Below are 57,671 nucleotides of genomic sequence, written 5' to 3' on the forward strand. Positions count from 1 at the left end.
GAAAACTTATCCACAGAAATAATATGAATTACGCATTAACAGGGTGGGGCAGATTTCGATGAAAACAGTGGGGCAATTTTAAGCAATCTTCAACAACCGTCTTCTGCTTCGATGGTGGAACCGCTAATATGGCTTAAGCTTTTCAACATGGGGTAACTCCTTGAATCAGGACCAGAATAAGTTGCTTGATAGGTTTGCTTCAACTTTCGCTCTAACAAAGACTCAAATGCCTCTCCCCTATCGTAGGCGTCGAGATATTTTTCTTCGTCGCCATCGATCTGCCAAGTGCGACTGTCTAATTCGGCTTTCACGATTTTCGCCTTGATTGCTTCAATCTCTTCTTGCTTTCTCATAGCTGGCCTCATCTGTCGGGTCACGAAATCGGTGAAATTAAACAGCGGCATTGGAAGTTCCTTGGATTTGGCGTACTGGAAACGTCTCCGTTTGCAATAGCCGTTACGCCAAATGGCGTAAGCGATGCCTCTCAGAAAACTTGCCAATCAGATCACGGCGTATCACGGTCTTTCTCGAGCTGCTTGCGCACCGATTGCAATTCCTGTTTGTGCTTACTACCCGTTTTTGGATATTTCATTTTGAGTTCCTCGAGCGTATCGAGAACGATTTTCGACACAATCAGTCGCGCATTTTGTTTATCGTCGGCGGGTACGACATACCAGGGCGTATCGCGCGTGCTGGTTGTCCCGAGGCACTCTTCATAGGCCGTCATGTAATTTGCCCAGAATTTTCTCTCTTGAATGTCTGCAGCGCTGAATTTCCAATTTTTATCTGGTTCATCAATGCGTTGAAGAAACCGCTTTCGCTGTTCATCCTTTGACATATGGAGGAAAAATTTAATGATGCGCGTTCCATTACCGCGGAGATGTCTCTCCAGATTCGTGATTGAACGATAGCGATCGCGCCAGATTTCCTTGTCGTCGCGCGGAGCATCTACTATGCCTTCTCCCCGAAGAATCTCGGGATGGACACGCGCGATCAGCACTTCTTCATAATATGATCGGTTGAAAATCCCTATCCTGCCGCGCTCCGGAAGATCTCGCGTGGTGCGCCAAAGAAAATCGTGTTGCAGTTCAGCGGGACTTGGGTGTTTGAAACTGAACACCTGGCAACCTTGCGGATTGACTCCAGACATCACATGCTTGATGGCGCCATCCTTTCCAGCGGCATCCATCGCCTGGAAAATAAGTAGTACGGCATAGCGATTGGAGGCGTAGAGAAGCTGCTGTTGTGAGCTTAGTTGCGTAACGTGCTCTTCAAGCAGCTCTTTATAGTTTCCCTTTGACTTGTAAACAGGTTTGATGATCGTCGGCCACTTCTTGAGATTGACCTCATCACCTTCCTTAACGCGAAAGTCATTTGAATATATCTTCATCATGCTTTTCCAATTGGCGCGTAGTCACACCACCTCAGGACGAGAAAATTTTCACTTAAAGGCCTTGATCAATGCTTCAAGCTGGGTGCGAATCGATTTATCGTGGGGCTGGATGACAGGTATCTGTCGATCGAGGCGCAACAGTTGGTAAACCGCGATTTGCGCCGCTCGTATTGAATATTCAACGGTAAAAACGACCTCGTCGGGTATTTCTACAAATTGGCTAATAAAAGCCAAATTTCTCGATCCAAGTGGTTTCGGCAACGGCCTGTCACCGCGCGTGCGAGGCATGAACATGCTGGTAATGTATGGCATTTTGCTTGGTATGCAAATTGCCGATTCGACCGTCTCCAGATCGAATCCAAGATGTCCACACAGTTCGCGCAGGATTTCTGCACCATTGCAGTCGCTCATTGGTTTGGCGACGAAATTCCCGATCCGATCCGGATGCAGTGCGTAGCCCCAAAATACTTGCACGTCATGTGGTTGATTTTGAAAATGTGGCTGGTGCGGCAGCACGATGGACATCAGCCAGTTTGAATCCTTAAATGTCACCAGACCGCCGGTGCCTGGAACATTGCCAGTAAATTGAAGCATCTGATCAAAGAACATCGGATGCTTCAGCGTAACGGTAAATGATTCCCAAAAAGACTGAGCAATACAGCTGCTGAATACGGCTGGACTGCCAAATTCCGGTCTGTCCTTCGCCAATTTTTCCCAAAGCGCCCAGCCGCCGCTATCCTTTTTGCTTAATTTCTCCGGCGCAGTCGTCATGGAGCCAAGACTGGATGCATCGGTCATCGATGCATTTTGGAAAAAGACAAAATCATCGTTCAGCACTTCTATAAATTCAGATTTCCCATCTCGACGGCAGTGAATACCCGTCACAGAAAACATGCCATTCGTTGACGTGCTGTCAAAATCCGTCACCAGACAATCCGCGACAAAATGAACACCCTGCCCTTCAAGCCAGCTTTGCAACGGACGTACCAACGAGTCATATTGGTTATAGATAGTGCGTTTAACGCCGGCGAGGGTATCGATGCGCGCAAACTCAAGCATAAAACGGTGCAGATAGCGTTTAAATTCAACAGCGCTGTGCCAAGGCTGAAAGGCGAAGGTGGTCGACCACATATACCAAAATTCCGTGTCGAAGAATGTCGGCGACAACCAGTCGGTGATCCTGTCGTTTCCGAGCTCACCCTCTTCGGCATTGCTCAGCTTAAGCAATTCCATCCGATTTTGCATCGAAAACCCCATCGAGCCGACAGGGACTTTGGAGCAGCAACGGTCTACCAGGCGCGCCATGGAATTGGCCTGGTATTTTTCATTGAATTCAACGGTTTCATCAAACACAGTTTTGTTCTTTGAATTCAAGGACGGGATCGACTTGAAAAGATCCCAAGTACATTCGTAGTTGTCGGTGGTGAACATGCGACCGCCTCGCATGGAATATCCGCTGTCCGGACTTCCGGCGGCGTCGAGACTTCCTCCCGGCACAGGAGACGCCTCAAGGATTGATATATCAGCCCCCAGCACGCCGCCGTCTCGGATCATGAAAGCAGCTGCCGCCAGGGATCCTATACCACCCCCGACCAGATACGCTTTGACTCTCTTGTTCATTGGAAGTTACCAACGCATTGACTGCACATGATTTAACTCTTTTTAAATTTGTTACATCGCATGAATGTATATTGCAGTCGAATCAACTACATCTCGATGATCACCTTCAGCGCTTTGGTTTCTGCGGCTCGGCCAAAGGTGTCATAAGCGTCGAGAATACGGTCGAGTTTGAAGCGATGGGTGATGAGGCGGGTCGGGTCGATCTTCTTCGACTGCACGGTCTTCAGCAGCATCGGCGTCGTTACCGTATCGACGAGACGGGTTGTGATCGCAATGTTCTGAGACCACAAACGCTCCATGTGCAAATCGACCTTCTGCCCATGCACACCTATATTTGCGATGATGCCTCCTGGACCGACCAGGTCCTGGCATAGCAGAAAAGTCGCCGGCACGCCGACAGCTTCAATCGCTGTATCTACGCCACGGCCACCGGTGAGTTTTTTCACTGATTCGGCCGCTTTCCCATCTGCACTGTTGATCGTCTGTGTGGCGCCAAACTGGCGCGCTACCTCAAGGCGGTTATCATCAAGATCGATCATGATGATCTGTGCAGGAGAATACAGTTGAGCCGTCAGCAATGCGGCAAGGCCAATTGGCCCGGAGCCTACAATTGCCACCGTCGAGCCTGGCTCCACCTTACCGTTGAGCACGCCGCATTCGAAACCTGTCGGCAAAATATCGCTCAGCATTACCAGCGCTTCCTCATCGGCGCCTTCCGGAATCGGATACAGGCTGGTATCCGCATGCGGCGTACGGACATATTCCGCCTGCGTGCCGTCAATCTCGTTGCCAAGAATCCAGCCTCCGGTTGTGCAATGAGAAAACATGCCACGGCGGCAGTATTCGCATTTCCCACACGAAGAGATACATGAAATGAGCACACGATCGCCGGATTTGAATGCAGTCACACCGGCCCCGACCGAGTCAACGATGCCAACCCCTTCGTGTCCAAGAATACGACCAGGAGCGCAGGTGGCCACGTCGCCTTTGAGGATATGCAAGTCAGTGCCACAGATGGTCGTCTTCACCATTTTAACGATAGCGTCGCCGGGCTCCTTGATCTCGGGCTTGGGGCGATCTTCAACCGATTTCAGACCGGGGCCGCCGTAAACAAATGCTTTCATCATTTTTCCTATTCAATCAAACTGGATGCTGAATTGGCGTGAAGCGAACGCGAACAGAAACCTGCCTGGCTTCACGCATATTTCGGCGGCCTTGCCTGTCACTTTCCCGCAGTTCCTAGACTGTTGCACTCGCCAGTACAGCACGCGCTTTCGCCAAATCGTCTGCATTGCCATGGACAGTGAGAACGTACTTGTCGGCTTTCAAGGCAGTTTCATATTTGATTACTTGATCTTTGGAGGCGCCGGTTTGCATCAATGCGGCGCCGAGGGCTGAAACACCGCCAACGACCACAGCACCTTCAAGAACCCCTATCAGCGTTGCTACCACAGGCCCCGCCATCACCATAAGGCCTAATCCGGGTAGAAAAAAAACTGCAGGGGCGAGCAGCAAGCCCCATACACCGCCCCAGAAGGCGCCAATGCCACCCCAGGTTTTTACTCTGTCTCCAGTTGTATAAAATCCGACTGGATGTTCTTCGGTGTGATAACCCTTTCCCACCAGTGACAGCTTCTTTACGTCGAAGCCAGAGCGATCCAGCCAACGAATGGCCTCGTCTGCTTCGGCATGTGTGTCATACACATAAAACGGCAAATTATCTGTTTCCATGATGCTTCCTATTTAAAGAAGGAAAAATCTCTTCCTGTTTGATATCAGAGTACGAATTGCAGCTCCAGCTGCCGACATCTTTTAGATGACGACGATGTGGTCCACGACATTTCGCACACCAGGCGTTCCCCAAGCGGCGTGTCTCGCCGAGTCGCGTTCAGACAGGCTGTGCGCGGTGCCAGTCAGCGTCACATCGGCATCTTTAATAGCGACCAATATCTTGTCGGCATCCATGTGGGCGCGTCGCTTCAACGCCGATTCGATTTCCGATTTGACGGCGCTCAGTAAAACTCTTGGCTTGATCACAATCTGATTGCTGACGCCCGTTACACCCATCAAATGTCTAACTGCACCCAGGGCAGCTTGCTTTTGATAGTCCCAATCGACTTCGCCGGAGAGTGTGATCCAACCTTTTTCAACGACGACCTCGACCGAATCGTCCGGTAAATAGGTCATCCACGCCAAGACGTTTGCTGCCGAATGCGCGATATCCGCGTCGTCGCGCTGACTCGATCCTGGTAGCGCAACGTCCAATTTGATTGCCAACGCCTTAACGCCGGACACACGTTGGGCCGCACGCTCGGCGTCCCATTTTTCCGAATAGCTGCTAACTTTCCCTTCCAAAGTGACAATGCCTTCCTTTACTTCAACGCCAATCTGCGCTGCGTTAACCGATGGCTCCCATTTAAGCTCCGCGAGGACATCCCTTTGAATTTGTGTGTCGGTTTTCATATTTATCCTTCACTTTATTTATCGAACTTCAAGCATGCTCAGCATTTGATGACGCGTCCGTTCGCTGCAACACTTAAGGGAAAATCTGGAAATGTATTGATCGATGCTTTCTTATGACGGCAGCAAACCGATGTAGCTAGGCTATCCACAAGGTACGGGTAGCCATGACCGCACGCGCTAGCGCCATCTCTTCTGCATTACCGTGGACCATGAGAATAAATTTACCGGCCTTCAAGGCAGTCTGGTACTTGCCTGCCTGCTCTTTGCTGGCGCCGACTTGGCGCAGAGCTACGCTCAAAGCTGAAGCGTCGTCCACCCTCACCTCTCCTTCCAGAGCAGCCATCAGTTCATTGACGATAGGGCCAGCCATAGCTATCAATCCTATGCCGGGCAGGTAAAATACTGCCGGCGCCAATAGCAGACTCCAGATACCATCCCAGAGCACGGCGACGCCGCCCCACGCTTTTATCTGACCTGCTGTCGTATAGAAGCCGATCGACTGTTCTTCGGTGTGATAGCCCATCCCGATCAGCGACAGCTTCTTGACATCGAATGCAGCGCGGCGCAGCCATTGGATTGCCCGTTCCGCTTCTGCATGAGTATCAAATAGGTAAAACGGTGAATTTTCTATTTCCATGATATTTCCTGGATATATGCAAGGAACGGTCGAGGTCTCCCCAGATCAAAAGTCCGGATTTGCGATCCGGAACGGCGCTGGCTTACGTGGCCAATCCGGCAGGAAGCAAACGTTCGCATTCGCATCTGACGACCGCATAGCATTCGCAACTACGCGCCTCCAGGGCTTGCCGGTCCAGCACAGAGATATGGCCGCGGGCATAACTGATCAAGCCGGCCTGTCGCAAACTTCGCGCCGCCTCGGTAATTCCCTCGCGCCGCACGCCAAGGGCGTTGGCAATCAGCTCTTGTGTTATCGCAAGATGGTTATCTTGTAGACGATCCATGCTGAGCAACAGCCAGCGGCACAGTTGCTGGTCGACGGAGTGATGGCGATTGCAGACTCCGGTTTGCGCCATCTGGGTAATCAGCGCCTGGATATAACGCAACAGCAAATGCAGCACCGGGCCGCCAAGGTTGAATTCCTCTTTCATGGTCCTGGCCCGCAGGCGATAACCCTGTCCGGCGCTTAGCACCACGGCCCGGCTTGGCGTCGATTCACCGCCCATGAACAAAGAGATGCCGACAATACCGTCGTTGCCGACTCCGGCGATTTCAGCCGAACCGCCGCTTTCCAGCAGATACAACAGGGAGACGATGGCGCTGGTGGGAAAATAGACATAATTCTGTATACTTCCTGATTCATACAGCACCTGCCCTAAAGGCATATCTACTGCCTCCAGATGCGGCAGCCAACGCCGCCAGATGGAATCCGGCAAAGCTGCCAGCAAATGGTTCTTCCTCGGATCAAGGCGCACAGGATGCTGCTCGGCCGGAGCAGGATAATGCGCATCGAGACATTGCTTCACCACGCCACCATGCAGTGCAGCGCTGGTGTCACGCATTAATCCCGCAGTTCTAGTATCCATGCTCATTCCGCGTGCGGCATCTTGCCGCTTTCATCTTGTGGATTATCGGGATACATCCCGCTGTGGCTGTCTTCCGGATAGGTATTTGTCTGACCGACAGGAAGCTTTTTGCCCACCTACAGGCATGCATCTCACGCTGCAGGTCCGGCGTGAGCGTGTTATCCGAGCGCTGGGGGTAGTCCATTTTCACAAGAACGTCCTTCTCAGTTAGGCTGCCCCAGAACACGATATGCGTCCTGTGCAATCATCGATTCTTCATCGGTAGCGATTACCCGTACCGAAACAGCGCTCGCGGCCGATGAAATGAGGGCTGCGCCGGCCTGGTTCGCAATCTCATCGATATCAATGCCGATAAAGCCCAGCCCGTTGCAAATTCGAGAGCGGATCTCGGCCGCGTTTTCGCCGATGCCGCCGGCGAAAACCAAGGTGTCTAGGCCTTCCAAAACGCCTGCCAGTGCACAAATCCATTTTTTGGCTTGATAACAAAACAGCGCCACCGCTTCGGCTGCGCGGACGTCTTCCGTCTGGTGCTTCAGCAACTCCCGCATGTCCGAACTGGTTTCCGAAATACCCAGCAAGCCGGCTTCATGATTGATCATGTGATGAAATTGCCCGGCACTCATTTTTTCAGTGCGGGCCAGGTACCACGCGACGCTGGGATCAAGGTCGCCCGAACGGCTGCTCATCGGCAGACCGCTGGCTGGTGTCAGGCCCATGCTGGTATCCATGCTGTTACCGGCATGTACCGCAGTGACGCTGGCGCCACTGCCAAGATGGGCGAGAATTACGCGGCCTTGCGCGGCATCGATGCCGGCTTCCTGCTCCAAGGCTTGTATCAGATAAGCGCAGGACAAGCCGTGAAAACCGTAGCGGCGGGCGCCCTTGGCCTGGTAGCGACGGGGAATTGGCAGCAACTGCGCCAAGCGCGGCATATCGTGATGGAATGCGGTGTCAAAGCAGGCGATCTGCAGCAAATCCGGGAATCTGCGATGAAATGCTTCTGCCAGTAAAATCTCTTCCGGCAAATGCTCCGGATCAAACTGACTCAGCTGATGCAACTCCACGATCATCTGCTGAGTAATGCGCTGCGGCTGCCAATATTTGGCGCCGCCGTGCACAATCCGGTGCGCTACCGCGGCCAAGCCGCCGTCTGCCACGCGATCGGCGATCCAGTCCATCAGCAATATCACCGCCGCAGTGTGATCAGGTACAACTGCCGGATGTGAAAAATTGTCCTCCAGGCTTTGGCCTTTGACGACGAAAGCTCCCTGGGGCAGCCCGATTCCTTCAATTCGCCCCTCAAACAGGCGCCTCGCCAAATGATCCGCTCCAAACAAGGCAAATTTGATGCTGGATGAGCCACCATTGATTGTCAGAACGTTTGCGTTAGCAGGCTTCATGCTATGTACATAACCTTTACCGTGACGGTAGGCGCGGCCACATTGAGGACCTCAGCCAATACTTTGCCCGAGGCCTGAGCGCCGTGGGTCGCAAGTAAAATCTGGTGCATGGTATTTCCCGGAAAAGACCACGTGGCTGTTTGAAGGTTATCCCGTGCCAGCGATCAACCGCTGCAAAACGGATACCTTTGTTCGGTAGTTGGCAATCTGTAAAACACTGTATATGGATTAGCCGGCGGCCGGCAAGGAGCAATCCATGCAAGATTGATATAGGTCAAACCTCGTGCATATAAAGATCCAAGGCGAGAAAGCATCTTCCAATAGTTTTAATGATCCGAAATTCGCTCACTTCAACAGCATTACAATTACCATCCCCCAAATTGTCAGCAATGTGTTGCCCACTGCGTAGGTAACCGTATAGCCGAGCGCAGGGACCTGACTCTTTCCCACATCGCAGACCATACCCAACGCCGCAGTTGTCGTACGCGCCCCAGCGCAACATCCGAGCACGATCGCCGGATGGAAGCGGAATATGTATTTCCCGATATAGATACCGAGTATCAGCGGCACGGTAGTGGCGAAAATACCCCACAAGAACAGACTGACGCCTAGCTGCTGCAAACCGGCCACGAATCCGGGGCCGGCGGATATTCCGATCACCGCAATGAATACGTTCAGGCCCAACGAATTCATGAACCAAACCGTAGCTGGCGGGATACGGCCAAAGGTCGGATGCACCGAGCGCAACCAGCCGCAGACCAGGCCTGCTATCAAAGCGCCACCGGCGGTGGATAGAGTCAATGGCACCGAGCCAATTTTGAAAGTCAGTGCGCCAAACAAAGCACCCACCGTAATACCCGCAGCAATAAATGCGACATCGGCTACAGTACTTGGGCGGTCCGCATAGCCCATGGCCTTGGCGGCGGCAGTCGTGTCCTGCACCCGGCCGGTAATGGTCAGTATGTCGCCACGATGGACCTGAGTCTGCGCCAGCACAGGAATGTCCGTGGCGGTGGCGCCGCGAGTGATCTTGCGCAGGAAGACGCCATGTGCTGCAACCTCGTGCGCCAGCTGAGCCAGGGTTTTTCCGTCCACATCCCGGCTAGTGACGTACACATCGACGCCCTCCACCGGCATCGACAGCAACTCGGCGTCGTCGACCTCTTCCGCAGAATGTTCGACAACGTTGACAAGTAAATCACGTCGCCCTGCCACCGCCAGGATATCTCCCGCCTGGATAGCGGTGGCAGCACGGGCCTCCTCGATCTTCCCAGAGCGCCGCAAGCGTTCGATGAATATTTGTGCCGGCCCCAGCATGGCCTCAGCTTCAGCTGCGGTCTTGCCGGTAAGCTTGCTGCCCGCCGCCACGCGAAACGCTCGTGTCTCGTACTGATGCCAGGCACTGCCTTCACCTCCGGTCGCCGGTGCGCCGCCCATGGCTAATTCATAGGCTTTGCATTCGACCGCCAGATCCACCCGTAGCAGGCGCGGTCCCAATATCGACAGAATCAAGCCTGAGCCGACCGTACCGAAGATATAGGTGACTGCATATGCCACCGGAATCGCATTGAGCAAGGCTTGCGTCTTATCTGGCGTAAGGCCGATCTGATTGATGGCGTCAGTGGCCAAACCGATAGAAGCTGAAAGCGTTTGTGAGCCGGCGAACAGCCCGGCTGCATAGCCAACATCATAGCCGGCCAGGCGTGCCGCCAGATAAGCGGCGCCAAGAGAAAGCAGGCACATCACCACCGCGAATAAAGCTTGCGGAATACCATCCTTGGCGATACCGCGCACAAACTGCGGCCCCACCCCGTATCCTACGGCGAACAGGAAAATCAGAAAGAAGATGGATTTGACGTCGGCGGAAATGTGTATGCCCAACTGACCGATCACCACCGCGGCGATCAGTGTCGCCGTCACCGCCCCCAGGCTAAAGCCTTTAAAGCTTTTGCCGCCGACGTAGTAGCCGACCGCAAGCGCCAGCAGAACAGCGATTTCTGGATGCGCCTGCAGGGTGACGGTAATCCAGTTCATCGCAGGCTCACTTTTTTCATCGGTTCGCCGCTATGGGTGAAGGTGGTGCCCTCTTCCGCGCTCTGTGGTTTGGTAGGTGGATGCTTCTGCAAGTAGTCGATCGAACGCCGGGTGTCTTCCATCAGCATGTCGGCCATGTCACGGCTAAAGCCATGCCGGATCAATACCCGCATCACCACTACCTCGGTGATGTTGGGTGGCATGGTGTAGGCCGCAACCTGCCAGCCGCGTACACGCAGGCGATCCGATAGATCGAACAACGAATAGCCAGGCTGTGCACCTTCCTTGATCACCCAAGAGATGGCGGGGATGCCTTTGCGGCTATCGCCGTCAAAAAACAGCTCAAATGGACCCAGCTTGGAAATCTCGCGGCCGATGTACTGCGCGGTGTCGTAACCGCTTTGCACGATGCGCTGGTAGCCTGCCTGGCCGAGTCGCAAAAACAAGTAATACTGCGAGATGATCTGGCCTGCGGGGCGTGAAAAATTCAGGGCGAAGGTGGGCATATCGCCGCCCAGGTAGTTGACATTGAAAATCAGTTCTTCCGGCAGATCACTGCGGTCGCGCCACACCACCCAGCCGACGCCCAGCGGCGCCAGTCCATATTTGTGTCCGGAAGCATTGATCGAACGCACGCGCGGAATGCGGAAATCCCACATCAGATCCGGCTCTGAAAACGGCGCCGTGAAGCCGCCTGATGCAGCATCTACGTGCATTGGTATGTCTAGCAGTTTGTCGCCAGCCAACCGGTCCAGCGCCGCGGCTATTTCGGCTACCGGTTCATAGTGGCAGGTAAAGGTAACGCCGAACGTCGGCATGACGCCGATGGTGTTCTCGTCCACCCGTTTCATGACCTCTTCCGGCGTCATGCCCAGACGTCCGCGTTCGAGTGGAATCTCGCGTAGCTCGACATCGAAATAGCGGGCAAATTTGTGCCAGCAGACCTGAACCGGGCCAGTCACTATATTTGGTTTGTCGGTCGGCTTGCCTGCAGCCAGCATGCGCTGGCGCCATTTCCACTTTAAAGCCAGACCGCCTAACATGCATGCTTCACTCGACCCGGTAGTAGAACAGCCGATGGTATCGGCTGCTTTGGGAGAATGCCAAAGGTCGGCCAGGATGTGGACACAACGGCTCTCGAGTTCAGCGGTGGCAGGATATTCGTCCTTGTCGATCATGTTTTTGTCGAGCGACAGATCCATCAACTGATGCACTTCCGGATCCAGCCAGGTCTGGCAAAATGTCGCGAGGTTCTGCCGCGCATTTCCGTCGAGGAAAAGCTCGTCTCGTACCAGTGCGAAAGCCACATCCGGCCGTAATTCTCCCTCTGCCATGCGATATTTCGGAACCGAGATATTGGCCGCCTGCGTGCCATAGATATCTGCGTCCAGCGAAGGGCGTGCGTCCTCTTGACGATGAAGTGCCATGCGTTTCTCCTGGTATTGATGCCGTTGGTTGTGCGATTAATCGCTTGTTCGCACGGCAGAGAATGGGCGCAATAACATCATGCGTCTGTGGGTTATCCCACTTAAAGATTTTTAGAAGAAAATAATTGGAATATGCAATCTGGTTATTGAGAATTTTGCTATCGATATTTGAATACTGTTAAGTCGCTCCAACTCGCGCCCCCCTTCAGCATTCTCAACTCTCTTGCGCTAAGTCGCCAACTGGGCGGGCAGCAGACGGTCAGATTCCTTCTTTACCACGGCGTAGCATTCGCAAACACGTTTTTCGAGGCCCGGACGATCCAGCACTTTGATGCGCCCCCGGGCATAGCGAATCAAGCCGGCCCCCTGCAAGCGCAGAGCTGCTTCGGTAACTCCCTCGCGCCGTACGCCCAGCATATTGGCGATGAGTTCCTGCGTCATCATGAGATCGTTGCTATGCAAGCGATCAAGGCTCAATAGGAGCCAACGGCATAGTTGCTGATCCAGCGAGTGGTGTCGATTACACACTGCTGTCTGAGCCATTTGCGTAATCAACGCCATGGTGTATCGCAGCAACAAATGCATGACAGGGCCGGAACGGGCAAATTCTTCTTTAATCACGCGTTCTTTCATCCGAAATCCAATCCCGGCGCTCTGCACCACTGCCCGGCTTGGCGTGGACTCCCCTCCCCCCATAAAGAGGGAAATACCGACAACCCCCTCATTGCCTACAACTGCAATTTCCGCAGAAGAACCATTTTCCAGGAGATACAGAAGCGACACGATAGCGGTGGTTGGGAAATAGACATGCTTCATAGGCTGTCCCGTTTCGTGCAGAACCTGGCCAAGCGCTAAATCAATCAACTCAAGATGGGGTAACCAGCGCTGCCATTCGGCATCCGGCAATGCCGCTAGCAAGTGATTTCTTTTTGGATTTTTAGAGATAGGCATTGTGAAGCCTTTCGAGACGGTTACCTGCTGAATTGCGAAGATCAACTCTTGCGCTGTAGGACTTGAGTGTATAAGTCTATTGATTGCGCTTATGTACGATAGCGAACAAACAGAGTGAAAAGAATTCATTTCGAATACAAAGAAGCGCCGTATAACAACCGTTAAAAGGGAAAATTGAATCGAAAATTAAAATGTGGGCAGTGACTGGTAAATCTATTTTTGTAGTATTTTTCGCATAAGTGGGACGACGTACAGACCCAACAGCGCCAAGAAAGCATGGTAGCAGTCCAATCTCATCCCCTAAAGGACAGCCATGAAGACCGATATAGCATTGCAGAAGGACGTCATTGCAGAGCTGAGCTGGGATCCGTCTGTCAAATCGGCGAGAATCGGTGTTGAAGTTGAAGACGGGATAGTGACCTTGGCTGGGCATGTAAGAAGCTATTCGGAAAAATGGGGCGCAGAGCGCGCCGCTTGCCGTGTACTGGGAGTAAAGGGGCTGGCAATAGAAATAAGCGTTGTTCTTCCCGGATCCAGCGAGCGAAATGATATCGATATTGCCCGCGCAGCAGAAAATATTCTCCAATGGCAGACCTATTTGCCGCAAAACTACGTAAAGGTAATGGTTGAAAATGGCTGGATCACGCTAACGGGCGACGTTGCGTGGCATTATCAGCGCGATGCCGCTGAGGTGGCCGTTCAAGACTTGATGGGTGTGAGAGGCGTGAGTAACCAAATCACGTTAAGGCCAAGAGTAGACTTAAAAGCAGTCAAATCCGATATCGTGACAGCCTTGAAAAGACGCGCCGACGCCGATGCCAAAAGCATATCGGTTGAAATTCAAGGAACCGACGTGACCTTAACCGGAACCGTTCACAGCTTGTCGGAACGCGACTTGGCCAAGCATTCGGCTTGGAATACCCCGGGCGTTCGGAACGTGACAAACAACATCATCGTCAACTGACGTTGTTGATCTCATACCTGATATTTGGCGGGATCGCCAGGTCAACGCCACTTAGGTAGCGGCGACCAGTCAGGCCGTATTTTTCGCTCTGAATCGACAACCACTAAATAGCGCCCCGGAGACAACGTAGGTGTGCTGTCTTTGCGGAGCACCCAAGGGTGAGTTCCGACTGCGACCAATTCCTCATAATCCTGATCAAGTAAGGCATGGCGGTCAACGAAGTCATTTAGTGCCGCAGGAATTCGCACACAGCCTTCAGACTGCGCGGTACCTAGACGCGGTGCGGCCAGAGCCGGGTCGGTAGAATGCATCTGCAATCGCAATACGCCCATCGCTCCGTCACCCCAGCCTCGGGGAGCATCGACCCAGCCGAAATCATATACCCGCATTCCTTTAATTCCGTAGCCCCGAAAACCAAGTTTATTCTTCGTTCCTTCGGCCCGAAAATCCGGATTCGCCATGGAATGACTGAATACGCCCAAAGGAGTGACAAAGTGCTCGTACCGACCAGGCAAGCCGGTGGATACAGGTGTTGCGCCGATAAAGTTCCAGCCATGTTCTGCGGAGCCCCAATACAACAATGCTGCTTGGACGCTGGGACTGCGATCAACCAGGACAATGAATTGCGGCGCGGCAATCTGCACTTTCGCTGTATCAAGGGCTTCTTGCAAGCGCACGGCATAGGCAGTGCGTTCGTCTTGCGGCATCAGTAGCAGCGGTGCGACGTCGTGTTGGAAGTCGGATGCCAGTGGAACGTTACTCGACGCTCCCGTGGCACCTGGCGCAGACGGCAGGCTGAGCGCCGATGCACTCCAGATAAACCCAATTGCCGCACCTACAGCCAGCATGGCAAGCTTGATTAAGCCGCCACCTCGTGCATCTTTCAGGTTGTTTTTTGTAAGCACTGTTGACGGTTCTACCCATGCGATATCCAATAGATCCGCACTTTGCATCGCCATGGCGGGAATGAGGTTTCTCTGTGTTTTTGTTGGCCGCAGAACGCCGATGGAGATAGATGTCATGTTTCACATCATGCCTGCCCACTAGGTGAAATGTCCGTGCGCTAACCAACTCAGCAAAATATTTCTGCGATTTTTAATGTGTATTTTTGATGGACAGATCAATCCAAACAAGATTTCCGCTGTGCCCAGTAAATAGAATTTGGTTTGTGAATGTGCTTGCTGACACAACAGTTATGGCACCAGCACGGCTGCACCGTGAAATTTTCCGGCACGAAGATCCGCCAAAGCCGTGTTCGCGTCTTGTAGAGAATAGCTGGTAACCTCAGTGACTATCCCGATTTGTGGGGCAAGCCGCAAGAAGTCGAGGCCATCCTGCCGTGTGAGATTGGCCACCGACAGAAGCTTTCGCTCTCCCCATAGAACTGAATAAGGGAAACTTGGAATATCGCTCATGTGGATACCGGCACAGACCACCACTCCACCTTTATGCACCGCTTTCAATGCAGCAGGTATGAGATTTCCCGCGGTGGCAAAAATGATGGCCGCATCAAGTGCTTCGGGCGGCACCTGGTCCGATCCCCCAACCCAAACAGCGCCTAATTTTTTTGCGAACGCCTGAGTGGCCAGATCCCCGGGGCGCGTAAAGGCAAACACGGAACGTCCCTGCCATTTGGCGATCTGCGCCACAATATGTGCTGACGCACCGAAGCCGTACAGACCAAGTTTCTTCCCGTCTCCAGCCATCGACAACGATCGCCAGCCTATCAAGCCGGCACAAAGTAATGGCGCAAGCGCAACGTCACTACCCGTCTCTCCTAGCGGAAACGCGTAATTCGCATCAGCAATTACCGAAGTGGCGAAACCGCCATCGCGCGTATAACCGGTGAAGAGCGGGTGATCGCAAAGATTTTCTCGCGCGCCCAGGCAATAGGGACACTTGCCACAAGTGTGGCCAAGCCAGGGAATGCCTACTCGCTCCCCCATGTGCAGTCCAGCTACATCTTGGCCAATGGCATCGATACGACCAACAATCTCGTGGCCCGGGATGATCGGCAGCAGCGGATCAGGCAATTCGCCGTCGATCACATGCAAATCGGTGCGGCAGACGCCACAGGCCTTCACTTGCACACGAATCTGGCCGACACCGGGCAAGCGGTCCGCCAATTCGGTCCAGATCAAAGGAGATTTCAACTGCGTCAGCACCATTGCATGCATGGATACCCCCATAAATTACACCCAATTGACTGCGGCCCTGTTCGCAGCAAGCTGCAGTGCTGGCCTTGTCCACCAACGTCATCGCAGCCGGGGTCGCTCGCGCCGTACTTATCGCATGCATCTCACATCCCAAAACATTGGTAGAACCGTTATTTGCCGACCTCTTTGAAATCAGCCTCAACCGTATCGGGATGCTCGTCCTTAATTTCCGGCTCACTGTCTTGGTGTTGAGTCTTGGCGCCACTGCTCGCGGATGATTGTTCCCGTGCTTTTTCTTGGATACGGTCTTCCATTTTCTTGACCGCGCTTGACAATGCCTCGCTCTTGCCGTCAATCGCACTCTTGTTGCCGCCCTCAAATGAGGATTCCAGATCGGTAATGAGCGCCTCCAATTTTCCCACTTCGCCTGGATCGAGCTGTTTGCCATGCTCGGACAAGGACTTGCGACTTGAATGTACCAAGGCATCAGCCCGATTGCGAGATTCACTCAATGCGACCAGTGTTTTGTCGGCATCGGCATTGATCTCGGCATCTTTGACCATCTTCTGGATTTCTGCCTCAGTAAGCCCGGAGTTGGCTTTGATGGTGATCTTGTTTTCTTTGCCGGTGGCTTTGTCCTTGGCGCCTACATGCAAGATACCGTTGGCGTCGATATCGAAAGTAACTTCGATCTGCGGCGTGCCACGGGCCGCCGGTGGAATGCCCTCCAGATTGAATTCTCCGAGGGCCTTGTTCCCTGCCGCTATTTCTCGCTCACCTTGAAACACTTTGATCGTTACGGCAGGCTGGCTATCATCCGCTGTCGAAAATATCTGGCTGAATTTGGTTGGAATAGTCGTGTTCTTTTGAATCATTTTGGTCATCACGCCGCCCATGGTTTCGATCCCCAAGGACAGTGGCGTCACATCCAGCAACAGTACGTCGTTGCGATCACCCGACAACACTGCGCCCTGAATCGCGGCGCCAACCGCAACCGCTTCATCCGGGTTGACGTCCTTGCGCGGATCCTTACCAAAAAATTCCTTTACCTTTTCCTGCACCTTGGGCATGCGAGTCATACCGCCGACCAGAATGATATCGTCGATGTCGGCAACTTTAATGCCGGCATCAGTAACCGCAATGCGGCAGGGATCGATGGTTTTTTCAATCAGATCTTCGACCAGCGATTCCAGCTTGGCCCGAGTTATTGTCATGTTCAAATGGACCGGAGCACCATTTGCCATCGCAATATAAGGTTCATTGATGTCCGTTTGCTGGGTTGACGACAATTCGATTTTTGCGCGTTCGGCGGAAGCCTTTATCCGTTGCAATGCAATGGGATCTTTTTTTAGATCCAGGCCATTGATTTTCTTGAATTCATCGATGATGTAATCGATGATACGTTGATCGAAGTCCTCGCCACCAAGAAACGTATCACCGTTGGTCGACAAAACTTCAAACTGTTTTTCGCCACCGTTAGCAGCAATCTCGATAATCGAAACGTCGAATGTGCCGCCGCCAAGATCATAAATCGCGATCTTGCGATCCCCGCTCTGCGTCTTGTCCATCCCGAACGCCAAGGCGGCCGCAGTCGGTTCGTTGATGATGCGCTTGACATCCAGACCGGCGATACGACCCGCGTCTTTGGTTGCCTGCCGCTGTGCATCGTTAAAATATGCCGGCACTGTGATGACTGCTTCCGTGACCGGCTCGCCCAGGTAGTCTTCGGCGGTCTTTTTCATTTTGCGGAGCACTTCGGCAGAAATCTGCGGCGGCGCCAGTTTCTTGTCCCGGACGTTGATCCATGCATCCCCATTATCACCTTGGATGATCTGAAAAGGCATGAGGCCGATATCTTTCTGCACTTCCTTGTCTTCAAATTTACGGCCAATCAGGCGCTTCACCGCGAACAGCGTATTTTTTGGGTTCGTCACGGCCTGGCGCTTTGCCGGCGCGCCAACCAATATTTCTCCATCCTGCTGATATGAAATCACCGATGGCGTAGTACGCGCACCTTCAGCGTTCTCGATCACTTTTGGAACACCATTCTCCATGACGGAAACGCACGAGTTTGTTGTGCCCAGGTCGATGCCAATAATCTTGCTCATGATGTATTTTCCTTGCTTTCTTAAGAACGCATATCTGTATGAATGGCAACTATTTCATTGCATTGTTTTGTTATATAGGGCCTAATTTTTCTCAAAATCGATGACCACGCGAGATGGAACTTCGCCATGCTCCAAGCGCTCAAAAATCTGGTTGATGGCAGACAGCGGTTGCAGCTCAATATCGGCCTTGACCTTCCCATCCGCCGCAAAAGAAAGTGCTTCTGCCATGTCTTGACGGGTGCCTACGAACGATCCGCGAATAGTGATGCAATTCGCCACGACGTCGAAAAGCGGAACAGGAAATTCGCCCGGCGGCAACCCGACCAGGACGCAGGTTCCCAGCTTCCTGGTCATCGCAACCCCCTGCTTGAAAGCACTAAGCGATGGTGCGGTAATCAATACGCCGTGGGCGCCGCCGCCAGTTTCCTGCTTCAGGATTTCGGCAGGTTCGCAATTTTTTGCGTTGATAATCAAATCTGCACCAAGCCGTTTGGCGTGCTCAAGCTTGCCGTCATCAATGTCGACTGCGCAAACTTTGAGTCCCATTACTTTTGCATATTGGACTGCGAGATGGCCAAGGCCACCGGCGCCCGAGATTGCAATCCACTCTCCAGGATGAACGCCAGCTTCCTTGATGCCTTTATAAGTCGTGACACCGGCACAAATAATAGGAGCCGCTTCCTTCGCCGATAAACCGGCCGGTATGTGAGCAACGTAGTTGGGATCCGCCAGAATGTATTCCGCAAAGCCACCGTTTTGCGTGTAGCCGCCGAACTTGGCATCGGCGCAGACTGTTTCCCAGGCCTTCAGGCAATACTCGCAATGGCCGCAGGCAGAATACAGCCAAGGCACGCCTACCCGATCGCCCTCCTTGACCTGGGTCACGCCGGCGCCGATCGCAACCACCAATCCGATGCCTTCATGCCCTGGTATGAAAGGGAGCTTTGGCTTCAGCGGCCAATCTCCACGGGCCGCGTGCAGGTCGGTGTGACACACACCGCATGCTTCAGTTTTTACGAGAATCTGACCTGCGCCCGGAGAAGGAATATCCCACTCCCTCAGCAGCAAGGGCTTTCCGAATTGTTCAACAACTGCGGCATGCATTTTTTGCGTCATGATTTGCTCTCGTTTCTGATTAAGGCAGATGAAATATTGCTACCGTCAATGCTTATGCGGCGGCGGTTCCCAGGGCCTGTTGGCAATTAATTTGGGAGATGCGTTCAGGCTAAAACGTGTGCTGGCAAGGCGCGTGGCGTAGCTGGGGCTGAAGCCCCAGCAAGCCATGCAACGCGGCCGGCGCACGTTTTAACCTGAACCCTTCGGGAACGGCTGCAGGCGTCACATGCTGTTGTTGTGCCTCCTTGCCGAAGCACGGCTACGTCGCGTCGTCGCGCCCAGGCCTGTAACGCCTGCCGCGCGTTCGCACTCACAAATTAATTGCCAACAGGCCCTAGTCCTCTTACGGCCTCAATCATCTTGATCAAGACAGCTTGCGCATCGCCATATACCATGTTGCAGTTTTCGCCATAAAACAGCGCGTTGACGATGCCGGCATAGCCACGGCCCTCCCCGCGCTTTACCACATAGACTTGTTTGGCCTGGTCGACATTGAGGATAGGCATCCCGAAAATCGGCGACGATTTATCGGTGCGTGCAGCTGGATTCACGACATCATTGGCGCCTATCACCAGCACCGCGTCAGTGTGGGAGAACTCGTCATTAATATCTTCGAGCTGAAAAATCATGTCATAGGGCACGTTCGCCTCGGCCAGCAACACGTCCATCTGGCCCGGCATGCGTCCGGCAACCGGATGCACTGCAAACTTCACCTTCACGCCTGCTGCTTGCAATAATTTGACAAATTCATAGAGTTTTTGCTGTCCGTGTGCGACCGCCAAACCATAGCCCGGCACAATGATCACAGTACTGGCATAGCGCATGAAGATCCCGGCGTCGCCGGCATCGACAGGTTTCAGATCGCCTTTGATCGCCCCCGGCTTGGCCTTGACGATTGCACCGAAATTGGTAAACACCACATTACTCACAGATCGGTTCATCGCCTTGGCCATCAACAGCGTAAGCAGTAAGCCCGCAGCGCCAACTACCATGCCGGCGATCATCAGCGCAGGATTTTGCAGCACGAATCCCTCCAGGCCAACCGCCAGTCCGGTGAATGCGTTATAGATCGAAATCACCACCGGCATGTCAGCGCCACCAATCGGCAACGTCATCAGCACGCCAAACACCAGCGCACATGCAAAGAACAGATAAATCAGGTCGGACACAGGCAGCAGCGGCACGCTCCCGGTTTGTGTCAAAAATACGATGTAACCACCTACGGCCAATGTTGCCAGCATCATCAAGCCATTGAGAATTTGCTGTCCTTTTATCCGTAGCGGATGTTCGATGACTCCGTCAAGCTTGGCCCAAGCAATCAAGGAACCTGATAGCGAGACGGCTCCAATGAGGGCGCCGATCAAAGTAATGCTCAATGCGGTGACTCCCTGGGCTTGATTGCTCAGCAGCTCTACCGCTGCAATAGCCGCTGCGGCGCCGCCTCCCATGCCGTTGTATAGCGCAACCATCTGCGGCATGGATGTCATTGCCACCTTCTTGCCGCTCCACCAGGCAGCACCGCCACCGATAACAAGCGCTGCGATGGCCAGTCCAACATTTACTGGCAGATGCGGCAGAGCTGCCGCCCTGACAGCGAATACATAAAGAAAGCTCGCTACGATTGCGGCTAACATGCCGATCCCCGCCACGAAAATCCCGGACGGTGCGGTCACCGGAGAAGACATGCGTTTGAGGCCGTATATCAATAGAAAAGCCGCCGCCAGGTCAATCGCGCCAATCGCCAGTTGAGCAAGCATGGAGAGCATGGTGATTCCTCAGGCCTGCTTGGAGCGGTTGGTTTTTTTGTGACCAGACTTATGCGCCGCATTTTGGGCGGTTGTATGGGCTATCTTACGGCCGGGCTTGCCGGCACTCGGCTGAAACATCGCCAACATGCGGTCCGTGACCGCATAGCCACCTGCGGCATTGCCCGCGCCAAGCAACACGGCAAAGAAACCAATCACCTGTTCTTGAGTAGTACTCGCATTGAGTAATGCAAAAAGAGCGCCCACAACCACAATGCCATGGACGAAATTGGAGCCGGACATCAGAGGCGTGTGGAGAATAGCCGGGACACGACCTATCACCACCCAGCCGGTAAAGGCCGCCAGCATGAAGATGTATAAAGCGACAAATCCGGTAATACTTGTCTGGAAAGACATCGAGATCTCCTGATCAGGCTTGTACGGGTTGTGTGACGGTTGCTTCACTTGCCTGATCGGCCGGCACATTCTTGAGTTTGCCGTCGTGAGTGAGTACGGTTTTGGCAAGGATCTCGTCTTCCCAATCGAACGTGACAATGTTGTTCTTCACGAAAAGCGCAAGCAGGTTATATTGATTCTTCGCATAAAGCTCACTGGCATCGCTGCTCAGCAACGAAGGAACATTGAGCGGCGCGACGATCGTTACTTGCCCTACTTGTATCGTCTCGCCTGGGCAGGTATCCACGCAATTCCCGCCGCCTTCAGACGACAGATCCACAATTACTGCACCAGCCTTCATTCCTTGCACCTGTGCCTGGCTGATAAGCTTGGGCGATGGCTTCCCAGGGATAGCGGCGGTAGTAATGATCAGATCAGCTTGCTGTATGTGCTGAGTGAGCGCTGCGTCGACCTGGCTTTTCTCCTCGGCGCTCAACGCCCTCGCGTAACCACCTTTACCGCGTGCGTCGACACCGGTCTCTACGAAGGTCGCGCCCAATGAAAGCGCCTGCTCTTGTGTCTCCGGCCGGACGTCGTAGCCTTGAACAACCGCCCCCAAGCGATGGGCTGTCGCAATGGCTTCGAGCCCGGCGACGCCGAGCCCCATCACCAATACCTTTGCCGGCCCGACCGCGCCTGCGGCGGTGGTGACCTTCGGCAGCATCCTGGCAAGGTGAATCGAGCCTAGCTGCACTGCGTAATAGCCTGCCAGAGCAGCTTGACTGGACAATGCATCCATAGCCTGCGCGCGGGTAATACGCGGTACGCGCTCCATTGCGAAGCAAGTTATTTTTTTATCCAATAGGCACTGTATGAGAGCCCGCGACTTGTCCGCATAAATGAAGGAAATCAGAATCGCCCCCTCCTTCATTCCTTTGACTACTTCAAGTGCCGGAGGCTGTACCGCGAGCACGATATCCGCATCATGCACAAGTTGGTTGCGGTCATGCGTAAAGACAACGCCCTTATAGGCGACGTCACTCAGTCGGCTCGCCTCCCCAGCCCCCGCCTGCATATGTAACTTGGCGCCCAACTTGATCAGCTTGGCGGCAATAGACGGCACCACAGCCACGCGTCGTTCGTGCGCTTGCGTTTCCTTCAGAACGGCTATGGTGACGTACATGCTCATTCCTATGCCGGCGCGTCAATCGAATCGACCCGAACCAGTTTTTTATTGACGAACTCCTGGATCCCCATGCTCGACAGTTCTCGTCCGTAACCTGAGTTTTTGACGCCGCCAAACGGTAAATCCGGAGTAGTCCATGTCGGATGATTGACGAACACCATGCCGGTATCAATGCGGCTAGCGACACGCTTGCCACGCTCGATGTCCTTGGTGAAGACTGAACCGCCAAGGCCAAATTCGGAATCGTTAGCCAGCGCTATCGCCTCTTCCTCATTCTTGACACGAAAAAATAGTGCGACAGGTCCAAAAAACTCTTCACGGAAGGCCGGATTGTGAGGTTTGATATCGGTGAGAATGGTTGGCTCCATGAAGGCGCCGGAGCGATTGATGCGCTTGCCCCCCATCACCAATGTCGCTCCTTTGGCGACTGCATTTTTGACTTGTGCTTCCAACTTAATCAGCGCGCTCTCAGTCGACAGTGGCCCCAAGGTTGTGGCTGCATCCATTGGATCGCCTGGCTTGAGGGCGGCCAGCGCGGTCTGAAACTTGTCGAGGAAACGATCCGCCAATGCCTCAACCACAATAAAACGCTTGGCAGCAACACAGCATTGGCCTGTGTTGTTCATTTTCCCCCATACCGCCCATTGCACGGTCTTGTCGAGATCTGCGTCTTCCAGCACGATGAAGGCATCGCTACCGCCAAGTTCCATGGTCGATTTCTTCAGGTTTTGTCCGGCTCTGCCAGCTACTGTTTTTCCAGCTTCCACACTACCTGTCAATGCGACTCCCTTGATGCGCGGGTCATCGATGACCCGATTGACCTGATCGTAAGAAATTAACAAGTTGGTGTAAGCCCCGGCGGGTGCCCCGGCATCCAGCCACAATTTCTCAAAGGCAATTGCGCATTGCGGCACGCATCCAGCATGCTTGACCATCACAACGTTACCGGCCATCAAGTTAGGCGCGGCAAAACGTGCCAATTGATAGTAGGGAAAATTCCAAGGTTCGACTCCAAACAACACGCCGAACGGGCTACTTTGAATCTCTGCTGTGCCAGAACTCGGAGTCAGCTTTTCAGGAGCTAGAAAGGCTTCAGCATGCTTGGCATAGTAGGCGATGATGTCGGCGCTCAGCACGACCTCGCCGCGTGCTTGCGCGATAAGTTTTCCCATCTCAAGGGTAACGGGGCGTGCAAACTCCTCAACCCGTTCATGCATGAGTTTGGCGGCTTTAGCTACCACTACTGCGCGTTCCGCGTAGCTTTTCTTGCGCCAGACTTCGAAGCACGCCGCGGCAGTTGCAATTGCTGTCTCAAGCTGTTTATCACTGATCTCCTCAAAGGTTTTGAGGGTCTTTCCATCATAGGGGTTGATGCTTTGATAGCTCATGGCGTATTCCTTGTGATTTCGTGTGCTTGCAAAATCGGCAGCGAAGAAACTTGCAACCATCTGTCGCATTTAATCTACGGCGGCCTCGTTATTTCTTTTGTCATCGTGCGCGCCAGTAAATTTCTGGTCTGTTCGTTGTCCCACTTAATAAAAAAATGGGCAACGCATACCAACCGGCTCTTGGTTTGCCGCGTTCGGGCGCTTTTCAATATGGGAATGACCACGCGCTGGCGCCTAAATATCCAGAGATGGCGGCCATGAGAAGTATCAAAAATCGACGTCAGGCGACCCCGATTTGGAAAATGCATGACGATAACCGTCAATAGGTCTGGGAGAGCTGAACTATCGCGATCTCGTCAGAGCATACATTTTGGAGCTAGTTGAAAGGAAGGAATCAGTCCAGATAACTGCAAATCAAATTGTTCATCCAGCTTTTTGGCTCGGGTGGATGCCAACGTCCGAAACATCGCCGTATCGTTGTCTCTAACAAAGAAGGCAATATAGTTGTCGCTGTCGGGAGTCTTGCACCACCAAATGCGCCAATCCGTTCCCAGCAACGCGGGTGCTACCGCAGCGATTAAAGAAGCTGGGCTGTCCCATAAGTTGGATACCAGAATTCCGCCTGGCGTAAGGCTATGCAAACACGCCGCATAGAAATCACTGGTAATTAATTCATGCGCTGGACCGTCAGCAGAAAAGCCATCCAGCATGATCACTTCGGCAACTTTTTCTTGTTGCGCGTGCATATAAACTGCGGCATCGACGTGAATGATTTGAAGACGATGGTCGTCAGAGGGAATCAAGAAGTCATCGCGTAATGCAATGACTTCTTTGCTCACTTCAAGCACCGTGACGCACGCGGATGGCAAATTCCGATAACAGTATTTTGCCAACGAGCCGCCCCCCAAACCGACCATCAGGATTTTTTTGGGCGAGGCCTGAAACAACAAAAATCCCATCATGGCCCGCGTATAGCTCAACAGCAGCTTGTCGGGCATTGAGATAGACATCGCGCTTTGTATGTACTTATGATCGAAATGCAAGGTGCGCATATCGTCGTTGTCGAAGACAAATGGTCTCCCTTCATTTTTTTGGAGCAATAATTCGAAGGGGTTGGATATGGTCATGTGAGTAAGAATACTCCTGGCCGTTGGCTAGTCATAGTCTTACACGAACTCGTTCAATGAGCTGGCTCATTAAATTACGCGCATCGAAGGCACTGTACGGCGCCGAACAGACTGTTCATCACAGTCTGCATAATCTGAGTTTTTGGCATTCCTGGAATCAATTTCGCCAGTGTGAATTGGCAAATCCGCACTGGGAGAGAATATGGCATCAAATACGTCATCGAAGCAGGTCGTATATGTTGCCCTTGCCGGCAATTTGCTAGTCGCTTCGACCAAGGCCTGTGCGGCGGCATGGACGGGTAGCTCGGCAATGCTCAGCGAGGCAGTTCATTCCTTTGTTGATACCGGCAACGAACTACTTCTTCTTTATGGAATGCATCGCGCGACTCGCCATGCGGATCAAGAGCATCCAATCGGATATGGCCGCGAATTCTACTTCTGGAGTTTCATTGTCGCCTTATTGGTCTTCGCGCTTGGCGCAGGTGTGTCCCTCTACGAGGGGGTCATGCATCTGCGCGAAGTCGCTCTCATCAAAGACCCTCTGGTCAACTATATCGTTCTAGGTCTCGCTTTTTTATTTGAGGGGACATCCTGGCTAGTCTCTCTGCGCCAGTTCAGGGCATCGAAGAGATCGCTTGGCTATTACGAAGCATTCCGCAGAAGTAAAGATCCGGCAACATTCATAGTGTTGTTCGAAGATAGCGCGGCATTGCTTGGTATCGCCATCGCCGCAATCGGCACATTCATGTCGACCACCATGGGGATGCCAATTTTCGATGGAATCGCATCGCTTCTTATCGGACTGCTGCTCGCAGCAACTGCCAGTTTATTGGCAAGGGAAAGTAAAAGTTTATTGCTCGGCGAGCGCGCTGATAGCGTATTGAGCGACTCCATTCTGCACATAGCTGCGCACGAGAAATCTGTTTTTCGGGCCAATGGCGTGCTAACCATACAACTCGCTCCGGATCAGATCCTCGCTGCGCTAAGCCTGGAATTTGCAGATAATCTGCAAACATCTGACATTGAGAAATCAGTGGTTGATATTGAGCGCGAGGTGAGGAAAAGCCATCCCGAGGTTGTCACCTTATTTATAAAACCTCAAACGGAACTGGCGTATAAAGAAACAGTTCGACAGCGGTATGGATCGCGGAACAGGTACTAACGAAAAAGAAACCGTTCAACCAGCCGGCTCCAGTAAGCCGCGCCGATGGTGACATTTTCGTCGTTGAAATCGTAACCGGCGTTATGCAGCATCGGCTTGCCTAATCCATTCCCGAGCCGGACAAAGCAGCCAGGACGTTGTTGCAGAAAATATGCAAAATCCTCGCTGCCGGCGATTGCTGGAAACGGCGAGATCACATTTTCCGCGCCGACCAGCTCCTCGGCGACTTGCATCGCAAATGCTGTTTCCGCGTCGGAATTGACCAGCACCGGATAGCCGTAAATGTAGTCGATATCGGCTTGCGCGCCGTATCCTTCGGCATGTGTCGCGATCAATGTGCGGATTCTCTGCTCTAGCAGGCTGCGGACTTCGGGGGTGAATGAACGCACGCTCATCTCCAGCGTCGCCTGCTCCGGAATCACGTTGGCGGCATGCCCGGCGTGCAGCGCCCCCACAGTGACTACGGCCATCTCCGCCGGATCGACATTGCGCGCAACAATAGTCTGCAAGGCCATTACCAGGCTGCTGGCGACTACCACAGGATCAATCGACAGATGTGGCCGGGCGGCGTGCCCTCCCCGACCTGTGATGCAAACCTTTACCGTATCGCAGGCGGCCATGAAAGGGCCTGAGCGAAACATGAAGGTACCGGTTGGAAAGCCGGGATGGTTGTGCATGCCGAAAATGGCGTCGCAGGGAAATCGTTCAAACAAGCCGTCACGCAGCATTTGCTCGGCGCCGCTGTTCGATCCGGCTTCTTCGGCCGGCTGGAAGATCAAGTTGACGATGCCATCAAAATTGCGGGTGCGGGCCAGATGCCGGGCTGCTCCCAGCAGCATCGTGGTGTGCCCGTCGTGTCCGCATGCGTGCATTTTGCCATCGTGGCAACTGGCGTAGGGCAAGCCGGTTTTTTCATGGATAGGCAGGGCATCCATGTCGGCCCGGACGCCGATGCTGCGCTTGCTATCACCAACCCTCAACGTACCCACCAGGCCAGTGCCGCCGATGTTGCGCGTGACCGCATAACCCCATGCTTGCAACTTGGCGGCAACCAGGTCCGAGGTGTTGAATTCTTCATACGACAGTTCTGGATGCCGGTGGATATGGCGCCGAATCTCGATCAACTCATCCTTTGCGTCGTTCAAATCCGCCACTTCACAATATTGAACTTCCTGTTTCATCGCTTGCCTCGATATTCGGTGAAAGATGCAAAATCGTAAGAATGCATTGTAAACTTCCGGGCTATGTGTCCTTATGCCCTTTGCGCATGGACTTGTCCGCCCTCTTCGGCCAGATCCCAGAACATGCCGGCCATGATCTGCAGCGATTCGCGCGATACGCTGGCCAGGATATGCTCGTTGGGCGCATGTTGCGAGCATGCCGGATAGGAGTGCGGCACCCAGAGTGTTGGCAAGCGCAGCACGTCGGCAAAGACGTCGTTTGGCAGCGATCCGCCCAGATTCGGCAGCAATGTCGGCGCCGCACCGGTGGTGCGTTGCATCGAGGCCAGGCCCCAGCGCACCCAGGCATCGTCCGGATCCAGGCGGGTGGCCTCAAATTGGATACCGGATGGCAGTACCTCGACATCATCGTAACCATGCGCATCGAGATGGTTGCGGATGTGTGTCAGGAAATTGTTACTGTCGCTGCCAACCACGTAGCGGATCTGGCAATGCGCGAAAGCATGACCGGGAATCGCATTCACCGGCGCTTCCGGATTGCCGGTCTTCATCGCCAGCACCTCCAGCGTATTCCAGCCGAATACACGTTCCGCCGGCGACAGGCCCGGTTCTCCCCAATTGCTGTCGACCTCCGGATCGCCCGCAGACCCGCCGACCTCGACACCGTCGAGCGCATCGCGCACGCTCTGCGGCAAGCTGTCCGGCAGTAGCTGAGGGACGCGGATGCATCCTTTTTCATCGATCAGGCTGGCGATCGCATTGGCCAGCCGCACGCCCGGGTTGCGCAACAGGCCACCCCAGTTGCCGGAGTGATGCGCACCATCGCGCAGCTTGACGCGCAGATCGAAATTGCAACCGCCGCGCGAGCCCAGGAACATTGTCGGTTTGGCGGCAGCGACCCGCGGACCGTCAGATGCAATGAACACATCGGCCGCCAGGCGTTCGGCGTGCAGCGCGCAAATTTCCTTCAAGCCGGGGGAGCCGATCTCCTCCCCCATCTCCAGGATCACCTTGACGTTGTAGCCGAGTTTTCCGTGGCGCACCGCCAGCACTTGCGCCAGCGCGGCGAAATTGATCGTGTGCTGCGCCTTGTTGTCGGCGGCGCCGCGACCGTACCAGCGATCACCCTCGACGATGATTTCCCAGGGATTCAGGCCGCTGCGCCACTGACTGTCGTAACCACGCACGACGTCGCCGTGACCGTAGGTAAGAACCGTGAATGCCGCGCCCTGCTCAATCCGCTCAGCCAGCAGGAATGGGCTGCTTTCAGCCAGCGGATTGCCGACAATCTGGCAGCTAAAGCCCAGGGCGGTCAGTTCAGGCACGATCTGTTCTTCCAGATACGCCCGCAGGATGGGCGCGCTGCCGGCTTCCTGGCTCTCGGTGCGCACCGCGACGCGGCGCGCCAGGGTTGCCTGGAATCGCCCATCGTCGAAATAGGCACTGGCCTTGGCGATCGCTTCTGTTCTGCTCATATTGTTTTCCTCGAATGACGGCGGCATCGGCGTTCAACCGATGCCAGGGTTAGATGTGTTTTTGCGTTCCGGCGGCAGGTAGTTGTGGGTCTATTGCATCGCATACGCCGGCGAATCCTGCAGGACGATGTCCGGAATGCCGAGCCCAGGTTCCGGCGATAATGCCGATGCCAGCAACATTTGCGTATAGGGATGCTGGGCCTGCGAAAATATCTTTTCGCGGGTCTCCAATTCGACGATGCTGCCCTGATGCATCACCGCAACGCGATCCACCAAATGTTCGACCACGCCTAGATCGTGACTGATGAAAAGATAGGTCAGGCCGAATTCCCTCTTCAGATCGAGCAGCAGGTTCAATATCTGCGCTTGCACCGATACATCGAGCGCCGATGTCGGCTCATCGCAGATGAGAATGTCGGGCCGCAGAATCAGCGCGCGAGCGATCGCCACGCGCTGGCGTTGTCCGCCAGATAATTGATTCGGGTATTGATGATGGGTACGTTCCGGCATGCCGACCAGATCCAGCATTTCGCGTAGCTTGCTACGTTGCTCGGTAGCGTCGCCAATGCCATGCAACTTGAGCGGCAGGCCGACGATTTGCGACACAGTTTTACGCGGATTCAGCGACGAATACGGGTCCTGGAATATCGGCTGGATGTGGCGCGCCGCGGCGATCCGTTGTGTCGGATCGATTTCCTTGCCATTGACCAGCACATTCCCGGAACTCGGTTCGAGCAGGCCGAGCAACATTTTGGCCAGCGTACTCTTGCCGCAGCCGGATTCGCCGACTAGTCCCAGTGTCTCGCCGCGATACAAGCGCAGCGAGACATTGTTGACGGCTTTGATTTCGCCGTCAGCCTGAAAAAAGCCGCGCTTGAGTTTGAAGGTCCGGCTTAGCGCACACAATTCCAGCGCAATGTCGTTGCTGCCTTGTTCTTCAGCGATCCGATCTTCAGCTATCTTATTCATGCCGCCACCTCCGCAACATGCCGATGAACGCTGTTGCAGCGCGCATAATGGCCTTCATCGATGACGACATTCGGCGGCACCTCCTCACAGGCATCGTGGGCCTGCGGACAACGATTGCGAAACGCGCATCCCTGCACTTGCCCGACCAGGCTCGGCACCACGCCGGGTATCGCCGCAAGGCGACTGCCTGGTGGCGTCTTGCCGCGCACAGGAATACAGTTGAGCAAGCCACGCGTGTAAGGATGGCTGGGATGGGCGAACAATTGCCCCACCGGTGCCGTTTCGACTATCTCGCCCGCATACATGACCGCAACCCGATCGGCGATACGCGCCACCACGCCCAGATCATGTGTGATGAAAACCACCGCGCTGCCGAATTCCTGTTGCAATTCTCTTATCATCCGCAGGATCTGCGCCTGTATCGTGACATCCAGCGCAGTAGTCGGTTCGTCGGCAATGATCAGATCCGGTTCACACATCAGCGCCATCGCAATCATCACCCGCTGGCGTAAGCCGCCTGACAACTGATGCGGATACTGCCGCATGCGGTCTTCGGCATTCTTGATCCCGGTGCGATGTAACAGGTAGATCGCCCGATCGCGGGCTTCAACATGAGAGACGTGGCGATGCTGGAGCAAGGCTTCGCACAATTGATTGCCCAGCGTATAAGAAGGATTGAGCGAAGTCATCGGATCCTGGAAAATCATGGCCATGCGCTGACCGCGCAGATCCGCCATCTTGCGTTCCGGTAGCTGCTGCAAATCGATACCGTCGAAGCGGATATGAGCGGCGCTGCGTTGCGCCTTGCGCGGCAACAAGCCCATCAACGCCAGCGATGTCATCGATTTACCGCATCCCGACTCGCCGACCAGGCACAGCATCTCGCCGCGCCTGACCTGGAAATCGATACCGCGCACTGCATGCAACATGCCATGTTCAGTCGGTAAATCCACCCGCAAGTCTTTCACATCAAGCAATATGTTCATACCGGACTCCTTGTTGGGCTCGCGTTCTCATGTTCATTAAGGATGCCGATTCAATTGCGGCCATCGGGTGCATTCATGTCGCGCAGGCCGTCGCCGACCAGGTTGATCGCCAATACCAGCAATATCAGCGCGATGCCGGGAATCAGGATTACCCAAGGCTGGAAAAACATGTAAGCCTTGCCCTCGGCTACCATCAGGCCCCACGAAGGAGTCGGTGGCTGTACGCCAAGGCCGAGAAACGACAGCGTCGCTTCCAGCAGGATCGCGTGCGCCATTTCCAGCGTCGCCACCACGATCAGCGCGCTCATGATGTTGGGCAGTATCTCGCGCAGCAGGATGTAAGGCGTCGATGCGCCCAGCACTTGAGCCGACGCGATAAATTCGGCATTGCGCAATTGTTGGGTGGCGGAACGGGTGACCACCGCGAAGCGATCCCACAGCAGCAGGCCCAACAGTACGATAACCACTTTGAGCGAACCGCCGACCAGCGACGCCATCGCTAACGCCACCAGCACCACCGGCATGGCCAGCCGGGTGGTGATGATATAGCTGATCACGGCATCGACCCGGCCGCCAAAATAACCTGCCAGCACGCCCAGCGTGGTTCCTATCACGCCTGAAATCAGCGCCGCCGAAAAACCGATCAACAGCGACACGCGGGCGCCGAATATCAAGCGGCTCAGGTAATCGCGCCCGAGCTTGTCGGTGCCGAGCGCATGCGCCCAGCTACCATTGGCATGCCACACCGGCGGAATCAGGCGTTGCGTGACGTCCTGGCTATAAGGATCGTGCGGCGCTATCCAAGGCGCAAACAGCGCTATCAGCACGATCAGGACAAGCACCGTGGCACCCAGCGTCAAACCATGATGGCCAAGAATTCTGCGCAATTTACGACGCCACATCGGGGTCCGGGAACGCGCGGCCTGCAAAGCGACAGAGGATGGCATTGCAGCCGTGGTCAATGAAGACAATAACGGAGACGACATAAGATTCCCTTAGCGAGTGCGGATGCGTGGATCGAGCATGGCGTTGATGACGTCGGCCAGGAAAGTCAGTGCGATATAAAACACCGCGATGATCAGCACTACCGCTTGCACCACCGGGTAATCGTTGCGGGAGATCGCATCCCACGCCAGTTGCCCCAGGCCTTGCAACGAGTACACCGATTCGATCACCACCGAGCCTCCCAACATGAAGCCCATTTCCACCGCCGCCAGTGCCACCACCGGAATAACAGCATTGCGCAGCGCATGCTTGAGAATCACGCGGGTCCTACTCAGACCTTTGGCCCTGGCTGTACGTATGTAATCCGACTCCAACACGTCAAGCATGCCGGCGCGCGTCAGCCGCATCATCGCCGGCGTTGCGTAATACCCCAGCGCGACGGCGGGCAGCACGAAATGCTGCCAGGTGGTATTGCCCGCCACCGGCAGCCAATGCAGGCCAACTGCAAAGATCACGATCAAGGTCAGCCCGAACCAGAAACTGGGCATGGCTTGGCCGATCACCGCAATCAGCAACGCCAGCCGATCCAGCCAGGTGTCGCGAAAAATCGCCGCCAGTACGCCCAACGGGATCGCCACGAATACCGCTAGCAGCAGCGCAATTCCGCCGAGCTTGAGGGTGACCGGCAAACGCTCCGCAACCAGATCCATCACGGAGCTCTGGAAATAATAGGAACGTCCGAAATCCAGCCGCACCGCATTCCACAGCCAGTCGGCAAATTGCGCCGCGAGCGGCCGGTCCAGGCCATATTGCGTGCGTATCACCTCGACCTGCGCCGCGCTGGCTTCCGGCCCGGCGATGGCGGTGGCCAGATCACCGGATAGATGCAGCAGCATGAAGCTGACCACCGAAACGGTGATGGCGACGCTCAACGCGATCATTAGGCGACGAAGGATGTAGATCAACATGGTGATGGCTGCCCCTGGCTGGTGTGAGATGGCTTGCGTCGACCCCGACGCCGATCCCTGTCTCAAATAAATGACTGAATCGGACGACTAATTATTTCCAGCTGGCCTCGTAGAAGCGCGGCAATTCATCCGGGTAACCCTGGAATTTCAGCGCCGAAGTGTAGGCATAATTGGTGGAATAGGAAAACAGCGGAGCCGCCAGCGCCTGCTGCGAAATACGTTGCAATGCTTTGCCGTAGTTTTCCTTGCGCACCGCGGCATCGAGCGAGGAATCGGCTGTTTCCAGCCAGGTTTTCACTTGCGCGTCCTTGCTTACATCGTCAGCGCCGCCCTTGAACCAGACGCCGGTGAAGGCGGACGTGTCATTCACTGAAAACGAGCCCCACGCTTGAAAGGTCATCGGTGTTTTTCCGGCGCGGTATTCGGTTTGCAACGCGGCAAATTTCATGTAATGCAAGCGAGCATTGATGCCGATCTTGTGCAAATCGCCGATCAGGGCTTCCGCGTATTCCCGTTCGCGATAGGCATAGATATCGGTGTCGAATCCTTTCGGATAACCGGCTTCGGCCAGCAGGGCCTTGGCCTTCGCCGGATTGTATTCATATTTGACGACCGCCTTGGTTTCGCATCCGAATTGAGTGCGGAAACAGGCCGCGTACACTGGCTGGCTGCCGCCGCGCACCAGGCTGCCGGCCAAGCCGTTGCGGTTGACGGCATAATTTATGGCCTGCCGTACACGGACGTCCTTGAACGGCGAGTTCGCTGCCGAGCTGCCGGTGCTATCCATGGTCAGGAAACCGATGCGCATGGTCTCGCCACTCTGCACCGTGATATTGGGCATGCTGCGCATGGCGTCGGCCTGGTCGGCGGGGACGCGCCAGATCCAGTCGATGGCGCCGGTCATCAGTTGCGCAACCCGGGTTTCCGGATCGGGTATCACAACGAATTTCAGAGTGCCTATCTTCGGCTGGCCAAGCGGACTGTCCTTGAAGTAAGCGCTATTCTTCACCAGTGTGACCCCCTGCCCCGGCGTGACACTGGTAATGCGGTAAGGACCGGTGCCGATAGGCGCCTTGCTGAATCCTTCTACGCCAACCTTTTTGAAATAAGCCGCAGGATAAATCGGTGTCGGCCCGGACAAGTATTCCAGCGCAGCCGGGAATGGCTGTTTCAGGTTGATCCGCACCTTGTACTCGCCGAGTTTTTCAGCGCTTTTGATCCAGTCGGTATTCTGGCGCGTAACCACTTTGGATTCGGGAGAAGCCACGTAGTTGAAGGTGAACACCACGTCGTCAGCGGTGAATTTGTCGCCGTTATGGAATGTGACGCCCTGGCGCAAATCCAGCACCAGCGCAGTCGGTGACTCCCATTTCCAGGAAGTCGCCAGCTGCGGTTTGTACTCGTTGGTTTTTGGATCGCGATATACCAATGTATCCCAGGCCAGGTGCGCAATGATGACTCCCTCGCGCAAGTTGTTGTGATAAGGGCCGATATTCTCAACCTCGCTGTCGGACGCATAGATCAGCGTATCGTTGGCCTTGCTGGCCAGTGCCGATGTAGCAACGGCAGCACCAGCGGCGAACAAGATACAACGCATCCAGGCAGTGGAAATTTTCATCACAAACATCCTTTTCGAGAAATTTTCTGGGAAAAACCGTGGCTTGGAATTGATACTAGGTCACAATACAGCTTGCAACAACTATCAAATTTCTAACTCTGCGTTGCTGAAAACAGAACGCAGATAACTGCCACTGAACGTAAGAAAAATTGAAGACGAGGCCATTTCCATGAAATCGCATCAACTGCAGGAAACATCATTGCGCTATTTTCTCGAAGTCGTTCGTTGCGGCTCGATCAGCGAAGCCTCGCAGCGCCTGAACGTCGCCAGCTCAGCGATCAGTCGGCAGATCACCGGCCTGGAACAGATTCTGGATACCGTGTTGTTCGAGCGCCGCCCGCGCGGCATGGTGCTCAGCGCCGGCGGCGAAGTATTGGCCGCGCATGCGCTCAAATCGGCGCTGGAAGCCGACCGGGTGGTGGCCGATCTGTTGTCGCTCAAGGGCTTGAAAAGTGGCAGGATCAGGATCGCCAGCACAGAAGGTTTCGCCATCGATTTCCTGCCGCGCCTGATCTCGGATTTCCAGAAAAAATATCCGGCGATCGTATTCCAGTTGTATGTGGGGCCGCCAGCCAGCGTCTCGCGCCAGGTGCGCGAAGGCAATGCGGATATCGGCCTCACCTTCAGCCGCATCCCCGAGCCGAATATCAAGGTCGTGCACCAGCAGCCCGCGCCGGTCATGGCGGTCATGCGCAAAGACCATCCACTGAGCCAATTCAAACAGGTGTCGTTATCGCAATTGGCGGCCTATCCGATCGCGCTGCCGGAACCAAACACCACCTTGCGCCAGCTGTTCGATCTTGCGTGCAACCGCCAGCAATTGCTGTTCGAGCCGGTGCTGACCAGCAACTATGTTGAGGCTTTGTACAATTTTGTGATGCACAGCGGCGGCGTCTCGATCTCCGGTGAGGTCTCGGTGCGGGACCGGGTCGCTGAGGGGACAATGGTCATGCTGCCGATTCGCGATCGCGGGCTGGATGGGCGCCAGGTCGAAGTGCAAACCTTGATCGGGCGCACCCTGCCGCGCGTAGTCGAGACGTTCCTCAACTATCTGTTGAATCATCTGAGGTCACAGTAAGTCGATACGTCGATAAGTCGATAAGCCGACATTAGCGAATGCAAATCGATGGTAATCGATCTGGGGCACGCAATCGTGTGCTAGATCGGCAACTGGGTGGTTGAGAGAACCTGCTTGAGCACCATGAATGTGCGGATTTGCCGCACTCCCGGCAAATACAGCAACTGCTCCGCATGGAGGCGGTTGTAACTGTCGTTGTCCTTGGTTCGCAGTAGCATGAAATAATCAAACTCACCAGTCACTACATGGCACTCGAGGCAGCCAGACACTTTTTGCGCCGCCCGCTCGAAATCGGCAAACGACTCCGGCGTCGACCTGTCCAGCACCACGCCGATCATCACCAAGGTGCCTGCATCCAGCGCACGTGGATCAAGTAGCGCCACTATCCCTTTGATCAGCCCCAATTCCTTGAGCCGCTCGACGCGCCGTAGACATGCGGGAGCGCTCAGATTCACCTTGGCCGCCAACGCAACATTCGACACCGAGGCGTCGCGCTGCAGCGCCCTGAGGATCGCCCGATCGGTGCGATCCATGGTTTCGCCGGCGGCATCGGCGGGCAACGGCGTTGAGCGCAATTTTGTTGCTTTCATGTGTATTTATCCAAAATAAAACGTGGATATATCCGGCTTTATCATATTTTAAAGCCGATTAATTGAAGAAACTTGCAACCATGTTTCTTGCGATTGATTCTAATATGGAATTGATCTCAACATCAATGAAAGCTGGATTTCAGCATGCCTGTTTTCTTCGCCAGCTTTGATGCGTGGATACCTACTCCCACCCCAACCCAAGGAGCCGTTCCCATGAACCTGAAAAAATTTCCACGTCACCAACTTACTTTCGGACCGACACCAATCCAACCGCTGAAACGGCTAAGCACCCATCTTGGCGGCAAGGTCGAGCTTTACGCCAAACGCGAAGACTGCAACAGCGGCCTGGCTTTCGGCGGTAACAAGACCCGCAAACTTGAGTACCTGATCCCCGAAGCGCTGGAAGGCGGCTACGACACCTTGGTTTCGATCGGCGGCATACAGTCGAATCAAACGCGCCAGGTGGCAGCGGTGGCCGCGCACCTGGGTCTCAAATGCGTGCTGGTGCAGGAAAATTGGGTCAATTATTCGGATGCCGTATACGACAGGGTCGGCAATATCGAAATGTCGCGCATCATGGGCGCCGATGTGCGACTGGACAGCGCCGGCTTCGATATCGGCATCCGCCAAAGCTGGGAACAGGCCATGGAAGATGTACGCAAGGCCGGCGGCAAGCCCTTCCCTATCCCGGCAGGCTGTTCGGAGCATCCACGCGGCGGCCTTGGATTCGTCGGTTTTGCTGAAGAAGTAAGGCAACAGGAAGCCGAGCTGGGCTTCAAATTCGACTATATCGTTACCTGCTCGGTAACCGGCAGCACGCAAGCCGGCATGCTGGTGGGTTTTGCCGCCGACGGCCGCGCCGACCGCGTGATCGGCATCGATGCTTCAGCCAAGCCGCAGCAGACTTTCGAGCAGATTCTGCGGATCGCAAAAAACACCGCTGGATTGGTCGAACTTGGCCGCGACATCACCGCCAAGGATGTGGTGCTGGATACCCGTTTCGGCGGTCCCGAATACGGCTTGCCGAACGAAGGCACGCTGGAAGCCATCCGTCTGTGCGCCCGCACGGAAGGCATGCTGACCGATCCTGTCTACGAGGGCAAATCGATGCACGGAATGATCGAAAAAGTGCGGCTGGGCGAGTTTCCAGAGGGTTCCAAGGTACTGTATGCCCACTTGGGGGGAGTACCCGCGCTGAACGCCTATAGCTTCCTGTTCCGCAACGGTTGATCGGGTTGAATCTTCGGTACGCCGCGCGGGCATCCGCAAAGCGTACCGCAGGCACTGCAGTACACCCGCACAAATGCCGTTCAAACAATTGCCAATTCCGACCTCGACGGTTGTTCTGCCGCACCAGCTGTACCAAATCCTTGCAGGGCACATACCCGCCCGCATGGGTGTATCGTTACTCTGGCTTTCAGCACTGCCGCACGAATTCCCTGCAACACCGTTACCACTGCACGGTTCGGCTTGAATGGATCTCCCAAATTAAATGTTAGCAGGCCCTAAAGCCCAATCACGAGGAACGAGGACCATGGAAATGTCATCCGTCAACACTCTGAATAATCCATTCGACAGCGACGCGCAGGAAACCGAAGAATGGCTAGCGGCGCTTCAGGCGACCATCCAGGCCTCCGGCCCGGAACGCGCGCGTTACCTGTTGTCGAGGCTTAGTGCAGCTGCCCAGACGTGGGGAGTCAAATGGCGCGATGCGCGCAATACGCCCTATGCCAACACGATTCGTGTCGAGGATGAACCGCCGTTTCCGGGTGGCGCCGACGCACTGTCGATCGAACAGCGCCTGGCCAGCCTGATGCGCTGGAACGCACTGGCGATGGTGGTGCGCGCCAACCGCGCCTATGGTGAGCTGGGCGGCCATATCGCCAGCTACGCTTCTGCCGCCGATCTGTTCGAAGTCGGCTTCAACCATTTCTTCCGTGCGCGCACAGACTCTTTTGGCGGCGACCTGGTCTATTTCCAGGCGCATTCGGCGCCCGGCATTTATGCACGCGCCTTCCTGGAAGGCACGTTGACGGAAAAGGAACTGTCGTTCTACCGGCAGGAAATCGAAGCGAAAAAACATGGCGCGCGGGGCCTGTCTTCGTATCCGCACCCGTGGTTGATGGAAAATTTCTGGCAGTTCCCCACCGGTTCGATGGGACTCGGGCCGATCAGCGCCATCTACCAAGCCCGTTTCATGCGCTACATGGAACACCGCGGCTTGCTGGCGCCGCAGGAGCGCAAGGTCTGGGGTGTATTCGGCGACGGCGAGATGGACGAACCGGAATCGCTGGCGGCGCTCAGCCTGGCATCGCGCGAAACGCTGGACAACCTGGTGTTCGTCGTCAACTGCAATTTGCAACGGCTCGATGGCCCGGTACGCGGCAACGGCCATATTGTCGACGAGCTGGAAACCATATTTGCCGGCTGCGGCTGGAATGTCATCAAGCTGCTATGGGGTTCGGACTGGGATACGCTGTTCGCGCGCGACCAGTCAGGCGACCTGCTCAATGCGCTTAACCAGACGGTAGACGGCCAGTTGCAAACCTTCGCCGCCAACGATGGCGCCTTCAATCGCGCCCGCTTTTTTGGACAAAATCCTGCGTTGCAGGCAATCGGCGCGACGCTGACCGACGACGAGATCGACCGTCTGCATCGTGGCGGACACGACATGAAGAAGATCCATGCTGCATATCTCTCCGCAGCAAATCATCGGGGCCAGCCGACGGTGATACTCGCGCAAACAAAAAAAGGCTTTGGCATGGGCGCTGCCGGACAAGGCAAGATGACCACCCACCAGCAGAAAAAACTCGACGCAGGCACCTTGATTGAGTTCCGTGACCGCTTCCGCCTGCCGATTTCCGAAGCGGACTGCGAAGCGCTGGCATTCTACAAGCCGGCAGATGGCAGTCCCGAGATGCGCCATCTGCTGCAACGACGTGCGGCATTGGGTGGCTTCATGCCTCGGCGCAGCGTATCGCAGACAAGGATTGCGGTGCCGGAGATGGCGTCTTACGCGAAATTTGCACTGGATGCCGATGGCAAGGAAATGTCGACCACGATGGCATTGGTACGCATGCTGGGCACCCTGCTGAAAGACGACGGTATCGGCAAGCACATCGTGCCGATAGTGGCCGACGAAGCCCGCACTTTCGGCATGGCAAATCTGTTCAAACAGGTCGGCATCTATTCGTCGCAAGGCCAGCTGTATGAGCCTGAAGACATAGGCTCTATTCTGTCTTACCGTGAAGCCAAGGATGGCCAGATCCTGGAAGAAGGTATCTCGGAAGCCGGCGCCATTTCTTCCTGGACCGCCGCTGCGACCAGCTATTCGGTACATGGTTTGCCGATGTTGCCTTTCTATATTTACTACTCGATGTTCGGTTTCCAGCGTATCGGCGATCTGATCTGGGCGGCGGCGGACCAGCGGGCGCGCGGTTTCCTCATCGGCGCCACCTCCGGACGCACCACCCTGGCGGGCGAAGGCTTGCAGCATCAGGATGGCTCCAGTCATCTGGTTGCCGCTACGGTGCCGAACTGCGTTTCCTATGATCCGGCCTATGCCTATGAGTTGGCTGTGATCGTACAGGATGGCATGCGCCGCATGCTCGACGACAATGAAGACATCTTCTATTACATCACTGTAACCAATGAAAATGAGGCGCAACCCAGCATGCCGGCGGGTGTCGAAGACGGCATCAAGCGCGGCATGTACTGTCTGCTGCCACAAGAGAATGCCGATGTCCGCTTACTGGCAGCCGGTCCGATCCTGAAGGAAGCCATCGGCGCGGCGGCCCTGTTGCAGGAAAAATTCGGCATCAACGCCGAAGTCTGGAGTGTCACCAGTTATACGGAACTGGCGCGCGACGGCGTCGCCGCCGAACGGCTGCAGCGCCTGTCCAGCTCGTCCCCGGACGCCTACATCACGCAGCAACTCGGGCGCAGCGAGGCACCGGTCATCGCCGCCAGCGATTATGTACGCGGCATTCCCGAAAGCATCCGCGCTTATGTGCCCGCGCGCTACGTTACCCTGGGCACGGACGGTTTTGGACGCAGCGATACGCGCGCCAACCTGCGCGACTTTTTCGAGGTCGATGCGAAATGGATTGCGTTTGCCGCGTTACGTGAACTGCCCGCTGGAAAAGACGCGGCGCAACTGCCGAAATTTGCAGAGGCGCTTGGCCTGGATTTGACGAAACCATGGTCGATAAAGGAATAATGCTACTGCGGGCCGTTCAATTTCAGGCTTCGGGTTCGTGGCAAACCGCTTCAATATTGTGGCCGTCTGGGCCGATGACAAAAGCGGCATAGTAGTTCGCGTTGTAATGCGGGCGTAGGCCAGGCGCACCATTGTCCTTGCCACCGGCTTCCAGGGCGGCGCGATAGAAAGCGTCGACTTGCTGGCGATTCTCGGCCGCGAACGCCAAGTGAAGATGCGCCGGCTTTTCCTCGGTTTGGTACAGGCACAACGAGGCGATACTCTTTGGGCCAAGAAGCTCAATCCCGTACGTCGGCACTCCCTCGGCGGCAACAGTTACGCCAAGCGGTTCAAGTGCCTTGAGGAAGAACGCTTTGCTTGCTGCAAAGTCACTGACTCCGAATTTGACGTGATCAAACATGAACTCTCCTGAAGTGTGGGCCTGCACGAGGCTTATCAAATAAAAAATATCTGTTGGTCTATTACAGTTCGGCCAGGCCGAAGCCACGCAAGCCTGGCAAATCGACAACCCGGATTGACTGGTAAGAAAGATTGATCAGCTTCAGTTCGGCCAAGTGCTGCAAAGCCTGGTTTACCCGTTGCCGCGAAAGCCCCGTGAGCATGCCGATTTCTTCCTGTGACAGTTCCAGCACCGCGGAGGTGCGCGGATAGAGCTTCGGATGGAACAGCTGGGCGATCGCCTGCGCCACCTGGGCATTGACTGCAAGCAATCTTTCGTTCTGAATCATAGCAATGAACTGCCCCATGCGCTCATTCAACTGCGTGATCACGAAGGCGGTAAAAGGCAGGCTTTCCGCCAGCAAGGTATGAAATATCTCAGCAGGTACCAACATGATCTCGGAATCGCGTATCGCGATCACGTCATATCTACGCAATTCGCGCTTGATGACGCTACCCTCGCCGCACCAACCGCCTTCCGGCACGCCGGAAAAGGTCGCGCCGCGCCCTTCGACGCTGTACACCGCCAACTTGATCAAGCCGCTGTGCACGCCTATCCAATACTGCGACAACTCCCCGCGGCGCGCAATAAACTCACCTGCCCCGAAGCGCTGCACGACTATTGTTGACTGCACCAGTGACTGGTGAGGCGCGGAAAGTGCGGAAAACCAGTCGTGCTGCCGGAGCTGCTCAGTATTGCTCATGCGATTGCTATCCTTAAGCTGTCATTGAAACGACAAACCATTCTTGCCGCAAGTGGTAGGCTACTAAACACATCCCGAAACAAACGGGAGAAGACATATATTCCACAGGAGACACACATATCATGACGGTCGACTACGATTCCGGACTTGGCAAGAATCCCGCCAATTTTGCCGCACTGAGCCCAATTGACTTTATTGCGCGCGCCGCCGAAGTATACGGCAACCGCCTGGCGATCGTGCATGGTCCGCTGCGCCAGAACTGGCGCGACACCTATCAGCGCGCCTGTTGGCTGGCCAGCGGCTTGCGCCGGCTCGGCGTCGAAAAAGGCGATACGGTGGCGGTCATGCTGCCGAATACCCCGGCAATGGTGGAAGCGCATTTTGGCGTGCCGATGGCCGGAGCTGTGCTGAATGCACTGAATATCCGCCTTGACCTGCCCTCGCTGGCGTTCATGCTGCGCCATGGCGAAGCCAAGGTGCTGCTGGCCGACAGCGAATTTGCCGACGCCGCGCGCCAGCTGGCGCAACAGATTCCCGGCCTGTGCGTGATTGCGGTGAACGACATCCTCGGGCCGGACGATCCAGCCTTTGGCAATACCGACTACGAAAGCCTGCTGGCTAGCGGCGACGCAAACTTCCAGTGGCAATTGCCCGCCGATGAATGGGATGCGATTGCACTGAATTACACATCCGGCACCACCGGCGACCCTAAGGGCGTGGTGTACCACCATCGCGGCGCAACCCTGAATGCGATTTCCAACATCCTGGAGTGGGACTTGCCCAAGCACGCGGTCTACCTTTGGACGCTGCCGATGTTCCATTGCAATGGCTGGTGCTTCCCCTGGACCATCGCCGCACGCGCCGGTATCAATGTCTGCTTGCGCAAATTCGAGCCGAAACTGGTGCTCGACCTGATCCGCGAACATGGCATCACTCACTATTGCGCGGCGCCGATTGTGCATGCGGCCCTGGCCAACGCTCCCGAAAACTGGCGCGAGGGCATACAACACAAAGTGCGCGGCATGGTTGCCGGCGCCCCGCCACCGCCGGCAGTCTTGGCCAACATGGAAGCCATGGGCTTCGATCTGGTGCATGTCTACGGCCTGACCGAAGTGTACGGACCGGCCGCAGTCTGCGCCGAACAGGATGGATGGGACAGCTTGCCGGTGGAACTCCGCGCCGCCAAAAAATCTCACCAGGGTGTGCGCTACCATCTGCAAAGCGGGATTGCGGTGCTGGACCCCGACACCATGCAACCCGTCGCCGCCGACGGCAAGGAAATCGGGGAAATCATGTTTCGCGGGAACATCTGCATGAAAGGCTATCTGAAAAACCAGAAAGCCACGCAAGACGCCTTTGCCGGCGGCTGGTTCCATACCGGCGACCTCGGCGTGATCGGCAGCGATGGCTATATCAAACTCAAGGATCGCAGCAAGGACATCATCATTTCCGGCGGCGAGAACATTTCCAGCGTCGAGGTCGAAGATGCGCTATACCGTCATCCGGACGTGCTGGCCGCAGCCGTAGTCGCCCAACCCGACCAGAAATGGGGTGAAACGCCCTGCGCTTTCGTTGAGCTGAAAGAAGGCAGCAACCTCACCGCAGAAACCCTGATCGCCTTCTGCCGGAATATCCTGCCCGGTTTCAAGACACCGAGGTCGATTTACTTTGGCCCGCTGCCGAAAACCTCAACCGGCAAGATACAGAAATTTGAACTGCGCGAACGCATGCGGTCCAGCTCGGCGATTGACGATCAGAACTAAATGGGATTTAGGCCGGCATCATTACATTGGGCGCTACTTGCGGTCGCGCAAAGCGTCCACTATAAATTCAAATGCCACGCGGACAGGGCTGACATCGCCCCCTGGAAACAGGGATCAGCAGCTTTTTGCACAAATACGGAGAGATTCGGTGTATAGCCGCTTAAATTTAATCTGAAGTCGCGCTACCAGGCTCAATATTCGTCGATCAGAAAATTGCGTTCCTGAGCATGCAATTTTCCCGTCGTAGTGCCGGTTTCATCCTTCAGATCCACACCGGATAACTGGCGTCGGCGCGACTCTGTCAGCAAGTAATGCAGTTTGTGGGCCGCGTCTTCATAGCGCAAACCAGCTGGCCGCACATTGGAGATACAGTTACGACTGGCGTCGGTCAGGCCAACGTGCGGCATCCAGGTCAGGTAGAGGCCCATGCTGTCGGGTGAGCTCAAACCGGGACGTTCTCCAATCATTACCACCACCATCCTGGCGCAAAGCAGCTCGGCCACTTCGTCACCGACTGCAACCCTGCCCTGTTGGACGATCGCGATCGGCGCGACAGACCAATCCTGTGCAGCCAATTGGGGCAGCACCAATTGCAGAAAAGGCAGCGCGTTCTGTGTAATGGCCAGCGCGGATAATCCATCGGCAATGACGAAAGCAATATCAAAGGGCCGTTCGCGCTGTGAACACTGCATCGCCTCCAACGTTTGGCGCGATGCTGCATCCAGACGACGCCCCAGATCCGGGCGTTGCAAATATGTGTTGCGGTCGACCGCGGCGCTATGCAGCGTGACGCAGGACTGCCCCTGTGTGGCTAACTCGGCGCAGATGGTCGGCACATCCAGCGCGAGATGGACCGCATCGCGTGCCTTCGCGTGCGCCAGTTGGAAGGCCAGTTGTGGCTCGGTCGGCAAGCTGACGCCAGCCCGGCCCAGTGCGATGCGGGCGGCAGTGAACTGGCGTAACGCCTGCCACGGGTTGGCGATAACGGGTTTCTGCTTCATTGATTACACGCTTTCAAAGGTGCAACAAGGCTTGCCGGAACGCTGGCGGCAACGCTTCGCTGAGTCGGAACTGCTCATCGGCGCTGAATATTTGCATTTTGTGCAACCAGGCTTCAAACTCCGGCGCCGGCCGCAAACCCAGCGTGCGGCGCACATACAACGCATCATGGAAAGAGGTGGTCTGGTAATTCAGCATGATGTCATCAGAGCCGGGAATGCCCATCACAAAAGTGCAGCCAGCTACCCCGAGCAAGGTCAACAGTACATCCATGTCGTTCTGGTCGGCCTCGGCATGGTTGGTGTAACAAACGTCGCAGCCCATCGGCAAGCCGAGCAGTTTGGCGCAGAAATGGTCTTCCAGGCCGGCGCGGATGATTTGCTTGCCGTCGTACAGGTATTCGGGGCCAATGAACCCGACCACGGTATTCACCAGCAACGGCTTGAACTGGCGTGCCACCGCATAGGCCCGCGCTTCACAGGTCTGCTGGTCGATGCCGTGGTGCGCATTGGCGGACAGCGCACTGCCCTGGCCCGTCTCGAAATACATTACGTTGTCGCCGACAGTGCCGCGTTTCAGCGACAACGCCGCGTTGCGCGCCTCACCCAACAGGTCCAGGGTGACACCGAAACTGCGGTTGGTGGCCTCGGTGCCGCCGATCGACTGGAACACCAAGTCAACCGGAGCACCACGATTGATCGCTTCGATGGTGTTGGTGACGTGGGTCAATACGCAAGACTGGGTCGGAATATCGTATCGGGCGATGATGTCGTTCATTATCGTCACCAGATTGATGACTTGCGGCACATTGTCGGTGGCTGGATTGATGCCGAACACCGCATCGCCACTGCCATACAGCAAACCGTCAAGGAGGCTGGCGGCGATGCCGCTGGCGTCGTCGGTAGGATGGTTCGGCTGCAGGCGGGTCGACATACGCCCCGGTAATCCGATGGTGTTGCGGAAGGCAGTCACCACGCGGCACTTCTGCGCAACCAGAATCAGGTCCTGGTTGCGCATGATCTTGGAGACGGCGGCCGCCATTTCCGGGGTGATGCCCGGCGCCAATGCGGCCAGCACCACACTATCTACGTTGTCGCCCAGCAGCCAGTTGCGGAAATCGCCGACTGTCAGATGGCTGACGGCAGCAAAGGCCGCAGTATCGTGACTGTCAATGATCAGGCGGGTGATCTCGTCGTCTTCGTAAGGAATCAGCGCTTCGTTGAGGAAGGTAGACAGTGGCAACTCAGCCAACGTCATTTGCGCCACTGCGCGCTGCTCCGCACTGTGCGCAGCAACGCCAGACAGGATATCGCCGGAACGCGCTGGCGTCGCCTTGGCCATCAGATCTTTCAGATCGCGAAAGCCGTAAGTCTTGCCGCCAACGGTGTGGGTGTACTGATTCATCATTTATGCGCGTTTATCAGAGAAGAAATGATATTGCGACAACATTCCTCAAAACATAAGAAATGAGGTTCAAACAAGGCCGAGCCCTCTTTCGAGATGATATGCGCCTTGACTTCGCTACGTGTGCTCACCATCGACTGCATAATCGCATCAATAAGTCTTCACTGGGACCCGATTTCCATTTTTGAAGTCATTGAGGCGTTGAGGATGCTTGTGGAGAAAGCGGCGCCACATGAAGGCGGATCGCTTTCTTGCAGTTTGCTATTTTCCCGTGCCTGAAGCCGGTCTGTCCCTGGTCTCCAAGTAGGCACGCAGTTCCGTCACGACATCCTGTTGAGACGCGGATTTTGCGTTGGCCGCCGCCAGCGCCAATTCAAGATCGCGTACCTGCCCCGCTGAAACATCCACTTTGGCCGCTGCATCGTTTAATTGGCTCTGCAGTGCCTGCATTTGGGTTACCTTGTCTGCCAGTTGCGCCGCAAGCGTCTTGCCATGCTGCTCGACCACCTGCAGCGCTTCGATTTTTTGTTCCAGCTGCCGATGACTGGATTGTTGATCGTAAAGCGCTTTGTGTACATGCGACAGATCCGCGGCCAGCCTTGCCCCCTCCTGATTCAGTCGCGTAATGTCGTCCTGCTTGACGAGCATACCTTGCTGCAATTGGCGTATTTCCGCCTGTAGCTGCTGGACCTGCTGCTCATGCCGCCGCTGTTCCTGGTCACGCTGCTCCTTGACGGATTGCCGGTAGTGCTCAAGCGCTTCCCGCGCATGCAGATGCTTTTCTTCGATTGACTGACGATGCGCATCGTTTTCGGCCAGGCGCTCCCTCAAATTTTCGACTTGCTGTTCTGCCGTATGGCGCGCGACAGCCTCGTTCTGCAGCGCTTCACGCACTTGCTCATGTGCGGCCGATTCTTGCTGCATCTCGGTGTCAGCGTGCTGCAATCGTTGATTGAGCGATTCGATTTGCTTGTGCAGAGCCGTCAGCACTTCCGCATGCTGGCGCTCCTTGTCGGCGCTTTGCAATTGGAAGGTATCGATACGGGCGCTCGCCTCATCCTGCAGTTGGGTAGAAAGGCGCGCCACCAGATCCTGAAGCGCTTCACTGATCGACGCTTTGCGGCCATCAGCGCCATTTCCCTCCTCTTCCAACTCTTTAAGATACTTGTGAATAGTGGTTTTCGATCCGGTATTGCCAAGGGCAACGCGTACCGCGTCAACTGACGGATTGGTGTTCTGGGCCAGCAAGGAGTCGCGCGCCCTTTTGACGTCCGATTTATATAGCCCAGTTCTCGCCATGATCTTTTCCTCGATATATCGTAATGTATTACATACCATGTAATTACATACCAAATTACTGAATAACTCAAGGATAGATTAATCACTAATTAATACAGGATAATGGATGATTATCCTGTGCCAGACTGAAAATTGATTTAAAATTCCCAAAAATCTGTACACACGCCGTTTTGGATCGAAAAAGCGCGATTCTGGAAAAATCCCTTTTGGCGAAAAAACAGGCTCATCTGCAGGAATGCCATGAACAAAGTCGATCATTACCTCCACGCCGGCACCCGCGACAACACGCGCATCAGTTATCAATCGGCCGTGCGGCATTACGAGGTTGAATGGGGCGGCTTCCTGCCGGCGACCGCTGACAATATCGCCCGCTATCTGGCAGACCATGCCGAAACGCTGTCCCTCAACACGCTGCGTCAACGATTGGCGGCGCTGGCGCAGTGGCATCTTGAGCAAGGATTCCCCGATCCGACCCGGGCGCCGCTGGTGCGCAAGGTTTTTCGCGGCATTCAGGCGGAACATCCAGCCCAGGAAAAACGCGCCAAACCATTTCAACTGGAACAGTTGCAGCAAGTAGATCGCTGGCTTGGCCAAGCCATTGCCGTTGCCCAGGCAGCGCGTGATCGCGCCGCCGAATTGCGATATACGCGTAATCGCGCTTTGCTGCTGCTGGCTTTCTGGCGCGGGTTTCGCGGAGATGAGATCACCCGTCTTCAAGTCGAATATATTCAGGTCGCGCCTGGCGAAGGCATGTCCTGCTTTTTGCCGCGCTCAAAGGGCGACCGGCAAATGAAAGGCGTCACCTTCAAGGCCCCGGCGTTATCCCAGCTTTGCCCTGTCACCGCGTACATTTCCTGGGTCGAGATGGCCGCACTGGAAGACGGACCGGTATTTCGGGCGATAGATCGCTGGGGCCATGTAGGCAATGCGGGGCTACATATCGATAGCCTGGTGCCCTTGCTGAGAGAAATATTGACACAGGCCGGCATCGAATCTGCCGCCCTCTATAGCGGACATTCGTTGCGACGCGGGTTTGCCAATTGGGCCACCGGAAATGGATGGGATTTAAAAACACTCATGGAGTATGTCGGTTGGAAAAGCGTACAAAGCGCCCTGCGCTACGTTGAGGGCGCCGATCCGTTCGCTCAGCTCCGGATTGAATCCATGCTCCCCGCCGTCGCTACTATTAAGTACGAGTGACAGACTGCATATATCGCGGCCACTGGAACGCTAACCTGCCAGGGAAGGTAGCTACGACACTTATCAATCACCGCCTCAGCGCGGCAAGCCGCCACAAAAACACGCCCGGGACTGCGAGACTGACCGCATAGATACCGCTGCCGCATCTAAATTGCTATTGCGCTCGCCTGGCCTGGTTCCTGATAGAGAGGACCTGCGCCAGGTTCTGCGTGCGGAACGCCTCAGTGACAAAATCGACAAAAGCCCGCGTCTTGGCGGGCAGCAGTTTCTGGCTGGCGAAATACAGTGAAATTGGCCCAATGTCGCTATACCAGTCCGGAAGCAAGCGCTCCAGTGCGCCACTTTCCAGATGCGGCAGCGCATGTGGCACGGCAATCAAACCGACGCCTAGACCCAACAAGGTAGAGGGAAAGATTGCATCTGGACCGCTGACAGTCATTACCGGCTTCTGCACCACCGCCATTTCAGCGCCTGCGCTATTACGCATGACGTAGGTGCGCGGTCGGCCGCTCAACGGTGAACGCATTACGATGGCGGGGAGCTCTGCCAGTCCGGCCGGATCCTCGGGATAGCGTTTTCCGCGCATAAACTCTGGCGACGCGACCGCAATCAAATGCATTCTTCCCAGCTCACGCGCCACCATGCCTGGCGGCAGATCAAAACCACCGCCGATGGCCGCGTCGAAACCGCCGGCGATCAGGTCCAGCGGACGGTTATCAAAGTACCAGTCCGGTGTCACTGCCGGGTAACGTGCGAGAAAGGCCGGCATGAGCGGCAACAGGTAATCCACTCCAAAACCCGGCGGCGCGCTCAGCTTCAGTACCCCGGCGGGCTGCCCGGCATTGACCGTGATATCAGCAATTGCGCTCTGAATACTATCGAGACCGCCCTGCACTGTTTGCAGGAAACGCTCGCCAGCCTCACTCAAAGTCAAGCCGCGCGTGCTGCGCTGGAACAGCCGCACACCGAGGTTGCGCTCCAGCTGTGCGACGTTGCGGCTGACTGCTGCCGGCGTCAGCGCCAGCCGACGCGCCGCCGCCGAAAAGCTGCCGGTCTCGGCGCTACGCACGAAGGATTCCAGATTGGCAAGAGTTTCCATGGTTTGATCTTCAAGCAATACTTGAAACTGATTATAGCTTGATTCTACTAACACTATAAGCCGTAGGCGCCTAAGATTCAACTCAGCAAGACAACTTTTCAATCTCATCCAAAGGAAACATCATGAACATCGCAATTATTGGCGCCGGCGCCATCGGCTCAACTATCGCCCGCATACTTGCCCGCAACGGCATCCAGGCTTCCATCGCCAACAGCCGCGGCCCGCAATCGCTGACAGCCTTGACTAACGAACTTGGTCCGCACATCAAAGCCGTCAGCGCGAAGGAAGCAGTCCAGGCAGATGTAGTATTCGTCGCCGTGAACTGGGACCGCATCCCAGCGGCGCTGAAAGACCTGGGTCCATGGAACGGCCGCATCCTAGTCGACACCAACAATGCGGTTGAAGTACCGTCGTTCAAGGCCGTCAACCTGGGAGGTCGTACCTCAAGCGAAGCAGTCGCAGAGTTGGCGCCAGGCGCTCGCGTCGTCAAAGCCTTCAACCACCTGCCAGCGGCCGTGCTGGATGCAGATCCGCAAGCCAACGGCGGTCGCCGCGTCTTGTTCTTGTCGGGACCAGATGCCGATGCCAAGCAGACAGTAAGCGATCTGATCGCACGCCTCGGATTTGCGCCGGTCGACCTGGGCGGCGTCAATGAAGGGCGTGCAGTCCAGTTCCCCGAGGGTCCGCTGACGATACTGAATCTGGTGAAATTTGACTAATCAGGTGGCGGCTGTCCCAAAGACAAGCGGGACAGCCGCTGCCTGATTCACATGCTAGGACCTTACCTCGAATGGTCGCGCTGGTGCCGAGGGCGCGGGCACGCTCCAGCTTGTCGTCGCTGGATGAGGTAATGAGGGTGCGCGAGCCGGCCGCTTTGGCCAGTTGCAAAGCCCAGATCGATACGCCGCCGGTGCCCAGTAACAGCACGCCGTCGTCAGCCTTGAGGCCACCTTCGACGAACAGGGAATTCCATGCGGTGACGCCGGCACAGGGTATCGCCGCCGCCTGGATATAGTCCAGGTGTGGTGGAATTGCCACCCAGGCTCCCTCATGCAATACGACTTCTTCAGCCAGCATGCCGTCTACCGCTGCTCCCAGCGCACGGCCGGTATTCTGCGGCTTGCATTAGTTCATTTATTTCAATGCGTTAGCTTCACGTCAGTAGTCCGATGCGGTCCGACCCGGCGCAGAAGTAAAGTAACGCCAACTTCCATAGCCATTCATATAACCCCATTTCGGACACATTCGTGCTTTAATGCAAACAGATGCCGGAATCCAACTTTACTCTTATTGATGCAAAGTTGACTGCCTCCGCTTCCGTTGCCTTGCTGTTATAGCAATGATACTTATATCGCCTTCCAGGAAAGTAAAAATTCAGCCCCGTCGGACCACCAATCTCAAGGAGCGTCAAATGAGCAGCATTACGTTGCGCAACAACACCAATTACATCGTCCAGTATGTTGTCAAAAAAGGCCAGCAGATCATTGCTCGCATCCCGGGCATTGAGCCAAACGCCCAGATAACGGTCCCGACCAATGAAATCTTTACGGTCGCCGCCACTGCTTTTATCGATGGCAATAGCTATACCTCGGCGCCGCAAGAGATTCACGGCAGTATGGGCTTTCTTGCCCAAGTGCTCCAGGTTCCTACGCAAGGCACCCGCGAATTCAACGTGCAGACGCTGCCAAGTAATACGCCGGATGCTTTGGAATTCCAGAAAACCTGCCTGGGTACCGTCACGTTCACAATCTCTAAAAATGGAGTTCCGCTACAGAAGATTGTCGTGGTGGACGGGTTCATGGTTCAAACCCTTGATATTAGCGACACCTTCTATGTCTATGCAGTGATCAATGGCGTGACAACTACCACGACGAGGTTCACCAACCCATCGGCAACCATCACCGCGATTACGACCAACTCCGGTCTGGAAAGCGATTACTACACACTGTCCATCAATTAGGATCCCTGGCTGGATTTTGCCGCCTTACACCAAGGAATATGCATGACAACACTCGTCGGCAATGTACCTTGCTGCAATGCTCTTTCTCGCCATAGACATGCGCGCGCAAGGCCCGGTTCTAGTTGCTTTCTGCAAGCGTTGGGTAGTCGATGTAACCGTCTGGGATTTGGTTTGTTGAGCGGCGCGTCGGCAAGAAGACGTTGCGGCAAGTCAGGGTTGGCCAGGAATGCACTACCAAAAACCGCCGCATCGGCTTGGCCCAGTGCTATCCGTTGTTCGGCCGATTCCCTGGTCAGCCCGCCACCCAACAGATACGTGCCGGAAAACAGTGGCCGCAGCGCAGCATGATAATCGTGCGCGGAACGCGAGGTAGCTACGTGCAAATAGGCCAACCCCGACGGCGACAGTTGCTTCACCAGATACGTAAAGGTTTCAATCGGCGCGGCATCTTGTAAATCGTTAAAACCCATTTCCGGACAAATCTTGATGCTGACGCGATCGCAGCCGGCCTCCAACGCACGGCGTGTCGCCTGTCCGAATTCGGCGATGATTGCCGCGACTTCAATAGCCCAAATAGCCTAAAATGATTTCACCGATCCTTTGGCAGAGCAATGAGTATGAAATTCTTCGTGGCCGTCCCCCAGGGTTAAAGGACTCCACCACGCGAGCAATGCACTGGGATACGACGCGAATTTGTCGACCTGATTTATCGATTACGAGGAAACCATGAAACTCAAAGGCTCCTGTCATTGCGGCACAGTTCACTTCAGCCTGGAAAGCAGCACGCCCTACCCTTATCAGCGCTGCTATTGCTCGATTTGCCGCAAGACCCAGGGCGGCGGCGGATACGCAGTGAATATCGGCGGTGATGCCAGGACCTTGAAGGTCACGGGTTGGGACGACATCAGCATCTACCACGCCAAACTCAAACGCAAGGGAGAGCGACGCTCCCACACCAGCACGGCGCAACGGCATTTTTGCCGGCGCTGCGGCAGCGCGCTATGGCTTTACAGTCCGGAATGGCCGGAACTGGTCCATCCATTTGCCTCGGCGATCGATACGCCGCTGCCGGTCCCGCCTGAATATACCCATCTCTTGCTGGCCTACAAAGCGCCGTGGGTGGAAGTCAAGGCCGGCCGAAAAGACAAGCAGTTCGCCCAATTTCCGCTCGAATCCCTACACGACTGGCATGAACGGCTCGGCCTGCTCAGCACGGACTGAATTCAGCTCACTGCCACACCTGCATCAGCATCTGTTCAAAATCGCGGGCGTAACTGTGGATATCGAATAGCGGCAGGCTCTCGCGCCGGCTGCGCAAGTGCGTTCGATACGCCTCCAGGGTGCGCCGATCTTCTATCATGCGGCCGGCGATGGCGACATAGTCCTCGTTGGTTTTCGCGATCAGGCAAGACAGCCCGACGGCATTCAGCAATGACGCAGCCACCCGCGATGCGTACGTTTCTCCCATCAGGGTCAAGACGGGCAGACCCGCCCACAGCGCATCGCTACTGCCGGTATGGCCACCGTAGGGATGGGTGTCCAGCATCAGGTCGGCGCAGGCAAGCCGCGTGATATGGCGGCCGATCGCCTCGGTCGGCGAAAAAAACAGCCGGGCCGGATCCACTCCCCTGAGCGACGCTTCCAGCCGCAAGTTCTCGGCCCCCGAGGTGGGCAGATCCAGCAGCCATAGAACGCTATCGGGATGACGTCGCAATATATCGCACCAGGCATCGAACATCGGCGGTGTGATCTTGAATGTCGAACCGAGATTGGCGAGCACGAACTTGTCTGCCGGCAGACCGAATTCCTCCCGCGAACAAGGCTGAGGAAGTGGCCGCCGCAGGTCGTTGGGCTGGTACGAGAATGGCAGCCTGGCTATCTTTTCGGAGTAGTTGCATTCGAGCTCGGGCGGCACGACAACCGGATCAGCGATCAGGAAATCGACCAGCGGCGCGCCGAAGCCGGACGGATTGTATAGATAGGCGATCTGCACGGTGGCCGGCCGCAGCGCCAACACGCCCACACGCGAATCGCTCGGGTTTCTGAGGAATAGCAAGATGTCGATCGCATCGTTTTCGATCATCTCGGCGATACCGGCGTTGTCCAGGTGCGCGACTTGATGGAAGCTATCGAAAGCCTTGATGATGCGTTGCCGCATCGGATCGTCGGCCGTCGATCCGGTATCGTAGGCGACGTACTCGAAACGGCTCCGATCATGCTCTTCGATCAGGCCGACCATCAGGTGCGTGGTCGCCTGGTTATAAAAATCCGATCCCAGGAAACCGATCCGCAACTTGTCACCGGAGGCGATCGCGCGCCGCGGCCTTGTCGAGGCAGGCGAATCTTGGCGAATCGAGAAATTTTTTGCGTGGCGCCGGCTGATCTCCAGCAGGTCGGCGGCGTTGAAATAGGGAGATGCCAGGACCGGCTCGCCAATCAGGAAGCCGCCCTTATGCCTGAAATTGTCGCGCAAGGCGCACTGCAGAAAATCGTAGCGCTGCCAATTGCATACCCGCAGTGAAGCCACCAGCTCCTGCCCGATCGTGTCGAAATCGCCGGGAAACATTTCGTTAATTCGTTGAAACATCCGCCGCGCTCTTTCTATCTTTCCGTTGTTTTGGAAGGCGTGGGCGGCCTGTACTAGCCGGCCTTTGTCGAAATGTCTGATCATGGAATGAGGCTATAACGAGAGTGTTTGACGAAAGGATCGTTGCGCGCTCAAATTGTACTCTGGCCGGTCACGACGGGGGCATATTTCCCGCCACCTCGCTGCCTGTCTTCAAACTCTCGAAAAAAGGCTGTCGACGCTCGGCAAATAAATGGCAAATAAGCCGCAAAATCCAGCGGCTGATCCTGCTCCCGGGTTTGTTCGGCAACGCACAGACCAACGGCGTCCGGCTAGATAATCTTCGATCTTGCATGCAGCTATCTTGAACAGGCAATTCCGCATAGTTAATCCCAGGAGGGGCTTGTGGTTGACGCAACAATCGGGCTGACGACCAGCCAGGCGCACCAACTACTCAATGAGGGTGGCGCCAATGCGGTTGTTGATGTCACGCAGCATCCGGTGCGGCGCGCGCTGAAGAAATTGTGGGCGCCAGTGCCGTGGATGCTGGAAGCTGCAATCCTCCTGCAGCTTGGCATGGGCGACTACAGCGAGGCGGCGGTGGTCGCACTGCTGCTGTTGTTCAATGCTGCCTTGGGCTTTTATCAGGAGGGACGCGCCCAGGCGACCCTGGATGCACTCAAATCACGCCTGGCGCTGAATGCAACCGTACGGCGCGACGGCAGTTGGAGTACGCAGCCGGCATCCGACCTGGTGCCTGGGGATATCGTGAAACTGACGCTGGGTGCGGTCGTGCCGGCGGATGTGCATCTGATTGAAGGATCGATCCTGCTGGACCAGTCGATGCTTACCGGCGAATCGATTCCGGCCGATGCCGGAGCTGGCGCCGATGCCTATGCCGGCGCACTGGTGCGGCGTGGCGAGGCGGTGGCGCGGGTAACGGCGACCGGCGAACGCACCAAATTCGGCCGCACGGCAGAACTCATCCGCACGGCCCAAGTGGAAAGCTCACAGCAGAAGACCGTTCTCCAGGTGGTTCGCAACCTGGTGCTGTTCAATGGCGCCGTCACGATCCTGTTGGCAGCGTATGCGCTGTGGCTCCCCCTGCCCGGCACCGAAATCGTCCCGCTCATTCTGGTTGCCATCCTTTCCTCGATTCCGGTGGCGTTGCCATCCATGTTTACCCTGGCGGCAGCGGTTGGCGCACGCGCACTGGCCTCGCAAGGCGTCTTGCCGACCAGGCTGTCGGCAGTCGACGAAGCCGCCGGCATCGATATCCTGTGCTCTGACAAGACCGGGACATTGACACTTAACAAGCTCGCAGTCATATCGATCCATGCGATGCCCACATTTGACGAAGCCCACGTACTCGCACTGGCGGCGTTGGCGAGCTCGGACGGCGGCCAGGACCCGGTCGACGTCGCCATCCGTGATGCCGCCTCTCGCAGCCCAGCCCCAGTAACGGATGCAGCGAAATTGATGGCATTCGTACCGTTTGATCCGGCCGTGAAACGCTCTGAAGCAACGCTGCGCCAGCCTGACGGCAGCGTTACCAAGGTTATCAAAGGCGCATTTGCCGTGATTGCAGGATTGTCGGAGACGCCAGCCTCGGCATCGTCGCTCGTGGATGACCTGGAAGCCAAGGGGTATCGGGTTCTCGCGGTTGCTGCCGGCCCGGAAAGCCAGTTAACGATGACCGGCTTGCTCGCACTGAGCGATCCTCCCCGCGACGAATCGGCCGCCCTCATCGCAGAATTGGGACAGCTAGGAGTACGCACCGTGATGGTCACCGGCGATGCCAAGACCACCGCTGAAGTCGTCGCCGCCAGCGTCGGCATTGTGGGATCGACCTGGTCGACGACACCTCTGCCAGACGATATCAAGGCCGATAGCTTCTCAATTTTCGCCGGCGTCCTTCCTGAAGATAAATATAGCCTGGTCAAAGCGCTGCAGAAGGAGAAGCATATTGTTGGCATGTGCGGCGACGGCGCCAACGATGCGCCGGCTTTGCGCCAGGCGCAAATGGGTATCGCCGTCTCCACCGCAACCGACGTCGCCAAATCCGCAGCCGGGATAGTCCTGACAGAGCCGGGACTGGGTGGCATCGTCACTTTGATCAAGGAAGGACGCACGACGTTTCAACGCATCCTGACCTATACACTCCGCTCAATCATCCATAAAGTGGTGCAGGTACTGTTTCTGGCGGCGGGCCTGATCATCACCGGACATGCCATCCTGACACCGCCATTGATGGTGCTGATGATGATTACCGGCGATTTTCTAGCGATGTCGTCATCGACCGATAATGTCCGGCCATCGCCCAAGCCAAATATCTGGCGCATCCGCAATTTGACCATAGCGGGTGTCATGCTGGGAATGGTCGATCTGTTGTATTGCGTCGCTTGCCTGCTGATCGGAAAATTTGTACTTGATCTTGATACCGAGGCTTTACGCACTTTTACCGTGGTTACCCTGGTCTTCGGCGGGCAGGCAGTATTTTATGTTGCACGCGAAAGGCAACACCTCTGGAGTTCCCGCCCGGGCCGCTGGCTGGTGGCATCGTCGATTGTCGACCTGACGATCATTACTACATTGGCCCTCAACGGTGTCATGATGACAGCGCTGACGCTCAACATTATCGCCGGCTTACTTGTTGCCGCGCTGGTTTTCACCTTCGTTCTGGATGCGGTGAAGACTGTATTGTTTGAACGCCTGAAAATCGTTTGATCCTGCGCTCATTGACGTAGACCTCATGGAGGTCGACCTGAGCCAAAGCAGACGCTATGTGCAATAGCGTACGGATCGGATCCCTTACGCATGCGAAGCTGAATCCTTCTTCAAGAGTCCACCTATTTTTCTGCTATGAGGTGTCGCTATCGATAAATCAATCATGTGGTACCTGATTGTCGGCGCCCTGCTTCTGTCGATGGGATTGATGGCGTCTTTGCTGGAGCGATTGCCGATCAGTCCGGCCATGTTCTATCTGCCTGTCGGTTACATCCTGGGGCCGGCAGTGAGCGGTCTCATCAATGTCGCTCCCGCCCAGCATGCCGAACTGTTGACGGCGCTGGCCAAGATGGCGTTGCTGTTATCGCTGTTCACCGTCGGCCTGAAGTTGCGCATGCCGTTCCGTGACCGCATCTGGCGCTTGCCACTGCGTCTTGGCGTATTGGCAATGCTGGTCACGATTCCACTGGTGGCGCTGACCGGCACGTTTGTCTTCGGCTTGCCTCTCGGCGCAGCAATTCTGCTCGGCGGCATCCTGGCGCCGACCGACCCGGTGCTGGCATCCGACGTACAAATCAAGAATGTCAACGACCGCGACCTTATCCGCACTAGCCTGACTGGCGAAGGCGGCATCAATGACGGCACCGCCTTTCCGTTTGTCATGCTCGGGCTGGCCTTGCTCGGCGTGCCCGCAGCAGCCACCTACAGCGATGCCTATGCCTTGTTGCACGTGGCGTGGGGCGTCATCGCCGGACTCGTCGGCGGTTGGTTATTGGGTTGGCTGGTCGGGCGCCTGGTGGTCGGGCTGCGGCGCACATTCCAGTTGGCGCTGGGTATGGAGGAATTCCTTGGGATCGGCTTGATCGCACTTTCCTATGGCCTGACGGAGCTGATTCATGGCATCGGCTTTCTAGCAGTGTTTGCTGCCGGGCTAGCGATGCGGCGCATCGAATCAACCAACAGCGGACAGCAGGATTTGAACCCGGACGATAACAAATCGGTGATCAACACAATGTCTGCAAGCGATAACAAAGAGGTCGCTACCCATCCGACCAAGGCATCGGCATACATGACAGAAACCGTGCTCAGTTTTAATCAGCAGATGGAGCAGTTTGCCGAGTTCGTGATGGTAACCCTGGTCGGCATCCTGTTGTCGCACATCGGCTTTTCGGTGGCCGGCGCGCTGTTGGCGCTACTCCTGTTCTTTGTGATTCGGCCGCTCTCCGTGGCAATCGCATTGACTGGCGCCGATGTCACGCCGCTACAGCGACGTTTGATGGCATGGTTTGGCATCAAAGGCATC

Annotated in this window: 49 protein-coding genes and 1 pseudogene (1 of these 50 running past the window's edge); 12 read left to right on the forward strand and 38 right to left on the reverse strand. The window is 55.6% G+C overall.

Features of this window, described 5'->3' with window-relative positions; genetic code table 11:
* Positions 1 to 89: 89 nt before the first annotated feature.
* The 12 genes from ACIPF8_RS23045 to ACIPF8_RS23100 all read right to left on the reverse strand — a co-directional run bounded on the left by ACIPF8_RS23045 (position 90) and on the right by ACIPF8_RS23100 (position 12,832).
* A complete protein-coding gene (locus tag ACIPF8_RS23045; protein ID WP_400425855.1) occupies positions 90 to 404 on the reverse strand; it encodes a hypothetical protein in 315 nt (104 codons plus the stop codon).
* Positions 405 to 505: 101 nt separating this feature from the next.
* Positions 506 to 1,390, reverse strand: coding sequence for an ADP-polyphosphate phosphotransferase (locus tag ACIPF8_RS23050; protein ID WP_400425962.1), 885 nt, complete (start codon positions 1,388 to 1,390; stop codon positions 506 to 508).
* Between the two features lie 51 nt (positions 1,391 to 1,441).
* Positions 1,442 to 3,013: an oleate hydratase gene (locus ACIPF8_RS23055; RefSeq protein WP_400425857.1), complete on the reverse strand. Its 1,572-nt coding sequence runs from the start codon at positions 3,011 to 3,013 to the stop codon at positions 1,442 to 1,444.
* Positions 3,014 to 3,099: 86 nt separating this feature from the next.
* On the reverse strand, positions 3,100 to 4,137 hold the full coding sequence (locus ACIPF8_RS23060) for a zinc-dependent alcohol dehydrogenase family protein (protein ID WP_400425859.1): 1,038 nt from the start codon (positions 4,135 to 4,137) through the stop codon (positions 3,100 to 3,102).
* Positions 4,138 to 4,252: 115 nt separating this feature from the next.
* The gene (locus tag ACIPF8_RS23065) at positions 4,253 to 4,744 is read right to left on the reverse strand and encodes a DUF1269 domain-containing protein (protein ID WP_400425861.1); all 492 of its coding nucleotides are present in this window, start codon (positions 4,742 to 4,744) and stop codon (positions 4,253 to 4,255) included.
* A gap of 81 nt (positions 4,745 to 4,825) precedes the next feature.
* Complete coding sequence (locus ACIPF8_RS23070) at positions 4,826 to 5,476, reverse strand: BON domain-containing protein (protein WP_400425863.1); 651 nt, start codon at positions 5,474 to 5,476, stop codon at positions 4,826 to 4,828.
* 136 nt (positions 5,477 to 5,612) lie between these two features.
* Positions 5,613 to 6,113: a DUF1269 domain-containing protein gene (locus ACIPF8_RS23075; protein ID WP_400425865.1), complete on the reverse strand. Its 501-nt coding sequence runs from the start codon at positions 6,111 to 6,113 to the stop codon at positions 5,613 to 5,615.
* Positions 6,114 to 6,195: 82 nt separating this feature from the next.
* On the reverse strand, positions 6,196 to 7,020 hold the full coding sequence (locus tag ACIPF8_RS23080) for a Crp/Fnr family transcriptional regulator (RefSeq protein WP_400425867.1): 825 nt from the start codon (positions 7,018 to 7,020) through the stop codon (positions 6,196 to 6,198).
* Positions 7,021 to 7,223: 203 nt separating this feature from the next.
* Positions 7,224 to 8,420, reverse strand: a complete 1,197-nt coding sequence (locus ACIPF8_RS23085; RefSeq protein WP_400425869.1) for an acetate/propionate family kinase — start codon at positions 8,418 to 8,420, stop codon at positions 7,224 to 7,226.
* A gap of 345 nt (positions 8,421 to 8,765) precedes the next feature.
* Positions 8,766 to 10,454 (reverse strand): aspartate-alanine antiporter, encoded by a 1,689-nt coding sequence (aspT, locus tag ACIPF8_RS23090; protein ID WP_400425871.1) that lies wholly within the window; start codon positions 10,452 to 10,454, stop codon positions 8,766 to 8,768.
* Positions 10,451 to 11,881 (reverse strand): glutamate decarboxylase, encoded by a 1,431-nt coding sequence (locus ACIPF8_RS23095; protein WP_400425873.1) that lies wholly within the window; start codon positions 11,879 to 11,881, stop codon positions 10,451 to 10,453. The genes aspT and ACIPF8_RS23095 overlap by 4 nt, the downstream gene beginning before the upstream one ends.
* Positions 11,882 to 12,109: 228 nt before the next feature.
* The gene (locus ACIPF8_RS23100) at positions 12,110 to 12,832 is read right to left on the reverse strand and encodes a Crp/Fnr family transcriptional regulator (RefSeq protein ID WP_400425875.1); all 723 of its coding nucleotides are present in this window, start codon (positions 12,830 to 12,832) and stop codon (positions 12,110 to 12,112) included.
* Positions 12,833 to 13,145: 313 nt separating this feature from the next.
* Between ACIPF8_RS23100 and ACIPF8_RS23105 the strand changes: the two genes are divergently transcribed.
* Positions 13,146 to 13,796, forward strand: a complete 651-nt coding sequence (locus ACIPF8_RS23105; protein ID WP_400425877.1) for a BON domain-containing protein — start codon at positions 13,146 to 13,148, stop codon at positions 13,794 to 13,796.
* Positions 13,797 to 13,837: 41 nt separating this feature from the next.
* On the opposite strand, the gene ACIPF8_RS23110 is transcribed toward ACIPF8_RS23105, so the two are convergent.
* The 9 genes from ACIPF8_RS23110 to ACIPF8_RS23150 form a co-directional block, all read right to left on the reverse strand.
* The gene (locus ACIPF8_RS23110; protein WP_400425879.1) at positions 13,838 to 14,818 is read right to left on the reverse strand and encodes a L,D-transpeptidase; all 981 of its coding nucleotides are present in this window, start codon (positions 14,816 to 14,818) and stop codon (positions 13,838 to 13,840) included.
* A gap of 171 nt (positions 14,819 to 14,989) precedes the next feature.
* The gene (locus ACIPF8_RS23115; RefSeq protein ID WP_400425881.1) at positions 14,990 to 15,973 is read right to left on the reverse strand and encodes a zinc-dependent alcohol dehydrogenase family protein; all 984 of its coding nucleotides are present in this window, start codon (positions 15,971 to 15,973) and stop codon (positions 14,990 to 14,992) included.
* Between the two features lie 149 nt (positions 15,974 to 16,122).
* Positions 16,123 to 18,060, reverse strand: coding sequence for a molecular chaperone DnaK (gene dnaK / locus ACIPF8_RS23120; protein ID WP_400425883.1), 1,938 nt, complete (start codon positions 18,058 to 18,060; stop codon positions 16,123 to 16,125).
* 81 nt (positions 18,061 to 18,141) lie between these two features.
* Positions 18,142 to 19,176 carry an alcohol dehydrogenase AdhP gene (adhP, locus tag ACIPF8_RS23125; RefSeq protein WP_400425885.1) on the reverse strand — a complete coding sequence of 345 codons (1,035 nt, stop codon included), beginning with the start codon at positions 19,174 to 19,176 and terminating at the stop codon, positions 18,142 to 18,144.
* Between the two features lie 317 nt (positions 19,177 to 19,493).
* Entirely contained in the window at positions 19,494 to 20,942 is a 1,449-nt protein-coding gene (locus ACIPF8_RS23130; protein ID WP_400425887.1) for an NAD(P)(+) transhydrogenase (Re/Si-specific) subunit beta, read from the reverse strand.
* Between the two features lie 9 nt (positions 20,943 to 20,951).
* Positions 20,952 to 21,338 (reverse strand): NAD(P) transhydrogenase subunit alpha, encoded by a 387-nt coding sequence (locus ACIPF8_RS23135; protein WP_400425889.1) that lies wholly within the window; start codon positions 21,336 to 21,338, stop codon positions 20,952 to 20,954.
* 13 nt (positions 21,339 to 21,351) lie between these two features.
* Positions 21,352 to 22,500: an NAD(P) transhydrogenase subunit alpha gene (locus ACIPF8_RS23140; RefSeq protein WP_400425891.1), complete on the reverse strand. Its 1,149-nt coding sequence runs from the start codon at positions 22,498 to 22,500 to the stop codon at positions 21,352 to 21,354.
* Between the two features lie 8 nt (positions 22,501 to 22,508).
* Positions 22,509 to 23,891 carry an NAD-dependent succinate-semialdehyde dehydrogenase gene (locus ACIPF8_RS23145; RefSeq protein ID WP_400425893.1) on the reverse strand — a complete coding sequence of 461 codons (1,383 nt, stop codon included), beginning with the start codon at positions 23,889 to 23,891 and terminating at the stop codon, positions 22,509 to 22,511.
* 356 nt (positions 23,892 to 24,247) lie between these two features.
* Entirely contained in the window at positions 24,248 to 25,018 is a 771-nt protein-coding gene (locus ACIPF8_RS23150; protein ID WP_400425895.1) for a fused MFS/spermidine synthase, read from the reverse strand.
* 202 nt (positions 25,019 to 25,220) lie between these two features.
* Between ACIPF8_RS23150 and ACIPF8_RS23155 the strand changes: the two genes are divergently transcribed.
* Complete coding sequence (locus ACIPF8_RS23155; protein WP_400425897.1) at positions 25,221 to 26,180, forward strand: cation diffusion facilitator family transporter; 960 nt, start codon at positions 25,221 to 25,223, stop codon at positions 26,178 to 26,180.
* Here ACIPF8_RS23155 and ACIPF8_RS23160 read toward each other — a convergent pair.
* From ACIPF8_RS23160 to ACIPF8_RS23190, 7 genes are all read right to left on the reverse strand, one after another.
* A complete protein-coding gene (locus ACIPF8_RS23160; protein WP_400425899.1) occupies positions 26,177 to 27,361 on the reverse strand; it encodes a M20 aminoacylase family protein in 1,185 nt (394 codons plus the stop codon). The two genes, ACIPF8_RS23155 and ACIPF8_RS23160, sit on opposite strands and share 4 nt — an antisense overlap.
* Before the next feature lie 71 nt (positions 27,362 to 27,432).
* Positions 27,433 to 28,836 (reverse strand): M20 family metallopeptidase, encoded by a 1,404-nt coding sequence (locus ACIPF8_RS23165; RefSeq protein WP_400425901.1) that lies wholly within the window; start codon positions 28,834 to 28,836, stop codon positions 27,433 to 27,435.
* A gap of 90 nt (positions 28,837 to 28,926) precedes the next feature.
* Positions 28,927 to 29,805, reverse strand: a complete 879-nt coding sequence (locus ACIPF8_RS23170; RefSeq protein ID WP_400425903.1) for an ATP-binding cassette domain-containing protein — start codon at positions 29,803 to 29,805, stop codon at positions 28,927 to 28,929.
* A complete protein-coding gene (locus tag ACIPF8_RS23175; protein WP_400425905.1) occupies positions 29,802 to 30,791 on the reverse strand; it encodes an ABC transporter ATP-binding protein in 990 nt (329 codons plus the stop codon). The genes ACIPF8_RS23170 and ACIPF8_RS23175 overlap by 4 nt, the downstream gene beginning before the upstream one ends.
* Positions 30,792 to 30,841: 50 nt before the next feature.
* Positions 30,842 to 31,738, reverse strand: a complete 897-nt coding sequence (locus ACIPF8_RS23180; protein WP_400425964.1) for an ABC transporter permease — start codon at positions 31,736 to 31,738, stop codon at positions 30,842 to 30,844.
* Between the two features lie 48 nt (positions 31,739 to 31,786).
* Entirely contained in the window at positions 31,787 to 32,704 is a 918-nt protein-coding gene (locus ACIPF8_RS23185) for an ABC transporter permease (RefSeq protein ID WP_400425907.1), read from the reverse strand.
* 91 nt (positions 32,705 to 32,795) lie between these two features.
* Complete coding sequence (locus tag ACIPF8_RS23190; protein WP_400425966.1) at positions 32,796 to 34,301, reverse strand: ABC transporter substrate-binding protein; 1,506 nt, start codon at positions 34,299 to 34,301, stop codon at positions 32,796 to 32,798.
* Positions 34,302 to 34,491: 190 nt separating this feature from the next.
* Here ACIPF8_RS23190 and ACIPF8_RS23195 point away from each other — a divergent pair, with 190 nt between their 5' ends.
* Complete coding sequence (locus ACIPF8_RS23195) at positions 34,492 to 35,400, forward strand: LysR family transcriptional regulator (protein ID WP_400425909.1); 909 nt, start codon at positions 34,492 to 34,494, stop codon at positions 35,398 to 35,400.
* A gap of 80 nt (positions 35,401 to 35,480) precedes the next feature.
* On the opposite strand, the gene ACIPF8_RS23200 is transcribed toward ACIPF8_RS23195, so the two are convergent.
* Positions 35,481 to 35,990: an Lrp/AsnC family transcriptional regulator gene (locus ACIPF8_RS23200; protein ID WP_400425911.1), complete on the reverse strand. Its 510-nt coding sequence runs from the start codon at positions 35,988 to 35,990 to the stop codon at positions 35,481 to 35,483.
* Positions 35,991 to 36,203: 213 nt separating this feature from the next.
* Here ACIPF8_RS23200 and ACIPF8_RS23205 point away from each other — a divergent pair, with 213 nt between their 5' ends.
* Together ACIPF8_RS23205 and mdeB are read left to right on the forward strand one after the other, a co-directional pair.
* The gene (locus tag ACIPF8_RS23205; RefSeq protein WP_400425913.1) at positions 36,204 to 37,220 is read left to right on the forward strand and encodes a 1-aminocyclopropane-1-carboxylate deaminase; all 1,017 of its coding nucleotides are present in this window, start codon (positions 36,204 to 36,206) and stop codon (positions 37,218 to 37,220) included.
* 304 nt (positions 37,221 to 37,524) lie between these two features.
* On the forward strand, positions 37,525 to 40,209 hold the full coding sequence (gene mdeB, locus ACIPF8_RS23210) for an alpha-ketoglutarate dehydrogenase (RefSeq protein WP_400425915.1): 2,685 nt from the start codon (positions 37,525 to 37,527) through the stop codon (positions 40,207 to 40,209).
* Between the two features lie 22 nt (positions 40,210 to 40,231).
* Here the strand turns inward: mdeB and ACIPF8_RS23215 are convergent, their stop codons facing one another.
* Entirely contained in the window at positions 40,232 to 40,609 is a 378-nt protein-coding gene (locus ACIPF8_RS23215; RefSeq protein ID WP_400425919.1) for a VOC family protein, read from the reverse strand.
* A 61-nt stretch (positions 40,610 to 40,670) separates the two neighbouring features.
* A complete protein-coding gene (locus ACIPF8_RS23220) occupies positions 40,671 to 41,351 on the reverse strand; it encodes a Crp/Fnr family transcriptional regulator (RefSeq protein ID WP_400425921.1) in 681 nt (226 codons plus the stop codon).
* A 122-nt stretch (positions 41,352 to 41,473) separates the two neighbouring features.
* On the opposite strand from ACIPF8_RS23220, the gene ACIPF8_RS23225 reads away from it, so the two are divergent.
* Positions 41,474 to 43,114: an acyl-CoA synthetase gene (locus tag ACIPF8_RS23225; protein ID WP_400425923.1), complete on the forward strand. Its 1,641-nt coding sequence runs from the start codon at positions 41,474 to 41,476 to the stop codon at positions 43,112 to 43,114.
* Between the two features lie 191 nt (positions 43,115 to 43,305).
* On the opposite strand, the gene eutC is transcribed toward ACIPF8_RS23225, so the two are convergent.
* From eutC to ACIPF8_RS23240, 3 genes are all read right to left on the reverse strand, one after another.
* Complete coding sequence (gene eutC, locus ACIPF8_RS23230) at positions 43,306 to 44,115, reverse strand: ethanolamine ammonia-lyase subunit EutC (RefSeq protein ID WP_400425925.1); 810 nt, start codon at positions 44,113 to 44,115, stop codon at positions 43,306 to 43,308.
* Between the two features lie 13 nt (positions 44,116 to 44,128).
* Positions 44,129 to 45,517 (reverse strand): ethanolamine ammonia-lyase subunit EutB, encoded by a 1,389-nt coding sequence (locus ACIPF8_RS23235; RefSeq protein WP_400425968.1) that lies wholly within the window; start codon positions 45,515 to 45,517, stop codon positions 44,129 to 44,131.
* Positions 45,518 to 45,778: 261 nt separating this feature from the next.
* On the reverse strand, positions 45,779 to 46,855 hold the full coding sequence (locus tag ACIPF8_RS23240) for a DNA-binding protein (protein WP_400425926.1): 1,077 nt from the start codon (positions 46,853 to 46,855) through the stop codon (positions 45,779 to 45,781).
* A gap of 201 nt (positions 46,856 to 47,056) precedes the next feature.
* Between ACIPF8_RS23240 and ACIPF8_RS23245 the strand changes: the two genes are divergently transcribed.
* On the forward strand, positions 47,057 to 48,016 hold the full coding sequence (locus ACIPF8_RS23245; RefSeq protein WP_400425927.1) for a site-specific integrase: 960 nt from the start codon (positions 47,057 to 47,059) through the stop codon (positions 48,014 to 48,016).
* 154 nt (positions 48,017 to 48,170) lie between these two features.
* Here the strand turns inward: ACIPF8_RS23245 and ACIPF8_RS23250 are convergent, their stop codons facing one another.
* Complete coding sequence (locus ACIPF8_RS23250) at positions 48,171 to 49,115, reverse strand: LysR substrate-binding domain-containing protein (protein WP_400425928.1); 945 nt, start codon at positions 49,113 to 49,115, stop codon at positions 48,171 to 48,173.
* A gap of 122 nt (positions 49,116 to 49,237) precedes the next feature.
* Here ACIPF8_RS23250 and ACIPF8_RS23255 point away from each other — a divergent pair, with 122 nt between their 5' ends.
* Positions 49,238 to 49,834 (forward strand): NADPH-dependent F420 reductase, encoded by a 597-nt coding sequence (locus ACIPF8_RS23255; protein WP_400425929.1) that lies wholly within the window; start codon positions 49,238 to 49,240, stop codon positions 49,832 to 49,834.
* 70 nt (positions 49,835 to 49,904) lie between these two features.
* Here the strand turns inward: ACIPF8_RS23255 and ACIPF8_RS23260 are convergent.
* Positions 49,905 to 50,210, reverse strand: a pseudogene (locus ACIPF8_RS23260) (NAD(P)-dependent alcohol dehydrogenase); the annotation flags it as partial.
* A 316-nt stretch (positions 50,211 to 50,526) separates the two neighbouring features.
* Here ACIPF8_RS23260 and ACIPF8_RS23265 point away from each other — a divergent pair.
* Positions 50,527 to 51,075 carry a hypothetical protein gene (locus ACIPF8_RS23265; RefSeq protein ID WP_400425930.1) on the forward strand — a complete coding sequence of 183 codons (549 nt, stop codon included), beginning with the start codon at positions 50,527 to 50,529 and terminating at the stop codon, positions 51,073 to 51,075.
* Here the strand turns inward: ACIPF8_RS23265 and ACIPF8_RS23270 are convergent.
* Complete coding sequence (locus ACIPF8_RS23270) at positions 51,072 to 51,545, reverse strand: hypothetical protein (protein ID WP_400425932.1); 474 nt, start codon at positions 51,543 to 51,545, stop codon at positions 51,072 to 51,074. The genes ACIPF8_RS23265 and ACIPF8_RS23270 overlap by 4 nt on opposite strands.
* A 256-nt stretch (positions 51,546 to 51,801) precedes the next feature.
* Between ACIPF8_RS23270 and ACIPF8_RS23275 the strand changes: the two genes are divergently transcribed.
* Complete coding sequence (locus tag ACIPF8_RS23275; RefSeq protein ID WP_400425934.1) at positions 51,802 to 52,296, forward strand: GFA family protein; 495 nt, start codon at positions 51,802 to 51,804, stop codon at positions 52,294 to 52,296.
* A 7-nt stretch (positions 52,297 to 52,303) separates the two neighbouring features.
* On the opposite strand, the gene ACIPF8_RS23280 is transcribed toward ACIPF8_RS23275, so the two are convergent.
* The gene (locus ACIPF8_RS23280; protein ID WP_400425936.1) at positions 52,304 to 53,662 is read right to left on the reverse strand and encodes a hypothetical protein; all 1,359 of its coding nucleotides are present in this window, start codon (positions 53,660 to 53,662) and stop codon (positions 52,304 to 52,306) included.
* A 384-nt stretch (positions 53,663 to 54,046) separates the two neighbouring features.
* Here ACIPF8_RS23280 and ACIPF8_RS23285 point away from each other — a divergent pair, with 384 nt between their 5' ends.
* Together ACIPF8_RS23285 and ACIPF8_RS23290 are read left to right on the forward strand one after the other, a co-directional pair.
* The gene (locus ACIPF8_RS23285) at positions 54,047 to 56,368 is read left to right on the forward strand and encodes an HAD-IC family P-type ATPase (protein WP_400425938.1); all 2,322 of its coding nucleotides are present in this window, start codon (positions 54,047 to 54,049) and stop codon (positions 56,366 to 56,368) included.
* Positions 56,369 to 56,531: 163 nt separating this feature from the next.
* A protein-coding gene (locus tag ACIPF8_RS23290) for a cation:proton antiporter (protein WP_400425940.1) crosses the window boundary here: on the forward strand, positions 56,532 to 57,671 show its 5' portion. The gene runs 186 nt beyond the window's last position; only the first 1,140 of its 1,326 coding nucleotides appear in the window; it begins with the start codon at positions 56,532 to 56,534; its stop codon lies off the right edge, out of view.

It is taken from the genome of Collimonas sp. NPDC087041 (assembly GCF_044745265.1).
In the GTDB taxonomy this organism is placed as follows: domain Bacteria; phylum Pseudomonadota; class Gammaproteobacteria; order Burkholderiales; family Burkholderiaceae_D; genus Collimonas.

What these genes read in the sequence shown, in the direction of transcription:
- ACIPF8_RS23235 (WP_400425968.1), bottom strand. Translation starts at nt 45,517, where the DNA reads ATGAATCAGTACACCCACACCGTTGGCGGCAAGACTTACGGCTTTCGC.
- ACIPF8_RS23165 (WP_400425901.1), bottom strand. Translation starts at nt 28,836, where the DNA reads ATGAGCAGAACAGAAGCGATCGCCAAGGCCAGTGCCTATTTCGACGAT.
- ACIPF8_RS23075 (WP_400425865.1), bottom strand. Translation starts at nt 6,113, where the DNA reads ATGGAAATAGAAAATTCACCGTTTTACCTATTTGATACTCATGCAGAA.
- aspT (WP_400425871.1), bottom strand. Translation starts at nt 10,454, where the DNA reads ATGAACTGGATTACCGTCACCCTGCAGGCGCATCCAGAAATCGCTGTT.
- ACIPF8_RS23140 (WP_400425891.1), bottom strand. Translation starts at nt 22,500, where the DNA reads ATGTACGTCACCATAGCCGTTCTGAAGGAAACGCAAGCGCACGAACGA.
- ACIPF8_RS23185 (WP_400425907.1), bottom strand. Translation starts at nt 32,704, where the DNA reads ATGTTGATCTACATCCTTCGTCGCCTAATGATCGCGTTGAGCGTCGCC.
- ACIPF8_RS23145 (WP_400425893.1), bottom strand. Translation starts at nt 23,891, where the DNA reads ATGAGCTATCAAAGCATCAACCCCTATGATGGAAAGACCCTCAAAACC.
- ACIPF8_RS23055 (WP_400425857.1), bottom strand. Translation starts at nt 3,013, where the DNA reads ATGAACAAGAGAGTCAAAGCGTATCTGGTCGGGGGTGGTATAGGATCC.
- ACIPF8_RS23195 (WP_400425909.1), top strand. Translation starts at nt 34,492, where the DNA reads ATGAAATCGCATCAACTGCAGGAAACATCATTGCGCTATTTTCTCGAA.
- ACIPF8_RS23190 (WP_400425966.1), bottom strand. Translation starts at nt 34,301, where the DNA reads ATGCGTTGTATCTTGTTCGCCGCTGGTGCTGCCGTTGCTACATCGGCA.
- ACIPF8_RS23130 (WP_400425887.1), bottom strand. Translation starts at nt 20,942, where the DNA reads ATGCTCTCCATGCTTGCTCAACTGGCGATTGGCGCGATTGACCTGGCG.
- ACIPF8_RS23265 (WP_400425930.1), top strand. Translation starts at nt 50,527, where the DNA reads ATGAGCAGCATTACGTTGCGCAACAACACCAATTACATCGTCCAGTAT.
- ACIPF8_RS23085 (WP_400425869.1), bottom strand. Translation starts at nt 8,420, where the DNA reads ATGAAGCCTGCTAACGCAAACGTTCTGACAATCAATGGTGGCTCATCC.
- adhP (WP_400425885.1), bottom strand. Translation starts at nt 19,176, where the DNA reads ATGACGCAAAAAATGCATGCCGCAGTTGTTGAACAATTCGGAAAGCCC.
- ACIPF8_RS23240 (WP_400425926.1), bottom strand. Translation starts at nt 46,855, where the DNA reads ATGGTATGTAATACATTACGATATATCGAGGAAAAGATCATGGCGAGA.
- ACIPF8_RS23220 (WP_400425921.1), bottom strand. Translation starts at nt 41,351, where the DNA reads ATGAGCAATACTGAGCAGCTCCGGCAGCACGACTGGTTTTCCGCACTT.
- mdeB (WP_400425915.1), top strand. Translation starts at nt 37,525, where the DNA reads ATGGAAATGTCATCCGTCAACACTCTGAATAATCCATTCGACAGCGAC.
- ACIPF8_RS23175 (WP_400425905.1), bottom strand. Translation starts at nt 30,791, where the DNA reads ATGAACATATTGCTTGATGTGAAAGACTTGCGGGTGGATTTACCGACT.
- ACIPF8_RS23135 (WP_400425889.1), bottom strand. Translation starts at nt 21,338, where the DNA reads ATGTCTTTCCAGACAAGTATTACCGGATTTGTCGCTTTATACATCTTC.
- ACIPF8_RS23250 (WP_400425928.1), bottom strand. Translation starts at nt 49,115, where the DNA reads ATGGAAACTCTTGCCAATCTGGAATCCTTCGTGCGTAGCGCCGAGACC.
- ACIPF8_RS23095 (WP_400425873.1), bottom strand. Translation starts at nt 11,881, where the DNA reads ATGGCACTTCATCGTCAAGAGGACGCACGCCCTTCGCTGGACGCAGAT.
- ACIPF8_RS23275 (WP_400425934.1), top strand. Translation starts at nt 51,802, where the DNA reads ATGAAACTCAAAGGCTCCTGTCATTGCGGCACAGTTCACTTCAGCCTG.
- ACIPF8_RS23110 (WP_400425879.1), bottom strand. Translation starts at nt 14,818, where the DNA reads ATGACATCTATCTCCATCGGCGTTCTGCGGCCAACAAAAACACAGAGA.
- ACIPF8_RS23100 (WP_400425875.1), bottom strand. Translation starts at nt 12,832, where the DNA reads ATGCCTATCTCTAAAAATCCAAAAAGAAATCACTTGCTAGCGGCATTG.
- ACIPF8_RS23045 (WP_400425855.1), bottom strand. Translation starts at nt 404, where the DNA reads ATGCCGCTGTTTAATTTCACCGATTTCGTGACCCGACAGATGAGGCCA.
- ACIPF8_RS23200 (WP_400425911.1), bottom strand. Translation starts at nt 35,990, where the DNA reads ATGAAAGCAACAAAATTGCGCTCAACGCCGTTGCCCGCCGATGCCGCC.
- ACIPF8_RS23180 (WP_400425964.1), bottom strand. Translation starts at nt 31,738, where the DNA reads ATGCCATCCTCTGTCGCTTTGCAGGCCGCGCGTTCCCGGACCCCGATG.
- ACIPF8_RS23070 (WP_400425863.1), bottom strand. Translation starts at nt 5,476, where the DNA reads ATGAAAACCGACACACAAATTCAAAGGGATGTCCTCGCGGAGCTTAAA.
- ACIPF8_RS23150 (WP_400425895.1), bottom strand. Translation starts at nt 25,018, where the DNA reads ATGACCATATCCAACCCCTTCGAATTATTGCTCCAAAAAAATGAAGGG.
- ACIPF8_RS23050 (WP_400425962.1), bottom strand. Translation starts at nt 1,390, where the DNA reads ATGAAGATATATTCAAATGACTTTCGCGTTAAGGAAGGTGATGAGGTC.
- ACIPF8_RS23115 (WP_400425881.1), bottom strand. Translation starts at nt 15,973, where the DNA reads ATGCATGCAATGGTGCTGACGCAGTTGAAATCTCCTTTGATCTGGACC.
- ACIPF8_RS23245 (WP_400425927.1), top strand. Translation starts at nt 47,057, where the DNA reads ATGAACAAAGTCGATCATTACCTCCACGCCGGCACCCGCGACAACACG.
- ACIPF8_RS23205 (WP_400425913.1), top strand. Translation starts at nt 36,204, where the DNA reads ATGAACCTGAAAAAATTTCCACGTCACCAACTTACTTTCGGACCGACA.
- eutC (WP_400425925.1), bottom strand. Translation starts at nt 44,115, where the DNA reads ATGAAGCAGAAACCCGTTATCGCCAACCCGTGGCAGGCGTTACGCCAG.
- dnaK (WP_400425883.1), bottom strand. Translation starts at nt 18,060, where the DNA reads ATGAGCAAGATTATTGGCATCGACCTGGGCACAACAAACTCGTGCGTT.
- ACIPF8_RS23225 (WP_400425923.1), top strand. Translation starts at nt 41,474, where the DNA reads ATGACGGTCGACTACGATTCCGGACTTGGCAAGAATCCCGCCAATTTT.
- ACIPF8_RS23280 (WP_400425936.1), bottom strand. Translation starts at nt 53,662, where the DNA reads ATGTTTCAACGAATTAACGAAATGTTTCCCGGCGATTTCGACACGATC.
- ACIPF8_RS23080 (WP_400425867.1), bottom strand. Translation starts at nt 7,020, where the DNA reads ATGGATACTAGAACTGCGGGATTAATGCGTGACACCAGCGCTGCACTG.
- ACIPF8_RS23160 (WP_400425899.1), bottom strand. Translation starts at nt 27,361, where the DNA reads ATGAAACAGGAAGTTCAATATTGTGAAGTGGCGGATTTGAACGACGCA.
- ACIPF8_RS23270 (WP_400425932.1), bottom strand. Translation starts at nt 51,545, where the DNA reads ATGGGTTTTAACGATTTACAAGATGCCGCGCCGATTGAAACCTTTACG.
- ACIPF8_RS23255 (WP_400425929.1), top strand. Translation starts at nt 49,238, where the DNA reads ATGAACATCGCAATTATTGGCGCCGGCGCCATCGGCTCAACTATCGCC.
- ACIPF8_RS23215 (WP_400425919.1), bottom strand. Translation starts at nt 40,609, where the DNA reads ATGTTTGATCACGTCAAATTCGGAGTCAGTGACTTTGCAGCAAGCAAA.
- ACIPF8_RS23170 (WP_400425903.1), bottom strand. Translation starts at nt 29,805, where the DNA reads ATGAATAAGATAGCTGAAGATCGGATCGCTGAAGAACAAGGCAGCAAC.
- ACIPF8_RS23105 (WP_400425877.1), top strand. Translation starts at nt 13,146, where the DNA reads ATGAAGACCGATATAGCATTGCAGAAGGACGTCATTGCAGAGCTGAGC.
- ACIPF8_RS23060 (WP_400425859.1), bottom strand. Translation starts at nt 4,137, where the DNA reads ATGAAAGCATTTGTTTACGGCGGCCCCGGTCTGAAATCGGTTGAAGAT.
- ACIPF8_RS23155 (WP_400425897.1), top strand. Translation starts at nt 25,221, where the DNA reads ATGGCATCAAATACGTCATCGAAGCAGGTCGTATATGTTGCCCTTGCC.
- ACIPF8_RS23065 (WP_400425861.1), bottom strand. Translation starts at nt 4,744, where the DNA reads ATGGAAACAGATAATTTGCCGTTTTATGTGTATGACACACATGCCGAA.